At 72.1% G+C, this 57,147-nt stretch carries 49 protein-coding genes and 1 tRNA gene (2 of these 50 cut by a window edge); 30 read left to right on the plus strand and 20 right to left on the minus strand.

Annotated elements, in window-relative coordinates; translation table 11 throughout:
- From BJY14_RS31155 to BJY14_RS31165, 3 genes are all read right to left on the minus strand, one after another.
- On the minus strand, positions 1 to 3,508 hold the 5' portion of the coding sequence (locus BJY14_RS31155) for an ATP-binding protein (RefSeq protein WP_179846880.1). The gene continues 140 nt to the left of window position 1, outside the view; 3,508 of the gene's 3,648 nt are visible here — the first part of the coding sequence; its start codon is at positions 3,506 to 3,508; the stop codon falls past the left edge of the window.
- Complete coding sequence (locus BJY14_RS31160) at positions 3,505 to 4,401, minus strand: S-4TM family putative pore-forming effector (protein WP_179846881.1); 897 nt, start codon at positions 4,399 to 4,401, stop codon at positions 3,505 to 3,507. Before BJY14_RS31160 ends, BJY14_RS31155 begins: the two co-directional genes overlap by 4 nt.
- Positions 4,402 to 5,594: 1,193 nt before the next feature.
- A complete protein-coding gene (locus BJY14_RS31165; RefSeq protein ID WP_179846882.1) occupies positions 5,595 to 6,365 on the minus strand; it encodes a transposase family protein in 771 nt (256 codons plus the stop codon).
- Between the two features lie 610 nt (positions 6,366 to 6,975).
- On the opposite strand from BJY14_RS31165, the gene BJY14_RS31170 reads away from it, so the two are divergent.
- The gene (locus BJY14_RS31170; RefSeq protein ID WP_179846883.1) at positions 6,976 to 7,680 is read left to right on the plus strand and encodes a hypothetical protein; all 705 of its coding nucleotides are present in this window, start codon (positions 6,976 to 6,978) and stop codon (positions 7,678 to 7,680) included.
- Positions 7,681 to 8,170: 490 nt separating this feature from the next.
- The gene (locus tag BJY14_RS46780) at positions 8,171 to 8,305 is read left to right on the plus strand and encodes a hypothetical protein (protein ID WP_281382147.1); all 135 of its coding nucleotides are present in this window, start codon (positions 8,171 to 8,173) and stop codon (positions 8,303 to 8,305) included.
- 353 nt (positions 8,306 to 8,658) lie between these two features.
- Here BJY14_RS46780 and BJY14_RS31175 read toward each other — a convergent pair.
- Positions 8,659 to 8,735: transfer RNA gene (locus BJY14_RS31175), tRNA-Arg, on the minus strand.
- Positions 8,736 to 8,840: 105 nt separating this feature from the next.
- Here BJY14_RS31175 and BJY14_RS31180 point away from each other — a divergent pair.
- The 5 genes from BJY14_RS31180 to BJY14_RS31200 all read left to right on the plus strand — a co-directional run bounded on the left by BJY14_RS31180 (position 8,841) and on the right by BJY14_RS31200 (position 13,404).
- Complete coding sequence (locus BJY14_RS31180) at positions 8,841 to 9,629, plus strand: phosphotransferase enzyme family protein (RefSeq protein WP_179846884.1); 789 nt, start codon at positions 8,841 to 8,843, stop codon at positions 9,627 to 9,629.
- The gene (locus BJY14_RS31185; protein ID WP_179849746.1) at positions 9,613 to 10,509 is read left to right on the plus strand and encodes a cobalamin biosynthesis protein; all 897 of its coding nucleotides are present in this window, start codon (positions 9,613 to 9,615) and stop codon (positions 10,507 to 10,509) included. Before BJY14_RS31180 ends, BJY14_RS31185 begins: the two co-directional genes overlap by 17 nt.
- Positions 10,506 to 12,017: a cobyric acid synthase gene (locus BJY14_RS31190; protein ID WP_179846885.1), complete on the plus strand. Its 1,512-nt coding sequence runs from the start codon at positions 10,506 to 10,508 to the stop codon at positions 12,015 to 12,017. Before BJY14_RS31185 ends, BJY14_RS31190 begins: the two co-directional genes overlap by 4 nt.
- Before the next feature lie 51 nt (positions 12,018 to 12,068).
- Positions 12,069 to 12,701, plus strand: a complete 633-nt coding sequence (locus tag BJY14_RS31195) for a DUF1444 domain-containing protein (RefSeq protein WP_258945541.1) — start codon at positions 12,069 to 12,071, stop codon at positions 12,699 to 12,701.
- A gap of 64 nt (positions 12,702 to 12,765) precedes the next feature.
- The gene (locus BJY14_RS31200) at positions 12,766 to 13,404 is read left to right on the plus strand and encodes a LysE family translocator (protein ID WP_179846886.1); all 639 of its coding nucleotides are present in this window, start codon (positions 12,766 to 12,768) and stop codon (positions 13,402 to 13,404) included.
- 33 nt (positions 13,405 to 13,437) lie between these two features.
- Here the strand turns inward: BJY14_RS31200 and BJY14_RS46785 are convergent, their stop codons facing one another.
- Positions 13,438 to 13,563 carry a hypothetical protein gene (locus BJY14_RS46785; protein WP_281382148.1) on the minus strand — a complete coding sequence of 42 codons (126 nt, stop codon included), beginning with the start codon at positions 13,561 to 13,563 and terminating at the stop codon, positions 13,438 to 13,440.
- 43 nt (positions 13,564 to 13,606) lie between these two features.
- Positions 13,607 to 15,262, minus strand: coding sequence for a serine/threonine-protein kinase (locus BJY14_RS44600; RefSeq protein ID WP_218905670.1), 1,656 nt, complete (start codon positions 15,260 to 15,262; stop codon positions 13,607 to 13,609).
- Positions 15,263 to 15,370: 108 nt separating this feature from the next.
- Here BJY14_RS44600 and BJY14_RS31210 point away from each other — a divergent pair, with 108 nt between their 5' ends.
- On the plus strand, positions 15,371 to 16,348 hold the full coding sequence (locus tag BJY14_RS31210; RefSeq protein ID WP_312879483.1) for an alpha/beta hydrolase: 978 nt from the start codon (positions 15,371 to 15,373) through the stop codon (positions 16,346 to 16,348).
- Here BJY14_RS31210 and BJY14_RS31215 read toward each other — a convergent pair.
- From BJY14_RS31215 to BJY14_RS31230, 4 genes are all read right to left on the minus strand, one after another.
- Positions 16,341 to 18,044 carry a serine/threonine-protein kinase gene (locus tag BJY14_RS31215; protein ID WP_218905671.1) on the minus strand — a complete coding sequence of 568 codons (1,704 nt, stop codon included), beginning with the start codon at positions 18,042 to 18,044 and terminating at the stop codon, positions 16,341 to 16,343. The two genes, BJY14_RS31210 and BJY14_RS31215, sit on opposite strands and share 8 nt — an antisense overlap.
- A gap of 72 nt (positions 18,045 to 18,116) precedes the next feature.
- The gene (locus BJY14_RS31220; RefSeq protein WP_179846888.1) at positions 18,117 to 19,427 is read right to left on the minus strand and encodes a DUF4389 domain-containing protein; all 1,311 of its coding nucleotides are present in this window, start codon (positions 19,425 to 19,427) and stop codon (positions 18,117 to 18,119) included.
- Between the two features lie 75 nt (positions 19,428 to 19,502).
- Positions 19,503 to 20,465 carry a quinone oxidoreductase family protein gene (locus tag BJY14_RS31225; RefSeq protein WP_179846889.1) on the minus strand — a complete coding sequence of 321 codons (963 nt, stop codon included), beginning with the start codon at positions 20,463 to 20,465 and terminating at the stop codon, positions 19,503 to 19,505.
- A gap of 80 nt (positions 20,466 to 20,545) precedes the next feature.
- A complete protein-coding gene (locus BJY14_RS31230) occupies positions 20,546 to 21,238 on the minus strand; it encodes a TetR family transcriptional regulator (protein WP_179846890.1) in 693 nt (230 codons plus the stop codon).
- 315 nt (positions 21,239 to 21,553) lie between these two features.
- Here BJY14_RS31230 and BJY14_RS31235 point away from each other — a divergent pair, with 315 nt between their 5' ends.
- The 3 genes from BJY14_RS31235 (at position 21,554) to BJY14_RS31245 (ending at position 25,577) form a co-directional block, all read left to right on the plus strand.
- Positions 21,554 to 21,826, plus strand: coding sequence for a hypothetical protein (locus BJY14_RS31235; RefSeq protein ID WP_258945532.1), 273 nt, complete (start codon positions 21,554 to 21,556; stop codon positions 21,824 to 21,826).
- 111 nt (positions 21,827 to 21,937) lie between these two features.
- Positions 21,938 to 22,213, plus strand: a complete 276-nt coding sequence (locus tag BJY14_RS31240; RefSeq protein WP_179846891.1) for a DUF6504 family protein — start codon at positions 21,938 to 21,940, stop codon at positions 22,211 to 22,213.
- Positions 22,167 to 25,577: a DNA polymerase III subunit alpha gene (locus tag BJY14_RS31245; protein WP_179846892.1), complete on the plus strand. Its 3,411-nt coding sequence runs from the start codon at positions 22,167 to 22,169 to the stop codon at positions 25,575 to 25,577. The genes BJY14_RS31240 and BJY14_RS31245 overlap by 47 nt, the downstream gene beginning before the upstream one ends.
- A gap of 15 nt (positions 25,578 to 25,592) precedes the next feature.
- Here the strand turns inward: BJY14_RS31245 and BJY14_RS31250 are convergent, their stop codons facing one another.
- The 4 genes from BJY14_RS31250 to BJY14_RS31265 all read right to left on the minus strand — a co-directional run bounded on the left by BJY14_RS31250 (position 25,593) and on the right by BJY14_RS31265 (position 28,650).
- Positions 25,593 to 26,267 (minus strand): DUF4328 domain-containing protein, encoded by a 675-nt coding sequence (locus tag BJY14_RS31250; RefSeq protein WP_179846893.1) that lies wholly within the window; start codon positions 26,265 to 26,267, stop codon positions 25,593 to 25,595.
- 96 nt (positions 26,268 to 26,363) lie between these two features.
- Positions 26,364 to 26,711, minus strand: a complete 348-nt coding sequence (locus tag BJY14_RS31255; RefSeq protein ID WP_246396180.1) for a hypothetical protein — start codon at positions 26,709 to 26,711, stop codon at positions 26,364 to 26,366.
- Between the two features lie 72 nt (positions 26,712 to 26,783).
- On the minus strand, positions 26,784 to 27,431 hold the full coding sequence (locus BJY14_RS31260) for a response regulator (protein ID WP_179846894.1): 648 nt from the start codon (positions 27,429 to 27,431) through the stop codon (positions 26,784 to 26,786).
- A gap of 25 nt (positions 27,432 to 27,456) precedes the next feature.
- The gene (locus tag BJY14_RS31265; RefSeq protein ID WP_312879484.1) at positions 27,457 to 28,650 is read right to left on the minus strand and encodes a sensor histidine kinase; all 1,194 of its coding nucleotides are present in this window, start codon (positions 28,648 to 28,650) and stop codon (positions 27,457 to 27,459) included.
- Positions 28,651 to 28,979: 329 nt separating this feature from the next.
- Between BJY14_RS31265 and BJY14_RS31270 the strand changes: the two genes are divergently transcribed.
- Positions 28,980 to 29,186, plus strand: a complete 207-nt coding sequence (locus BJY14_RS31270) for a hypothetical protein (protein ID WP_179846895.1) — start codon at positions 28,980 to 28,982, stop codon at positions 29,184 to 29,186.
- A 140-nt stretch (positions 29,187 to 29,326) separates the two neighbouring features.
- Positions 29,327 to 30,127: a methyltransferase domain-containing protein gene (locus BJY14_RS31275; protein ID WP_179846896.1), complete on the plus strand. Its 801-nt coding sequence runs from the start codon at positions 29,327 to 29,329 to the stop codon at positions 30,125 to 30,127.
- A gap of 13 nt (positions 30,128 to 30,140) precedes the next feature.
- Here the strand turns inward: BJY14_RS31275 and BJY14_RS45800 are convergent, their stop codons facing one another.
- The 4 genes from BJY14_RS45800 to BJY14_RS31300 all read right to left on the minus strand — a co-directional run bounded on the left by BJY14_RS45800 (position 30,141) and on the right by BJY14_RS31300 (position 34,250).
- Positions 30,141 to 31,943 (minus strand): acetolactate synthase large subunit, encoded by a 1,803-nt coding sequence (locus tag BJY14_RS45800; protein WP_246396182.1) that lies wholly within the window; start codon positions 31,941 to 31,943, stop codon positions 30,141 to 30,143.
- Between the two features lie 97 nt (positions 31,944 to 32,040).
- Complete coding sequence (locus BJY14_RS31290; protein WP_179846897.1) at positions 32,041 to 33,060, minus strand: LLM class F420-dependent oxidoreductase; 1,020 nt, start codon at positions 33,058 to 33,060, stop codon at positions 32,041 to 32,043.
- Positions 33,061 to 33,207: 147 nt separating this feature from the next.
- The gene (locus tag BJY14_RS31295; RefSeq protein ID WP_179846898.1) at positions 33,208 to 33,408 is read right to left on the minus strand and encodes a DUF397 domain-containing protein; all 201 of its coding nucleotides are present in this window, start codon (positions 33,406 to 33,408) and stop codon (positions 33,208 to 33,210) included.
- Complete coding sequence (locus tag BJY14_RS31300; RefSeq protein WP_179846899.1) at positions 33,405 to 34,250, minus strand: helix-turn-helix domain-containing protein; 846 nt, start codon at positions 34,248 to 34,250, stop codon at positions 33,405 to 33,407. The genes BJY14_RS31295 and BJY14_RS31300 overlap by 4 nt, the downstream gene beginning before the upstream one ends.
- A gap of 203 nt (positions 34,251 to 34,453) precedes the next feature.
- On the opposite strand from BJY14_RS31300, the gene BJY14_RS31305 reads away from it, so the two are divergent.
- Complete coding sequence (locus BJY14_RS31305) at positions 34,454 to 34,966, plus strand: ATP-binding protein (RefSeq protein WP_179846900.1); 513 nt, start codon at positions 34,454 to 34,456, stop codon at positions 34,964 to 34,966.
- Positions 34,967 to 35,102: 136 nt separating this feature from the next.
- Here the strand turns inward: BJY14_RS31305 and BJY14_RS31310 are convergent, their stop codons facing one another.
- Positions 35,103 to 35,702 (minus strand): TetR/AcrR family transcriptional regulator, encoded by a 600-nt coding sequence (locus BJY14_RS31310; protein ID WP_179846901.1) that lies wholly within the window; start codon positions 35,700 to 35,702, stop codon positions 35,103 to 35,105.
- Between the two features lie 132 nt (positions 35,703 to 35,834).
- On the opposite strand from BJY14_RS31310, the gene BJY14_RS31315 reads away from it, so the two are divergent.
- From BJY14_RS31315 to BJY14_RS31390, 16 genes are all read left to right on the plus strand, one after another.
- Positions 35,835 to 36,314, plus strand: coding sequence for a hypothetical protein (locus BJY14_RS31315; protein WP_179846902.1), 480 nt, complete (start codon positions 35,835 to 35,837; stop codon positions 36,312 to 36,314).
- A gap of 2 nt (positions 36,315 to 36,316) precedes the next feature.
- On the plus strand, positions 36,317 to 37,561 hold the full coding sequence (gene cbiE / locus BJY14_RS31320) for a precorrin-6y C5,15-methyltransferase (decarboxylating) subunit CbiE (RefSeq protein WP_179846903.1): 1,245 nt from the start codon (positions 36,317 to 36,319) through the stop codon (positions 37,559 to 37,561).
- Entirely contained in the window at positions 37,558 to 38,154 is a 597-nt protein-coding gene (locus BJY14_RS31325) for a precorrin-8X methylmutase (RefSeq protein ID WP_179846904.1), read from the plus strand. Before cbiE ends, BJY14_RS31325 begins: the two co-directional genes overlap by 4 nt.
- On the plus strand, positions 38,151 to 39,176 hold the full coding sequence (cobC, locus tag BJY14_RS31330) for an Rv2231c family histidinol phosphate aminotransferase CobC (protein ID WP_179846905.1): 1,026 nt from the start codon (positions 38,151 to 38,153) through the stop codon (positions 39,174 to 39,176). The genes BJY14_RS31325 and cobC overlap by 4 nt, the downstream gene beginning before the upstream one ends.
- 17 nt (positions 39,177 to 39,193) lie before the next feature.
- Positions 39,194 to 40,318 (plus strand): nicotinate-nucleotide--dimethylbenzimidazole phosphoribosyltransferase, encoded by a 1,125-nt coding sequence (cobT, locus tag BJY14_RS31335; RefSeq protein WP_179846906.1) that lies wholly within the window; start codon positions 39,194 to 39,196, stop codon positions 40,316 to 40,318.
- A 127-nt stretch (positions 40,319 to 40,445) separates the two neighbouring features.
- The gene (gene cobA / locus BJY14_RS31340; protein WP_179846907.1) at positions 40,446 to 41,684 is read left to right on the plus strand and encodes a uroporphyrinogen-III C-methyltransferase; all 1,239 of its coding nucleotides are present in this window, start codon (positions 40,446 to 40,448) and stop codon (positions 41,682 to 41,684) included.
- Positions 41,681 to 43,666, plus strand: coding sequence for a GTPase family protein (locus BJY14_RS31345; protein ID WP_312879485.1), 1,986 nt, complete (start codon positions 41,681 to 41,683; stop codon positions 43,664 to 43,666). Before cobA ends, BJY14_RS31345 begins: the two co-directional genes overlap by 4 nt.
- Positions 43,663 to 45,378: a GTPase family protein gene (locus tag BJY14_RS31350; RefSeq protein WP_246396183.1), complete on the plus strand. Its 1,716-nt coding sequence runs from the start codon at positions 43,663 to 43,665 to the stop codon at positions 45,376 to 45,378. Before BJY14_RS31345 ends, BJY14_RS31350 begins: the two co-directional genes overlap by 4 nt.
- An 84-nt stretch (positions 45,379 to 45,462) precedes the next feature.
- Entirely contained in the window at positions 45,463 to 45,927 is a 465-nt protein-coding gene (locus tag BJY14_RS31355) for a single-stranded DNA-binding protein (RefSeq protein WP_179846908.1), read from the plus strand.
- A 652-nt stretch (positions 45,928 to 46,579) separates the two neighbouring features.
- A complete protein-coding gene (locus BJY14_RS31360; RefSeq protein ID WP_179846909.1) occupies positions 46,580 to 47,869 on the plus strand; it encodes a GGDEF domain-containing protein in 1,290 nt (429 codons plus the stop codon).
- Positions 47,870 to 47,916: 47 nt separating this feature from the next.
- Positions 47,917 to 49,581, plus strand: coding sequence for an energy-dependent translational throttle protein EttA (gene ettA / locus BJY14_RS31365; RefSeq protein WP_179846910.1), 1,665 nt, complete (start codon positions 47,917 to 47,919; stop codon positions 49,579 to 49,581).
- A gap of 256 nt (positions 49,582 to 49,837) precedes the next feature.
- Positions 49,838 to 51,373: an aldehyde dehydrogenase (NADP(+)) gene (locus tag BJY14_RS31370; protein ID WP_218905672.1), complete on the plus strand. Its 1,536-nt coding sequence runs from the start codon at positions 49,838 to 49,840 to the stop codon at positions 51,371 to 51,373.
- On the plus strand, positions 51,370 to 52,713 hold the full coding sequence (locus BJY14_RS31375) for an enolase C-terminal domain-like protein (protein WP_312879486.1): 1,344 nt from the start codon (positions 51,370 to 51,372) through the stop codon (positions 52,711 to 52,713). Before BJY14_RS31370 ends, BJY14_RS31375 begins: the two co-directional genes overlap by 4 nt.
- A 41-nt stretch (positions 52,714 to 52,754) precedes the next feature.
- Positions 52,755 to 53,186, plus strand: coding sequence for an acyl-CoA thioesterase (locus BJY14_RS31380; protein ID WP_179846911.1), 432 nt, complete (start codon positions 52,755 to 52,757; stop codon positions 53,184 to 53,186).
- The gene (locus BJY14_RS31385; RefSeq protein ID WP_179846912.1) at positions 53,183 to 53,776 is read left to right on the plus strand and encodes a GNAT family N-acetyltransferase; all 594 of its coding nucleotides are present in this window, start codon (positions 53,183 to 53,185) and stop codon (positions 53,774 to 53,776) included. Before BJY14_RS31380 ends, BJY14_RS31385 begins: the two co-directional genes overlap by 4 nt.
- A 305-nt stretch (positions 53,777 to 54,081) precedes the next feature.
- Entirely contained in the window at positions 54,082 to 55,494 is a 1,413-nt protein-coding gene (locus BJY14_RS31390) for a S28 family serine protease (RefSeq protein ID WP_179846913.1), read from the plus strand.
- An 84-nt stretch (positions 55,495 to 55,578) separates the two neighbouring features.
- Here the strand turns inward: BJY14_RS31390 and BJY14_RS31395 are convergent, their stop codons facing one another.
- Positions 55,579 to 57,147, minus strand: partial view of a glycoside hydrolase family 13 protein gene (locus BJY14_RS31395; protein ID WP_179846914.1) — the 3' portion only. It continues 3 nt past the right edge of the window; the window shows 1,569 of its 1,572 coding nt (coding positions 4-1,572); its start codon lies off the right edge, out of view; it ends in the stop codon at positions 55,579 to 55,581.

Below are 57,147 nucleotides of genomic sequence, written 5' to 3' on the forward strand. Positions count from 1 at the left end.
CCGGTTCGGCGGTCTGCGCGCTTGTCGGCTCGGCCGGTTTCGGCCGTGCGCGGCTGAACGCCTCCACTGCCGTCGCCGGTTCCGCGTCGCTGAGAAGGACGGAGTAGCACCGGGCGATGCCGGTGAAGTCCCAGGCGGCGAGATCGTTCTCGTCCGCCCCGGTACGTCTGCTCGTCTCGGCGCGGAGCTGCTGGAAAAGGTCCCTCGCGGTGGCCGGGAAGTTAAGGCGGTGCGCGATGATGCCGCGCAGCGCCAGCTCGACGGTGTCCCGTCCGGCCACCCGGTACCGGGCCGACTCCTCGATCGCCGTGCGGGCCGCCAGAAAGTCGTCCAGGTGCACGTGGGTCAAGGCCAGCGTGGTGAGCGCCCGCCGCAGGTTGATCGGATCCCGGTACTCGCGCGCGACGTTGACGGCTCCTTGCGCCGCCGTCTGTGCATCGCCGTACAGGTCGCGGTAGAGGTGGAGGTTGGCGGTCGAGTCGAGCAAGTCAGCCCGGGCCGAGGGATCGGGTCGCTCTTGGACGAGTTCCTTGCAGTCGGCCAGCATCCTCAGTGCGTCCGGGATCTGGTCCAGCTCGGCGTACCACCGCACGAGGCGCAGCGCGGCGCCCGACGCGAGCGCGGAGTCGGTTCCGCGCGCGGCGCCGAAGGCGGCGAGAGCGTCCTCGGCGGCAAGCTGATACTCGCCGTGCCGCTGCCGGCAGTCGGCCAGCCCGAGCAGCGCGGCGGCGCGGTCGCCGTCGTCGCCGTCCTCGCCGGACAACCCCAGCGCCCACCTGTAGCGCTCCTCGGCATTCACAAGGTTGTCGTGTTCCCAGTACATGGAGCCCATGCCTATGTGGACGCGGCGAATCGCCTCGCGGTCCTGGTGCCGTTGGGCGATGGCGAGCGCGGCATCGTAGGCGTCCTCCGCCGAGGAGAGCTCGCCGCTGAATGAGTAGATATCCCCGAGAGCCGCAAGGTTGATCATCTCGCCCGCCCAGTCGTCCTCAAGCCGACCGCGCACGGCCTCCCGTTGGGTGCGCAGCTCGGCGCCGCTGCCCCAGACCTGCACCAGCTTGTCCATCGAATCGATGAGGCCGTGCGCCACCCCGTACATTCTGGCCCGAAGCCAGAGGTCGACGCGTGCGAAGTGCATATCCAGGTCGGCGATGCTCCGCACGTCTTCGACGTCCTTCTGCATGGCCGCCAACGCCTTGGCCGCTCGGATCCCCAGCTCGGCCAGGGCCGACAGCTCGCCGGCGCCCTGACCGTCCTGCGCCAGGCGCCCGAGGACGGCCTCGATCTCGTTCTTCCGCAGATACACGCGGCGGTCCCCGCGCTTCAGGACGAGGCGGGCCGCAACGAGCGCGCGCAGAGCTGGCCCTATCCGCGCGCCGGACATGTCCGGCTCCAGGACGCTGATGACGGTGTCGGTGTCGACCGGGACGCCGAGCGCCGCGACGGCCTCCGCGACCCGTTGCTGGTCGTCGGGCAGGCAGTCGACGAACATGCGCGCCAGGCGCTGGTGCATCTCGCCCAGCTCAACGGTGGACAGCCACGATGCGACCTCGTGAGCCGGTAGCGCGGGCGGCTCGCTGCTGAGGCACGCGTGCAGGAGTTCGGCGAGCCGGGGGTTCCCCTCCAGGCGGCCATGAACGCTCCGTAGCACGTCCTCTTCCAGACCTGTAAGGCCGTACCTTCCGTCGGGATCGAGCTTGGCGAAGTATTCGGCCAGGGACGGCGGCTCCAGCCCTTCGAGACTGATCCGGCACGCTGAATCCGTCCATGTCACACCCGTCGTCGCCACGGGCGGGTGCTGCGTCACGAAAACGACCTTGGCGAGCGACGGTCGTCGGCCCTGCACGGCGTCCAACGCCAGATCGAGCTGCGGGTCGCGCAGATGCCCCTCTTTGAGGAGGTTCTCGGCTGCGTCCAGCACGATCACCGGTCGGACGCCGCCGTCTCGCTTCAAACTATCCAGAGCCATCACCAGGCGTGCCGACGCGGACGGGCCAGCCACCTGGCTCGAACCGCGCGGCTCGATGTCCTTGAGCAGGGTCGGCACACCGATCTCCCCGTAGTGTGCGGCGTCGTGCCAGTGCACCGCCGAGGACTCGTCGTCCGGATCGCCCCGGCCCAGGTCGGCGAGGACCTTGCGGACCAACGCGGTCTTACCGATCCCGGGCGGGCCGCTGACCACGATCACGGATGTGACTTGGTCCTCCAGCGCCACGCGAAGACGACTGCTCAAATCGATCCGGTCGACGAAGTCCGACCCGCTCCTCGCCTGCTGGGCGGCCATGCGGCCGCTCTCAACGACGCCCCCGGCGTCGAAGAGCATGACCTCGCCCGCCTCCGAATCGATCGGGCCGAGCAGCAATCGGGTGAGTCGGCCTGCCAGCCGCGAGCACCATCGGCGGGCGTCCTTGGTGCCGGACGTGTAGGCACTGTGCAGCATCGCCTGCGCGAGGAGGGACACCTTCAGTTGCAAGTGCCAGTCCGACTCCCAGTTCTCCCGGACGACAAACCGCAGCGCCGGCTCGCGGAGCGCGTCTATGATCCTTCGCACCTCGCCAAGCATGCGGTCGTCGAGGCCGCCGTCGCGGCGGTTGCGCTCCAGATAGGTGAGATACGCCTCCTGGCTGCGGTCAGACGACGCCCCGATGCCGGGGGAGCAGAGTGAGAGCAACAGGGTGGCGAGATCCCGGCTTAGCGGTCCCCGCGGATCGTAGGCCTCCAGGTCGATCAGCCGGAAACCGTCCGGATGGACGTTCTTGTCGTACTCCGGCACGAGGATGTTGTCCCCGTGCAGATCACCATGCGTTCTTCCCACCAGATAGTGGATCTCCGCCTGGGCTCTGGGCAGGTCTTCGTCGAAGAGCCTCCATGGGTTCGGCAGCGGCGCGTCTTCGCCCCGCAGTTGCAGGAAGGCGGGCGCGAGCAGGCGGTGCCTTTCTGCCCACTCGCGTAGCCAGCCGCCCGGTCTGAAGCTCTCGCCGAGTTCGCAGCGCAGCAGCTCCGCTACCGTGGACTGCTCGGTGTCGTATTCCTCAGCGGCCCATTTCTCAAGAATCTCCGTCCACACCGTTTCGCAGGCTTGGGCGACCTGATCGGGTTTCACCTTCCCCAACGGGATTCCGTCGACCATCGACTGGCCGACCACGACGTCGTTTCCATCACATTTAACGGTCGGAAAGGCGATCTGGGCGAGGTGACGCTCGCCGAACTCCAGAGGCGATTCGTCCAGCGCCTGCTGGTGCAGCTGGCTTTGGCGTTTCTGGCCTGCCGACTTTCCCGGGCAGAATTTGATCACGCACCGGCGAGGTCGAGGCCTCGGACCGAGACTGGCGAGTATCGCCTTGGCCAGCCGGGCGCCGGAGTGGCCGCGCTCGATGGCCCTGACACTGCCGGCACGGATCCCGACATTCCCGTGCTGCAACCCCTCGATGATCGCCGTCGCGATCGCCGAGTCGTCGAACACCCGGGTCAGCTCCTGGTGGGCGGTGAGCTCCTGATCGGCGGTCATGACCGGGGAAACCGTCCTTCGACCAGCTGCATCCTGACCTGGAAATCGGCCTTGTCCCGGTCGTGGTGACGCTGGAAGAACCACGTCGGCAGGCGCGGCTGGAGCCGTCGCATATGAAAGAGCGTGTCCTGCACCTGCCGGGTGAAAAGCGCCAGCGTCGCGGGCGTGGCGAGCACCGGTGACGACGGGTCTTCAACGGCCGCACGCACCAACCCCAGCACGCGTAGCCGCTCCCGGGTGCTCGCCATCTGCGCCCGGTACATTTCCAGGCACAGGACCAGCAGGCCGAGCGAGGGCACGAACCATCCGGCGACCAATCTACTCACCGTTGCGCCAATGGCGAGCGTGAACAGCACGCCCGCGACGGACCACAGAACCAGAATTCCGAGCATCATTTGGGAGAAGCGGAGCCGGATGCGCGAGCCCCAGGCCAGGTTCTGCTCCAGGCAGAAGAGCACATCGTAGGGTGGCGCCGCGTTTGCCACGAGGTAATAGCCTCGCAGCCGGTTCTCGTCGCCGCGGAAACGCCGGCTGAGTTGGCTGACTTCGTCCTCGCCAACGCGATCCCCGACCGCGATGCGATTCCACGGCAGCCCGAGCAGGTCGGCGTCGAACATCTCCTGGAGCGTCGCGGCGGTCCGCAGATATCGCTCGGCCCAGGGCGCCATCACTCCTTTGTAAAGCGCCACCCAGAACGCGCCGATGAGGACGACCGCCGGGCCGTACTGTGAACCCGGCCCGATCAACAGGCCTGCGAGGGCCAAAACGATCGAGACGGTGAAACTCAAGGCCTGCGCGCGCTGGTTGTAAAGGTGAGTCACGGCGACGGCCTTGAGCAGGCGGATAGCCTCGACGCTGTCCTGCCGGTCGATGATGGGGTGGATACTCGTCACTGCCCCTCCCACGCATACCGGTCGACGCAGTGAGTGTCACACGGCCGATGGCCCCGCGGAACCACTGTGGCGCTACGTGGCCGCGCGGAATCCAAGCCTGGCCGGTTGGTGGGCCAGGGGCGGGCACCTAGGGCGTCCAAGGGCTTCATCGAGCATGTGTTCACCGGTGAGCAATACGCCCTGCGTTATCCCGGACAAAACGAAAGGATGGTGCTGGATTCCGTAGTGCCGCATGACGGCGCCGATGTTGTGCCTGTCGAAAACTATATGGCGGCGGCCTACTCGCGGTGGCCGCAGCGCTCAGTAGCGCGGCGCCGAGGCCACAACCGGACGACCGGGATCCGAGCGCCGACCTGGATGAGCTTGACGACGAACCTCAGTAGGTCCGCGCGTTGAAGGGCGGGAGCCGTTTGGCTTTCAGGATCGTGACAGCCTGTTTGGGAGTGCTTGGAGGGCTTGCGCGCCTCTGGTACGTGACCTCCAGCCGATTCACCTGTGCCGTGCGCCGCGGAGCTCGGCGTTGAGCCGCTCGACGGGGGCGGGTGGCGTCACGGTCGTCGGCCAGGCGACGCAAAGCTGGTCGGGGGCCGGCAGGGGCGGTCAGCCGGTCACGCGGCCGCACCGGCAGCCAGAACCTGCTCGCGAGCGGTGGCGGGATACAGCGCCAACGGGACGTCGCCAACCAGCGCATCGAGGACGCGTTGGCGTGATCGGCAACCACGGTGGAGAGGCTCCGGAGCGTTCCGGGGCCTCTCTTTGCGTATGGGCTGACCTGGGGAAACGCTACCCAAGGCGATCCGCGTATGTTCCGGGAACACTGCCGCGCGGCTGCGTTCGGTGGCATCTGGCTGCATCCGGCGCGACGACAGCAAGAGACGTTCTCGCAGGTCAGCGCATAGATGACCTGGTTGGGGTGGTGCGCCCGGCAGGATTTGAACCCGCGACCGTCGGATTAGGAGTCCGGAGCAAGGGCTGTCATCCGGTTGCCATGGGAGTTGGCGGCTGTTGCTCCATCCGCTTGTGCGCGGATACTGGCAGCTTTGAGAGGCGCTTCATGCCGCCTGCTGCTGATGCGTTTCGTGGCATACGAGCAAACAACGAGTGGACATGCGGTCCGTGCTGCTGCGGGCGTGCTCCGCTCCGAGCCGTGCAGCCGGCCTTGAGGTTGTCTCTCATCATTCATTGAGCTCTTTTCAACGTGATGCGGTCTCGCGGAGTTGAAGGGTGTGGATGGCTTTGGCGAGGCGGCCGGCGCGGTGGGGGCAGCAGCGCAGCTTGCGCAGGATGCGCCATGACTTGAGCTGGGCATTCGCGCGTTCGCCGGGTCCGCGGAGCCTGGCGTGTGCACGGTTGGCGTCCTTTTGCGGTTCGGGCTTGTCGCGTCCCTTGTAGGGCGTGAGGATGTGCGGGCCGGCGCCCTGGTAGGCCTTATCGGCCAGCACCGGCAGGCCGGTGGCGGCCAGTGCCCGGACGACGCCCCAGATCCTGGCCGCGGCCAGGTCGTGAACTGACCCGCGCAACGGTCCCGACACCCACAGCAGGCTCCCGTCCGGTGCGGCGATGACCTGGAGGTTCATGCCGTGGCGGCGGTGTTTCCCCGAGTAGTAGGGCCGGTCGGCGGCGACCCGGTCGATCGAGACCAAGGTGCCGTCCAGCAACAGGTACGGCAGGCCGTCCTTGACCGCTTTGGCCAGCGCCGCGCCGAGTTTGGGCGCGTGGGCGGCCAGTACGTCGACGGTCTCGTTGATGTAGCGCCATGCGGTGGTGGTGGAGACGGCGAATCCGGCGCCCAGTTCGGCGTAGGTCTCGCCCTTACGCAGGTAGACCAGGGTCATCAGTGCTTGCATGCCCGGGGGTAGGCGCCGGCCCTTGCTGCCGATGGCCCTTCGGTGGCGGCGGACCACACCGGTGGCGTAGGTCAGGGTCTGACGCGACAAAGGCAGCGAAGCACGGTACAAAAGCATGCGAGGCCTCTGGTGGGGACGGGGGTTGTGAGAGATCAACCGTCCTACCAGGGGCTTCTTGACGTCCGGCATCGTCCACGCCGTCCGCGATCATGCTGTGACCAGCGCCTCCGAAGCTGCCGCTGAAAAAGGCTCATTGACTCGTTCGATGAGCGCGCCCCTGAGTGGCTGCGGACCACTGCCGTCTGCGCTGGGAGAACGGCCCCACGGTGCTGTCCGAGCCGGTGGTGCCCGAACTGCCCCCGCCTGCGGGTGCAGATAAGAACGCCAGGATGTTGCGCTCCTGAATAGCCGGACTCCCCCCGCGTCCGCACCGGCACTGTACCCCGAGTGATGGCCAGCCTCCGCAACCTGGTCATCGCCCTCCAGCAAGCCATGGGGTGGACCAACCACGCAGCCGCCTGCGCCCACTACCGCGACCACCCTGACCACCCACTGCAGCTACTCGGTCTCGCGATATGAGACCGCATCGGCCCTGGTTTCCTTGGGGCCCCGGACACGGCGAGTCGGGGCCCTAAGGCCCTATTGAGCACTTCTCCAGCATTATAGATTTCCTTTCGCGGCGGGCGATCCGCCGGATCGGATTTCCGTGAGCGAGGAGCTCTGACACATGAAGAATGTGAAGATCACGGCCGTGGCCGGCGCTATGGGCGCGGTGGTCGTGACCGGCGGCTTTTGGGCGCTGAACAGCGGCGATGGGACAACGGAGGCGAAAAACGTCGCGAACGGCAACAGAATCGTCGGCGCCACGACCGATGGACTGGAGAATGGCACCACCGGAGCCGAGGGAACCGGCTCGAACAACACCGGCTCGAACAACACCGGCTCGAACAGCGCCGCCGCGCCCGACCGGCCCAGCGCCACGACCCAATTCGCCCGCGGCAAGGGCCCCTTCACCCATCAGAGCGATGAGGTCTATACCACCTACGAAGGGCAGGTGAGCTGCCTCCCAGGGAAGGCGTGGTCGATGGTCGCTGTCTTCCACGTCAGGGACGTGACCGCCGCCCGCGCCTACGTCAGCAAGATCGTGGCGACCTATCGGGCGCCGGTGACGTCGAAGCGCGTGACCCTGGGAGGCCAGCAGTTCTACCAGGCCGACGGAAAGCAGCTGCTGCGGAACGACGTCGCCAACATTGGCCTCATTCCGGCCGGCGGCAAGTGGACCCAGACGCACGTCGTCAACAGCTGGGTGAGTTTCGCTAAGGGGCCAGCCACCTTCCTGCGCAAGGCGCAGACCGGCCAGGCGCCGGGCACCAAGGAGGCCGTCTGGTGCGGCGGAACCGGCGGCCTGCAGATCAAGGTCCGGCCCCATTAGGCGAACCCCCGATGGGATGTCGTGCCCAGCCCAGGGCTGATGCGCTCTCATATTGCGAGAGCCCAGTAGTTGCAGTGCGTGGTCGGGGTGGGCGCGGTAGTGGTCGCAGGCGGCTGCGTGGTTGATCCAGCCCATGGTCTGTTGGAAGGCGATCGCCAGGTTGCGGAGGCGGCCATTACGCGTGGTGCTTGGTCTGCGCGGAGGCGGGAGGCGTCTTCGGCGAAGGTGACGTCGCGGATGTGGTGCAGAACCTCCAGCCGCCAGTGACCGCGGATGTGGCGGGCCGGTTCGGCCGGGCCGGCGCGTTCGGCGTTCAGGCCGGTGATGGCGTACAAGGTGGTGATGGTGGCCTTACCGGTCACGGTGTTTGAGGGCAACGCGTTTTCCGGACAGCTTCTTGATCGGTGATCTGCGGGCGAGGATCTACGCTGCACGACCTGCGGCATGGCGCGGCCACCATCCTGCTGCGCGCCGGACACGACCTGAGGTCGTGCAGGAGACGCTGGGGCTGTCGTCGATCACCATCGCCTCAGACACCTACACCAGCGTCCTGCCCGACCTGGCCCGCCAATCTGCCGAGGACGCCGCCGCCGTCATCCTCAACGCCCGCACCCAACCCGAGTGAACGGCAGCAACCGGCCGTGTCGTCCACTTGCCGGAGGCGTCACGCCGGTGACCGGCATGTGTTGACCATCGGACTCTTGACGTTGGTGTCCGCCCCCGAGCCGTTTCTGGGGGCGGACACCGACGCTCGTGCTGCGGGAGTAGTCGGCGGGTGGAGGCCGGCAACCGCCTGAGCCGGGGGCGTTCCAGCGGCCACAGGGGCTGCGGCCAGAGCGACGGTGGATGGGCGATTGCGGTGGAGCACGCTGGATGCGGCGACAGGTTCGCGACATCCGAGCGAACATCGAGCGAACACGGGGACGAAGCGGGACATAATTTGGGATCTTGGCAGTGGTAAGACTGCAGGTCAGGATGTGGCGCGCCCGGCAGGATTCGAACCCGCGACCGTCGGATTAGAAGTCCGATGCTCTGTCCAGCTGAGCTACGGGCGCTCGGCGCCCGGCGGGACGCCGGGACACAGTGTAAGGGTGCGCGTCGTCCGGCTCCACATCCATAACGGCGTTACCGCTGGGGCGGGGGTTCTATCTTGGGGTGCTGTGGCGGTGAACATTGAGGTGCCGCTCTCCGGCGGGGACGTTTCGGAGGGTGTGGTGCGGGTCGGGGAGACGGTGCGGCGGCCGCTGCGGGCGCACAGTCCGGCGGTTCACGGGCTGCTGCGGCACCTGGAGGACGTGGGGTTCGAGGCGCCGCGGGTGCTGGGGGTCGATGAGCTGGGGCGGGAGGTGCTCAGCTGGGTGCCGGGGGAGGTGCCGCACCGGCCGCTGGCGGCGGGTGTCGTCTCGGAGGACGTGTTGCGGGACGTGGGGCGGCTCCTGAGGCGGTACCACGACGCGGTCGCGTCGTACGAGGCGCCGGTGGGGGCGCCGTGGGACGCGGAGACGTCCAATGTGGACGGGGAGCCCGAGGTCATCGGGCATTGCGACGTGACGCCGGAGAACGTGGTCTTCCGGGGCGGGAGGCCCGTCGCTCTGATCGACTTCGACCTCGCGCGGCCCACGACGCGGGTGTTCGACGTGGTCACGGCGCTGCGGCACTGGGGGCCCATCGAGGATCCGGCCGATCGGGACGCCGTGCTCTACGGGGCGGACGTGGGCCGTAGGCTGCGGGTCTTCTGTGACGCGTACGGGCTTGACCGGGAGCGGCGGCGGGAGGTGCTGCCGGCGGCGCGGGTGAGGTTCGAGCGGTCCTATCGGGCCATGCGGGAAAGGGCTGAGCGTGGCGGGGGATGGGCGCGGATCTGGCAGGGGGGCGCCGGTCCCCGGATACGGCGGGCCCAGGACTGGCTGGAGCGGCACTGGGATGAGCTCGATGCGCGTCTCTGGTGAGGGGCTGGTTCTCGGGGTCGCGCTGGACGCCGTTCTCGGGGACCCGAAACGGTGGCATCCCGTGGCCGGGTTCGGCCGGGTGGCGTCGGCGGCGGAACGCCGGGTGTATGGGGATTCGCGCTGGCGGGGTGTTGTGTATGTCGGGGCTCTGGTGGGGGCCGCCGGGGTCGCAGGGGTCGTCCTTGAGCGGGTGAGCCGGCGGCCTGTGGTGCATTGTGTCGTTACCGCGGGCGTCACCTGGGCCGTGCTAGGCGGGACGTCCTTGGGACGTGAGGGGCTCTACATGGCGCGGGTGCTGGAGCGGGGGGACGTGGGGGCGGCCAGGGAGCGGCTTTCGCATCTGTGCGCGCGGGACCCGCGGGGGCTGGACGCGCGCGATCTGAGCCGTGCGGTGGTGGAGTCGGTGGCCGAGAACACGTCGGACGCGTCGATCGCGCCTCTGGTGTGGGGGGCGGTGGCGGGCATTCCGGGGCTGCTGATGTACCGGGCCGTCAACACGCTTGACGCGATGGTCGGGTATCGGAGTCCGAGGTACGAGCGGTTCGGGTGGGCGGCGGCGAAGCTCGATGATGTCGCGAACTGGGTTCCGGCCAGGGTGACGGGGGGATTGGTCGCTCTTTGCTCGGGGCGGGAGGCCTGGCGTGTTCTGCGGAGGGACGGGGGGAAGCATCCGAGTCCCAATGCCGGGCGCTGCGAGGCCGCTTTCGCTGGGGCGCTCGGGGTGAGGTTGGGCGGTGCCAACGCCTACGGCGGACGGGTCGAGCGGCGTCCCGAGATGGGGGACGGCCGGGCGCCCGAGGTCAGGGACATCCGGAGGGCCGTCAAGCTTTCGGCGGCGGTGACGTTCGCGGCGGCGGCCGTGGTCTGGAGCGTGCGGTGAGCGGGCTTCTGGTAGCGGGGACCACGTCAGACGCGGGCAAGAGCGTCGTCACGGCGGGGCTGTGCAGGTGGCTGGCACGGCAGGGCGTGAAGGTCGCGCCGTTCAAGGCCCAGAACATGTCGCTGAACTCGATGGTGACGAGCGATGGGGCGGAGATCGGGCGGGCGCAGTACATGCAGGCGCAGGCCGCGGGTGTGGAGCCGGTCGCGCAGATGAATCCGGTGCTGCTCAAGCCCGGAAGCGACCGCAGAAGCCAGGTCGTGGTGCTGGGGCAGCCCGTCGCGGAGGTCGACGCTCTCCAGTACGGGGCGCACAAGGAATGGCTCAAGGGCGTCGTGCTGGAGAGTCTCGAGGAGCTGCGGGCCAAGTACGACGTTGTCGTGTGCGAGGGGGCCGGGAGTCCCGCCGAGATCAATCTGCGGGGCGGCGACATCGTGAACATGGGGCTGGCGCGGGCCGCGAACCTGCCGGTTGTGGTGGTCGGTGACATCGACCGGGGCGGTGTCTTCGCGTCGCTCTACGGCACGGTCGCCTTGCTGGAGCCCGCGGACCAGGCGCTGATCGCCGGGTTCGTCATCAACAAGTTCCGGGGGGCGGAGGAACTTCTCGCGCCGGGGCTGGAGCAGCTCGCGATGCTCACCGGGCGGCCGACGCTGGGAGTGCTGCCCTGGAAACTCGGCCTGTATCTCGATTCCGAGGACACCCTGGCCCTGGACGCGCCGAGACCCGATGCGAAAGGGCCTTACGGGAAAGAGACCCTGCGCGTCGCCGTCGTCCGGTTCCCGCGCATCTCCAATTTCACGGACATGGACGCTCTGGCCTGCGAGCCAGGCGTCGTCGTCCGGTACGCGGCGAGTGCCGGCGATCTGGCCGAGGCCGATCTGGTGGTGCTCCCGGGGACCCGGGCGACGGTCGCCGATCTGGCGTGGCTTCGCGACCGGGGAATGGCCGGGGAGATCAGGAGAAGGGCCGAGGAGGGACGGCCGGTCCTCGGCATCTGCGGCGGCTACCAGATGCTCGCCGAGGAGATCGTGGACGGTGTCGAGTCCAAGGAGGAGAGAGCAGAGGGGCTCGGCCTCCTTCCCGCGAGAGTCGAATTCAAGAAGGAGAAGACTCTCGGGCGGCCTACGGGAAGCGCCTATGGCGAGACCGTGCACGCCTACGAAATCCACCACGGCATCGTGACCGCGGAAGGGGAGCCTTTCCTCGACGGATGCCGGAAGGGCGCCGTGTGGGGGACGACCTGGCACGGCGCGATGGAGAACGACGGCTTCCGGAGGGCGTTCCTCGCGGACGTCGCCCGGACGGCGGAACGGGAGTTCGTCCCGGCCCCGGACGTGTCGTTCGAGGCGCTGAGGGAGGCGACGCTGGACGCGCTCGGCGACCTCGTCGAGGAGCACATGGACACCGACGCCGTGTGGCGGATCATCGAGGGCGGCGCGCCGGGGGGCCTGCCCGTCGTCCCGCCCGGCGGAGCCCCGGAACCGCCCTCCGCGGCGGTAGGGTGATCCACTCGTGAACACAGGCGCACGCAGGCAGAGCACCAGGAGGAACGCCCCGTGACCGACCCGCGGTCCAAGCTGATCGTCCCGCTGATGAAGGCGCGGGTGCCGGCCGAGGTCCAGCTGGAGTTCCCGCTCCCGGCGGACGAGGAGCCGATCCGCGACCCGTTCGCCGCCGACCTGTACGTCACCTACGCGGTGGAGATCGCCGACGAGGGCGCCCCCGGCGGCCGCCGCTACGAGCACGTGGCGCGCCGGCACTGCGCCGACCTCGGGGTGGCGCAGGGCGAGCTGCGCCGCCACGCCGTGATCAACCTGCGCGACCTGCGTCCCGAGCTGAGCCTCAGCTGGTACCCGGACGTGCGCGCCGTGACGGTCTCGCTGGGCGCGTCCGCGCGCGGCGGGGGCCTGGAGTCGGGCCTGCTGCTGGACGAGGGGTTCCTGGAGAAGCTGGCGCAGGACGTGGAGGGCGACCTCGTCGTCGCGGCGCCCGCGCGGGACGTGTTCGTCGCGTCCGGCACCGGGCACCCGGACGGCGTCGACAAGCTCCGCTGGGCGGTCGCGCAGGTCTGGGCCGAGGACCGCGGGGACGACGGCGCCGACCCGGAGTGGGACGTCCCCGCCGGGAGCCTCCTCACGCACAACCTCCTGGTCCGCCGCGGCGGCACCTGGGACGTCCTCACGGACTGAGCCCGTCCCGGCCCCCGGAAAAACCGGGTGAGACGCCATGACCGGGATGCGTAATCTGCGGGTCATGGTGTCGACTCATCAGCTTCTTGCGTTCTCCGCGATGGCGCTGGCGATCATCCTGATCCCCGGGCCGTCCGTCCTGTTCGTCGTCGGCCGCGCGCTGGCGCACGGCCGGCGCACCGCGCTCGCGGGGGTGGTCGGCGGGGTGCTCGCCGCCCTGGTGCTGACCTCGGCGGTCGCGGTGGGCATCGGATCGGTCGTGGAACGCTCCGTCGTCGTGTTCACCGCGCTGAAGATCGTGGGGGCGGTCTACATCGTCTACCTCGGCGTGCAGGCCATCCGGCACCGGCGCTCACTCCAGGAGGCGATCGCCGGGAGCGAGGCGGACCGCGGGGGCGGCAGGGCCCTGCTCCAGGGCTTCTTCGTGGGCATCACCAACCCGAAGACGACCGTGTTCTTCGCGGCCGTCCTCCCGCAGTTCGTGGTGCGTGAGAACGGCCACGTCGAACTCCAGATGATGGTGTTCGGCGCGATCTTCGCGGTGATCGCGCTGTGCTGCGACAGCGTGTGGGGGATCGCGGCGGGGACGGCCCGCGACTGGTTCGCCCGCTCGCCGCGCTGCCTCGCGGCGATCGGCGGCACCGGCGGGCTGATGATGATCGGCCTCGGCGTCACCGTCGCGGCGACGGGCCGCAAGGACTGAGGCCCGGCTGGACCCGCGTCCCGCGCGGCGCGGTCAGGGCCCGGCGGTGCTGATCACGGCGCCGCTGCCGACGAACAGCCCGGCGCCGATCGCGCCCCCGATCGCGAGCATCGTCATGTGGCGGCGGCGCAGTCCGGCGCGGTCACCGCTCTCGGACATCACGGCAACGGTAGGTGACCTGCGCGGATGCGTCCGACGGGGGTCAGACCCCGCAGAGCGCGAAGTCGTCGAAGACCGCCTGCGGCCATCCGGTGGCGCCCGCGTTGCGGACGACGAGCAGGCCGCTGTTACCGGGAACGCTGCTCGGCGGGGTGGCGGCGGACGAGGCGACGGGCTTCCCGTTCACCCACATGGCGAGGTCGATGTTGCCGTCCTCGCGCTTGACGCAGGCGACCTGGAGGCGGTCGGTGCCGCGCGGCTTGGGGACGGTGCCGGTCGTCACCGTCTGCGCCTGCCAGGTGGACAGCTTGGCGATGCGCGCGCGCCCGTCCGAGCTGAGGAGGAACGCGTAGCCGAAGCCTCCGTGGCAGTACACGCCCGCCTCGCCGAAGGCGTCCTTCGGTGTCACCTCGGCCTCGATGAGCTGGGAGTCGGGGATCCTGCCCGCCGGAGCGTCGACGGTCGTGCGCGCGGCCTTCGGCAGGACGTGGATCTCGTACTTCCGGTCGCGGTAGGCCGCGTCGAACACGGGGGTGGCGGCCGTCTTCCAGCCGGAGTCCACGTCGTTGAACCGGTCGTCGAAGATCTTGTCCTTGACCTCCGGCGGTTCGTCGCCGAGGACGGAGGCCGAGCCGGGGCCCGAGGCGTCCGGGGCGTCCTCGCCGCCCGGGATGTTGAGGGCTCCGATCACGGCGGAGACGGCGAGGACCGCGCCGGTCGCGACGATGAGCAGGCCCCGGTTGCGGTGCGGCGACGGCCTCCTCGCAGCGGCCGCCGGGACCTCCGCGCCGACCGGACGCGTCGGCGGCACGGAGTCGACGCTCGTCAGAAGCGCGGGCGCAGGCGCGGGCGCGGGCTCCGGCTCCGAAGCGGGCGGAGTCGCGGGCGGCTCGTCCCGGCCGGTCAGCGCCTGGAGCAGCTGGTTCACCGTCGGACGGTCGGCGGGGTCCTTGGCCAGCGACCGGGCCACCAGGTCGCGGACGGCCGGGTCGAGGCCGTCCAGGTCGGGGTCGCCGGACGTCACCCGGCTGATGACCTCCGGGAGCGTCCCGCCGCCGAACGGGGCGCGCCCGGTGCCCGCGTAGGCGACGACGCAGCCCCAGGAGAACACGTCGGCGGCGGGCGTGATCTTCCGCTCGTGCATCAGTTCGGGCGCGATGTAGGCGGGCGTGCCGACGAACTGGCCGGTCCTGGTCGGGCCCTCGGTGGCGTCCAGGGCCCGGGCGATGCCGAAGTCGATCACGCGCGGCCCGGTCGGGGACAGCAGCACGTTGGACGGCTTGAGGTCGCGGTGCACGATCCCGGCGCCGTGGATCGCGCCCAGCGCCGTCGCGATGTTGACCGCGAGGGCCTCCAGGTCGCCGCCGCGCAGCGGGCCGCCGGTCTTGACGGCCTCCTCGACGGACGGCCCGTTGACGTACTCGGTCACCACGTACAGCGGGTCGCCGTCGAGGCGCGCGTCCAGGACGGCGGCCGTGCAGAACCGGCTGACCTGCCGCGCCGCCGTCACCTCGCTGCGAAACCGGTCGTGGAACGCCTCGTCGTCGGCCAGCTCCGCGTTGATGACCTTGACCGCGACCCGCCGTCCCGACTCGTCCTCGCCGAGGTAGACGGTGCCCATGCCGCCCCGGCCGAGGCGGGCGGTGAGCACGTACGGGCCGAGCAGCCGCGGGTCTCGGTCGCGGAGGGGCGCCTGCATGGCTCGACTCCCGGGGGGTGGAGAGGGGCTGTGATTCAGTCTGTCGTACGGTCAGTCTCTTTGACGCCCGATCATGGGGCATCAGTTCACCGGACAGCGGGAGGAAATGTGGACGTGACGGCGGACGTGCTCGGCCCCGGGTACGAGGCGATCGAACTGCCGATGGGCCGCGACGCGGAGGGCGAGGTCGTGGCGACGCTCGTGCGGCGCCGGGGCGGCGGCGACCCGTCCCGGCGGGCGGTGCTCTACCTGCACGGCTTCGTCGACTACTTCTTCCAGCGGCACCTCGCGGACTTCTACGTCGAGCTCGGCTTCGACTTCTACGCGCTCGACCTGCGCAAGTACGGGCGCTCGCTGCGCCCGCACCAGACCCCGAACTACGTCGAGAGCCTGTCGGACTACTTCCCGGAGATCGACGAGGCGGTGCGGATCGTCCGGGACGTGGACGGGCACGACACGCTGCTGCTGAACGGCCACTCGACCGGAGGCCTGGTCGCCGCGCTGTGGGCCGACAGGGCCAGGGGCAAGGGCCTGGTCGACGGAGTGTTCCTCAACAGCCCGTTCCTGGACCTCGCCGAGCCGCTGGTGATGCGCAAGGTCGGCGCGGGCCTGGCGCGGGCGCTGCGTCCCCGGTTCCCGAAGGCGAAGCTGCCCGCGGGCGTGTCCGACCGGTACCCGCGCAGCATCCACCGCGAGCACGAGGGCGAGTGGGAGTTCGACCTCGCCTGGAAGCCGCTCGCCGGGTTCCCGGTGCGGGCCGCGTGGCTGGCGGCCGTCCGCCGGGGGCAGCTGCGCCTGCACCGCGGCCTGGACGTCGACGTCCCGGTGCTGGTCATGGCGTCGACGCGCAGCGTCCGCCCGACCCGCAGGGTGCTGGACGTGACGGGCGCCGACGCCGTCCTGGACGTCGAGCACATGGCGAGGTGGGCGCCGCGGATCGGGCGGCACGTCACGCTCGTGCGGATCGAGGGCGGCCTGCACGACCTGGTGCTGTCCGCGGAACCGGCCCGCTCGCAGGTCTTCGTGGAGCTGGCCCGCTGGACGAACGGCTACCTGCCGGACCGGCCGGCCCCCCGGCCTAGCTGAGGATCTTCGACAGGTCGAAGTCGTCGAAGTCGACGATGATCTGCTGCGCGGCGTTGCCGCCCCGGATGACCTCCAGACCGGCCTTGCCGTTGCCGAGCGGCTGGTCGGTGTCGGTCTTGTCGATGGCCAGATGGCCGTTCACCCAGAGCCGCAGCCGGACCTGCTTGCCGTCGTCGCCGCTCTCGCACGCGATCTGGAGCTTGTTGGACTCGCCCTCGGAGTAGCCGGGGACCGAGTCGGGGTTGTCGAGCTCCTTGGTGCCGCGGTCCTTGGTGGCCTTGCGGAGCACCGCGCCCTTGCCGTCGTTGCGGACCAGGAACATGTAGTAGTTGTCGTCGGCCGAGCGGCAGTAGAGCCCGTACATGCCGTCGGGGGACCCCTCGGCCACCTTGGCGCTGACCGTGGCCAGCATCGGGTCGGGGGCGAAGTCGTCCTTGGGCACGTCGCGCCCCATCGTGCCCAAGGTGCCGTAGGTCTGGATCCGGTAGGCGCCGTTGGTGTAGCTGTACTGCTCGCTGAAGCTGCCCCAGCCGGAACTGTCGCTGGAGAACTCGTCGCTGAACGTCGTGGCCAGGTCGTCGGGCGGGCCGTCCGGGCGCAGGGCGAGGAACCCGACGACGGCGAGCAGGACGACGGCGGCCGCGACGGCGCCCCCGATGACCAGAGGGCGCCGGGAACGCCCGCCGCCCGGGCGGGGGGCGGGATGCGCGTCCTGGCGGGTGGCGCCGGTCCCCGGCGGCGCCGCGACCGGCGGGGTCGGCTGCTGGAAGGTGGCCTGGGCCGTCCGCGCCTGGACGGTCGGCTCGCTCGCGGGTCCGTGCCAGCTCGCCTGGACGGTCTCGGCGAGCCTCGCCGGGTCGGCCTGGCCGTTGCCGACGAGCCGTCCGAGCAGGTCCTGGACGGTCGGCCGCCGGCGCGGGTCCTTGTCGAGCGCGGCGGCGACGACGTCGCGCAGTGCGGGGTCGAGCCCGTCGAGCTTCGGCTCCTCGTGGACGACGCGGTAGAAGATCTCCGGGACCGTGGTGCCCGCGAACGGGGGGTGCCCCGTCCCGGCGTAGGCGACGACGCAGCCCCACGAGAACACGTCGGAGGCTGAGGAGACCGGCTCGCCGCGCAGCAGCTCGGGCGGCAGGTAGTTCGGGGTGCCGACGAACTGGCCGGTGCGGGTGGGGCCGTCGGCGGCGTCGAGGGCGCGGGCGATGCCGAAGTCGATGACGCGGGGGCCGGTGGAGGACAGCAGGACGTTGGCGGGTTTGAGGTCGCGGTGCACGATCCCGGCGCCGTGGATGGCGGCGAGCGCGGTGGCGACGCCGACCGCGAGGCCCTCCAGGTCGGAGCCGGGCAGCGGACCGCGCTCGGAGACGGCCTTCTCCAGGCTCGGCCCGTCGATGTACTCGGTGACGACGTACAGGGGGTCGGTGTCCAGCTCGGCGTCCATCACGGGCGCGGTGCAGAACCGGCGGACCTGCCGCGCGGCGGTCACCTCGCGCCGGAACCGCTCCCGGAACGTGCCCTCGCCCGCGAGCTCCCGGTTGATCATCTTTACGGCGACGCGGCGCCCGGCGCTGTCCTCGCCGAGGTAGACCGTCCCCATGCCGCCCCGGCCGAGCCGCCCGACCAGCCGGTAGGGGCCGAGCTCTCCGGGGTCGCCGGGGCGCAGGGTCTCGCCGTTCTCTCCTGCGTGCGTGGTCATCATGATCCTGAGGGGCGTCGGGAGTCTTTGTGGTTGAACCCTAGCGGTCCACGATAATTCGGACGCGCCAAGCCGTCAGTGCGTTCGGCGTGCGCGCGGAAGAGTGCGGAAGGGCGGCAGCTTCTCGCCGGTGAGCCCGAACGCGTACGCCACGACCCGGCTGGACCAGCGCTGGCAGCCGACGACCAGCGCGTACAGGGCGCGCGGGTAGCGGCCGGTGAACGGGATGACCAGCCAGCTGAGCAGCATGACGACCACCAGGGCCGCGTACATGAGCAGCATCACGACCAGGTGCGGGACCACCAGCAGGCCCCTGAGCAGGGTGAGCCAGCGCCGCGGGCCGCGCCACGCGGCCGGGAACGGCAGGTCGACGAGGACCGTCTCCTCGCCCGGACCGGGTTCGCGCACCGCGGGCGCCGGCGCCGGGGCCTCCGGCGCGGGCCTGGGCGCCGGGACCTCGACGGCCGCCGGCCGGCCCGCGTCCGGGGCGGGGGCCGGCTCCGCGGCCGGATCCGGCCCCCGCCACGACGCCGAGATCGTCTCCACGGCCTGGGTGAGGTCGGCCTTCTCCTGCCCGACGAGCAGGGTGAGCAGCCGCCGCGCCGTCGGCCGGTCGCGCGGGTCCTTGCCGAGCGCGGCGGCGACGATGTCGCGCAGCCGCGGGTCCAGGCCGGTGAGGTCGGGCTCGTCGTGCTCGATGCGGCGGAACGTCTCGGCGACGGAGCCGCCCTGGAACGGGGGGCGCCCCGTCCCGGCGTAGGCGACCACGCAGCCCCACGAGAACACGTCCGACGCCTGCTCGACCGGCTCGCCCCGCAGAACCTCGGGCGCGATGTAAGACGGGGTGCCGACGAACTGGCCGGTGCGGGTGGGGCCGTCGGCGGCGTCGAGGGCGCGGGCGATGCCGAAGTCGATGACGCGGGGGCCGGTGGAGGACAGCAGGACGTTGGCGGGTTTGAGGTCGCGGTGCACGATCCCGGCGCCGTGGATGGCGGCGAGCGCGGTGGCGACGCCGACCGCGAGGCCCTCCAGGTCGGAGCCGGGCAGCGGACCGCGCTCGGAGACGGCCTTCTCCAGGCTCGGCCCGTCGATGTACTCGGTGACGATGTACGGCGGGTCCTGGTCGAGCTCGGCGTCGATCACGGGCGCGGTGCAGAACCGGTGGACGCGCCGCGCGGCGGTCACCTCGCGGCGGAACCGGGCGAGGAACGCCGGCTCCCCGGCCAGCTCGCGGTTGACGACCTTCACCGCGACCCGCCGGCCGTCGGGCTCGGCGGCCAGGTAGACCGTCCCCATGCCGCCGCGGCCGAGCCGCCCGAGCAGGCGGTACGGGCCGAGAACGCGGGGTTCGTCGTGCTCCAGCGGTCCGGCGGCGTACGTCGTCATGGGGGGGCGGCGCTCCTTGTAAGATCGTCTGTCGGGGGCCAGCCTAGGGGAGGCGGCGGGAACCCGGCGGGACGGTCAGGGGATCAGCAGGAGCTTGCCGGTGCTGCGCCTGGCCTCCAGATCGGCGTGCGCGGCGGCGGCCTCGGCGAGGTCGTAGCGGCGGCCGACGTGGACCTTCACGGCCCCCGACTCCACCCACGCGTAGACGTCGGCGGCGCGCTCCAGCAACTCCTCGCGCTTCTCGACGTAGTGGGCGAGGGACGGCCGGGTCAGGAACACCGACCCGGCCCGGTTGAGGCGCTGCGGGTCGAACGGCGGGACCGGGCCGCCCGCCGCCCCGTACAGGGCCAGGGTGCCGCGCCGCCGGAGGCTCTCCAGGCTCCCGTCGAACGTGGGAGCGCCGACGCCGTCGTACACCACGGCGACGCCCTCGCCGCCGGTGAGCTCCCGCACGCGCTCGGGGAACCCGTCATAGCCCATCGTGGCGTCCGCGCCCGCGTCCTTCGCCAGCTTCTCCTTCTCCGGGGTGGACGCCGTCGCGATCACCCGGGCGCCGAGGGAGACGGCCGCCTGCGTGAGCAGCAGCCCCATCCCGCCCGCCGCCGCGTGCACGAGGACGGTGTCGCCCTCCCGGACCGGATACGTCGACCTGGTCAGGTAGTGCGCGGTCATGCCCTGCAGCAGCGACGCCGCCGCGTCCTCCAGGCTCACCCCGCCGGGCACGGGGACGACCTTGTCCGCCGGGACGACGGCCTTCTCCGCGTAGCCGCCCTGCACGTTCGCCCACGCGACGCGGTCGCCCGCCGAGAACTCCCGGACGCCCTCGCCGACCGCCGCGACCGTCCCGGCCGCCTCGACGCCCGGCGTGTAGGGGGTCTCCTGCGGGTAGGCGCCGGTCCGGTAGTACACGTCGATGAAGTTGATCCCGGCCGCCGCGACGTCGATCAGCACCTCGCCGGGCCCGGGCTCCGGGGCGGGGCGCTCGGACGCCTCCAGGACCTCCGGGCCGCCGGGGCGGGTGATGACGATCGCGCGCATGTCGTTCTCCTGACGGTCGGTTCGCGGTGACGTTCCGGGAGAACCCGGGGTCCTCGGAAGCTATTCCACGGGAGGGGCGCTCACACCCAGTCGCGCATGGTCCGGCTGACGAGCGTCACGGCCTCCTCCACGCGGGCGGCGACCGTCCCGGGGTCCCAGATGTCGTGGCGGGCGCAGTCCTCGAACGCGACCTTGGTCGCGGCCAGGTAGAACGACACGACGATCCGCGGCCGCAGGTCCTGCTCCATGTCGACGCCCTCGCGGCGCGCGATCTCGGTGGCGAGCGCCTCCGCCGACGCCGAGTACCGCGCCATCTGCGCCGCCATCAGCGACGGCGTCGCCTCGATCACCTGCCGGACGCGGCGGAACCGGGCGCTGTCGGCGGGGTCGCTCTCGGCGATCGTGCGCAGCACGACGCGCAGCGACTCGAACAGCGCGGTGAACGGCCGCTCCTCGGGGGGACGGGCCGCGAGGGCCTCCTCCAGCACCTGGTCGTGCTCGGTGAGGAAGCTCGTGACCACGTCCTCCTTGGTGCCGAAGTAGCGGAAGAAGGTGCGCTGCGACACCTCGACCGCCGCCACGATCTCGTCGATCGTCGTCGCCTCGTACCCCTGGGCGAGGAACAGGTCCAGGGCCGCGTCGATGAGCGCGAGGCGGGTCCGCTGCTTCTTGCGCTCGCGGAGCCCGGCCAGGGCGCGGTCCTGCTCGGCACCGTGCCCGTGGACGCGGTGGTGTGTGTGGCCTGACGGGTCGCCGGCGGGGACGGCGCTCATCGGCTCGCTCCTTCTTTTTTGGCTGACGCGGGCGATGCCCGCCTCACAGAGGCTTTTATCACGGACGGCCCCTCCGCATGCGGGCCAGGTTCCGAGGACCGGAAACCATCCGCGCGGTGATTGGCCCGTATCCGGACGGCGCGTTACACCGCTTCTGCGGACCATCCCCTGGCGGGCGGGGTACACCCGTCCCCACTCTTGGGATTCTCCCCGCACGGCCGCCGGATCGGAGTCATGCTGAGGACCGGTCACCAACCGTCGCCGGAGGATCGCTCAAGGTCATGACGGCGGCTCGGATCGGCTGAGGCGGCTGATGTGTCTGTAGTCGGTGGGCGGGAGATCGCCGAGATGCGCCGGCGTCACCTCGCGGCGCTCGCGCGCGAGGTCGAGGCCCGGGGCCTGGCCTGGCGGTTCGCCGGGCCCGGGGAGTCCCTGCTGGCCGTCTACGTGCCGGGCACGGGACGCCACGTGATCGTTCTCGCCACCCCGTGCGGCGACGGCTGGTACTACCTGTGGCCGGCGGGGGGCATGGCCGACGCCGACCGCCCCGCCGAGGTGGCCGACCGCGTCCGCGCGCTTCTCGGCTGACCCCGCCTTGCTCCCCGGGCCCGGGGTTCCCTAGACTCATGCTCCGAACGTTTGTTCGAGAACGAGGTCCGCATGCTCTTCCCCCGTGCGGCGAGCGCGAGGGGGAGGCTGATGACGCGCGTGTTCGGCGATCCGGTGGACGTCTGGGTGAGCGACGGCCGTCCGGTCCGGTTCGTCTGGCGTGGCCGGCTCTACACCGTCCGGCGGGTGCTGGAGCACTGGGTCACGACCCGCGACTGGTGGCGGGAGCGGCAGCCCGACGGCGAGGCCACCGGCGAGCGGGAGTTCTGGCGGATCGAGGCGACCCCGGACCGGGAGATCGGCGTCTACGAGCTGCGTTATGACGTGGCCGCCGACAGCTGGCTGCTATCCCGGGTATGGGACTGACGTGCATATTCATGTCGCTTCGTCCTATTCGCTCCGGTTCGGTGTGGCGCCGCCCGCGGCGCTGGCGGAGCGCGCGGCGGTCCTCGGCATGGAGACGCTGGCGCTGACCGACCGCGACGGCCTGTACGGCGCCGTCCGGCACGTCCGGGCGTGCGCGGACGCGGGGATCGGCGCCGTCGTCGGAGCCGACCTCAGGGTCGCCTCCACCGGGGAGGAACGCGTCGTGGTCCTCGCCGAGGGCCGCGCCGGATGGCGGTCGCTGTGCCGGCTGGTGACCGCGGCGCACGCGGCGGGCGAGCGCGGCCGCCCGCTGGTGACCAGGGAGATGGTCGGCGCCCACGCCGAGGGACTCATCGTCCTGCTCGGCCCGGCGTCGGACGTCGGGCGGGCCCTCACCGGGCGGCGCCCGGACGTGGCGGCGGCCCGGCTGGCGGCCTGGCGCGCCACCGCCGAGACCGTGATCGAGATCGTCGATCACCGCGACAGGGGCGACGGCCCGCGGGCGGCGCGGATGCTCGCGCTCGCCCGCGAGGCCGGCGTGCCCGCCGTGCTCGGCAACGCCGTCCGCTACCTGGACCCGTCGGACCACCCGGTCGCGCAGGTCCTGGACGTGACGCGCCGCCTCGTCCCGCTCGACCGGCGGCACCTGGACGACCGCACCGGCCAGGCGTACCTGAAGTCGGTCCCCGAGATGCGCCGGGTCGCGGAGGGGATCTGCGGCCCGGACGGGGCGGAGGCGCTGCTCGCGGCCACCCGGCGGCTGTCGGAGCGCTGCGTCCTCGATCCCGGCCGCGACCTCGGCATGGACGAGGTCCACCTGCCGGCCGTCGACGGCGACCCGCACGCGCGGCTCGCCGCCCGGTGCGCCGACGGGATGGCGCGGCGCGGGCTCGACGGGTCGCGTGAGGCCGCGGCCCGGCTCGACCAGGAGCTCGGCGTGATCGGGCGCAAGGGCCTGGCGCCGTACTTCCTCACGGTCGCCGACGCCGCCGCGCTGATCAGGGCGCGCGGCATCCGCTGCGCGATCCGCGGCTCGGGCGCGGGCAGCCTGGTCAACTACCTGATCGGCATCGGCGACCTGGACCCGCTGCGGCACGACCTGGTGATGGAGAGGTTCCTCGCCGACAGCCGCGAGGGGCTGCCCGACATCGACCTGGACGTGGAGTCGGCCCGCCGGCTGGAGGCCTACCAGGCGCTGTTCGACCGGTTCGGCGCGGACGCCACGGCGTGCGTGTCGATGATGGAGACCTACCGGGCGCGCAGCGCGCTGCGCGACGTCGGCAACGCCGTCGGGCTCCCGCCGCACGAGATCGACGCCATCGCCAAGGCGTTCCCGCGGATCCGGGCGAACCAGATCCGCGCGGCGCTGGACGACCTGCCCGAGCTGCGGCAGAGCAACCTGGCGGCGGGGCGCCTGGAGGTGCTGTTCCGGATCGCCGAGCGCCTGGACGGGCTGCCCCGCCACATCGCCATGCACCCGTGCGGCGTCCTGCTGTCGAACCCGGGCCTGCGGGACCGGACGCCGGTCGAGCGCGCCGCCGTGGGGTTCCCGATGAGCCAGTTCGACAAGGACGACGTCGAGGCGATGGGGCTGCTCAAACTCGACGTGCTCGGCGTCCGGATGCAGTCGGCGATGGCGCACGCGGTGGCGGAGGCCGCCCGGGTCACGGGGGAGACGATCGCGCTGGAGGACATCCCGCGCGACGACCCCGCGACGTACGCGCTGGTGCGCACGTCCCGGACGCTCGGCTGCTTCCAGATCGAGTCGCCCGGCCAGCGGGAGCTGATCGGCCGGCTCCAGCCCCGCGACCTGGACGACCTGGTCATCGACATCTCGCTGTTCCGCCCCGGCCCCGTCAACTCCGACATGGTGACGCCGTTCCTGGAGGCCCGCGCCGGGACCCGGGAGCCCGCCTACCCGCATCCCGACCTCGAACCGGCGCTGCGGGAGAGCCTCGGCGTGATCGTCTTCCACGAGCAGGTGCTGCGCGTCATCGACGTGATGACCGGATGCGGCCTGTCCAAGGCGGAGGCGGCGCGCCGGAGCCTGAACCACGAGCGGGGCCAGGCCGTGGTCGGCGCCTGGTTCCGGGAGCGGGCGCTGGCGCGCGGCTATGACGGGGCGACGGTCGAGCGCGTGTGGCGGATGCTGACCGCGTTCGGCGCGTTCGGCTTCTGCAAGGCCCACGCCGCGTCGTTCGCGCTGCCCACCTACCAGTCGGCCTGGCTGAAGCGGCACCACACGGCCGCCTTCTACGCCGGCGTCCTCACCCACGACCCCGGCATGTACCCCAAGCGGGTCATCCTCGACGACGCCCGGCACTTCGGCGTCCCGATCCTGCCGCTGGACGTCAACCGCTCGGACGCGGACTGGCGCGCCGAGCCCGTCCCGGCGGGCGGCCCGGCCGGGATCCGGGTCGCGCTGAGCGAGGTCAGGGGCATCTCCGACGCCGAGATCGGCAGGATCGCCGGGGCCCGGCCGTACCGGTCGCTGCCCGACTTCTGGCGCCGCGCCCGGGTCTCGCGGCCGATCGCCGAGCGGCTGGTCCTGGCGGGCGCGTTCGACGCCCTCCACGAGGGCGTCCCGCGCCGCGACCTGCTGTGCCGCGTCGGCGCCCTCGACCGGGTCACCGCCCGTCCCGCGCACGTCCCGGAGGGCCAGCTCCCCCTCGGCCGGGAGGACGGCGACGGGGACCTGACCGGCGTGGAGGCCGGCCTGGCGGAGGAGATCCCGGCGGGCGGGCTGCCGCCGATGACGCCCGCCGAGGTGGTCGAGGCGGAGCTGGACATCCTGGGCATGGACGTGAGCCGGCACGTCATGACCTTCTACGCCGGGCTGCTCGCCGGGCTCGGCGCCGTCCGCGCCGCCGACCTGCCGGGACGTCCGGACAAGAGCGAGGTCCTGGTCGCCGGGGTCAAGGTGGCGACGCAGACCCCGGCGGTCAGGTCGGGGCAGCGCGTCATCTTCGCCACTTTGGACGACGCGACCGGCCCGGTCGACCTCACGTTCTTCGAGTCGGTGCAGGACCGCTGCGCCGCCACCGTGTTCGGCTCCTGGCTGCTCGTCGCCCGGGGCCGGCTCCGCCGCGCCGGCGACCGCGCCGTCTCGATCACCGCGAACGCCTGCTGGGATCTGAACGCCCTGCACGAGGAGTGGCGCCGCGGCGGCCCGGACGCCGTCCGGGCGGCCATGGCGGGCCCGCCCGGCCGGGGGCGTCCGGTGGGCCGCCGCATCGTCCAGCCCACGGGCTTCGCGATGTCGCCGTACTCCGACATCGGCCACGCAGGCCCGGCCGTCAGGCGCCCGCCGCGCACCGCCCTCTGGCACACCAGCCAGGGAAGCTCCGGCCCCACCCCTACCTGATCCGGTCCGAACCGGTCACCGGGTGATCTGGATCCGGGTGATCTGGAAGACGGTGGCCATGCACAGGGCGGCGGCCAGAGCCTGGAAGGCGGCCGCGGCCACGCCGACGTGCACGTCGAGGCGGGCGTCGGCGAGGGTCTCGACGCTGCCGTGCGCGAACACGCGGCCGAGGACGAGGCCGAGCAGGGCGCACGCCCACCAGCCCACGACGACGAGCCCGGCCGCCTGGCGCTCGGCCGTCCGGTACCGGCCGCTGTTCACCCACACCTCGTAGACCATCCGGGGCGGCAGCCACAGGTTGACGACCGGGAGGAACCAGCCGAGCAGCACCCAGGCGCGGTGGTGGCGGTGCGGGCCGGGGGACTGGTGGAACGCCCGCCACAGCCAGGTCAGGTACAGCAGGCCGGTGACCGCCGCCATGATCGTGCCGATCGTGAACACGTCCGCGTAGGGCGCGAGGGCCTTGCCGGTGGCGGCGGCGTCGTAGCTGTCGTGCGTCGCGCCGTGCAGCGGGCGCGCCAGCCTGAGCAGGCTGATCCCCGAGCCGAGGGCCACGAACGCGTTGAAGCCGAGCAGCATGAACACGGCCACGCCGACGGCGCGGAAGTCGCGGCGCCGCGCCCACGCGCCGCAGGCCGGGCACCGGTCGACCTCGGTCGGGATGATGTCGCCGCACAACGCACACGGCATGATCCACCTCCCCAGGGCCTTTGCTGTTGGCTGTTTTGGATACTACGTACGTTTGACTGGCACGGCCCAACGGGAGTTCAGGCCCTTACAGGATCGTCACATGTGAAATACGAGCCATGTCGCCGCGCCCGTCGCGGCCGAGACCGCGGCGGCCCAGGCGGCGAGGCGCCCGAGGCCGCCTGTGGACAGCAGCCGCTCGGGACGGAACCCGGTCACCACCAGCAGCGCCCACCATTCGGCGGTCAGCGCGATCGTCGCGTACAGCGACCCGAGGCCGATCAGGGCGAAGAACAGGACGGTGCCCGCCGGGGTCGCGACGTGCGCGAACAGGGCGGGGCCCCGTGCCGGTCCGTGCAGGCCCCGCCGCAGGGCCAGCAGGACGGCGCCCCAGCCCACGGCGAACAGCACCCACACGACCAGCACGGTCACGGGCAGTCCGTTCAACGACTCCGGTGCCAGTGCCGAGCCTCCCCCGTCTTCCGTCCCTTCCCCGTCCGCGTTCCCTCGCCGAGGCCGTCAGGTCATGAGGCCCGACTCCCAGGCCCATGCGGCCGTCGCGACCCGGTTCCGCGTGTCCAGCTTGCGGTTGACGCTGCCGAGGTGCGTCTTGACCGTGGAGAGCGACACGTACAGCTCCGCGGCGATCTCCTCGTTCGTCCGGCCGCGCGCGACGAGCCTGACCACGTCCAGCTCCCGTTCGGTGAGCGGCTCGCGCGGCCGGACGGGTCGCGCGGGCGGCCTGGCCAGGTGCTCCAGCAGCCGGACGGTGACGGACGGCGACACCAGCGACCCGCCGTTCGCCGCCGCGCGGACGGCCTCCACCAGCAGCGCGGGCCCGCTGTCCTTCAGCAGGAACCCGACCGCGCCGCCGCGCAGCGCGCCGTAGACGTACTCGTCCATGTCGAACGTCGTGACGATCACGACGCGGGGCGGGTCGGGGACGCCCGGCCCGGCGAGGGCGCGGGTCGCCTCCAGCCCGTCCATCCGCGGCATCCGGATGTCGAACAGGCACACCTCGGGACGCAGGCGGCGGGCCAGCGCGACGGCCTCGGCGCCGTCGGCGGCCTCCCCGACCACCTCCATGTCGGGCTGCGAGTCGACGATCATCCGGAACCCGGTCCGGACCATCTGCTGGTCGTCGGCGATCAGTACGCGGATGGTCACCCTGCCGATTGTGTCGCATCACCGGTTATCCGTCCGAAACGGGGAGCCGTGCGACGACCTCCCACCCGCCCTCGGGGCGCGGGCCCGCGTGCAGCCGCCCGCCGAGAGCGCCGACCCGCTCACCCAGCCCGGTGAGCCCGAACCCGCCGGACGGCAGCCGCCGGCCGCCGCGCCCACGCCCGTCGTCCCGCACGGCGACCTCGACGTCGCCTCCGACCCGCGCGAGCGTGACCCGCACGGACGCGGCGTCGGCGGCATGCTTGCGGACGTTGGTCAGCGCCTCCTGCACGACGCGGTGCGCGGACGCCGCGACCTCCGGCGGAAGCGTCCCGAGGCCGGGCTCCAGCGTGAGCGCGGCCGGCGGGTGGGTGAACCCCTCGACGAGGTCCCTGAGCCGCGCGATGTCACCGAGCGGACGGGTACTGGAGCCGCCGTCCGGGACGGCCTCCCCGTCCGCGGCGTCGACGTTCTGGGCGTCGCGCAGCAGCCCGACCATGCGCCGCATCGACGTGAGCGCCTCGGTGCCGGCCTTCTCGATCTCGCCGAGCATCCGGTCGAGCTGCTCCTGCGTCTGCGCGGCGCCGGACCCGGCCGTGAACCTCGCCGCCTGCGCCTGGACGACGATGCCGGTCACATGGTGGGCGACGAAGTCGTGCAGGTCGCGGGCCAGTTCCAGCCGCTCGTCGCGCCGCGCCGACGCCAGCGACCTGGCCCGCCGCGCGTCCAGCGCCCGCAGGTAGAGGCCGACGCCGAGCGCGATCGCCACGGTGATGCCGAGCGGCGCGGTGAACAGCGCCGCCGCGATCGGCGACCAGCGCAGCGGGGTCGCCAGGATCGCCGCGCCGAGCAGGACCGCGATGGGGACGAGCCGGTCGCGACGGGCCTTCCACACCACCCGCGCGATGACGATCAGCAGGCCGCCGATCTCCGCGAACAGGCTCGGGGCGCCGGCCTCGGGCCGGACCACCGTGCCGAGGCACAGGGTGCTGAGCGCCGACAGCGCCCCCGCCCCGGCCGCCCACACCAGGAAGCCGCGCCCGGAGACCGCAGCGAAGTTGGCCACCGCCGCGACGAACACCATCCACAGGGCGGAGGGGTCCCCGATCCCGGCGGCCGTGCACGCCAGCAGGTACAGGCACGCGAACCCGGCGTACGCCGCGCGCACCACGCAGCCGCCCACCGAATGGATGCGATCCAGCCGTGCCCCAACGTCACTCACGCTCAGGCAGCGTACGACCCGACGCGCACCACGGAATCGACCATTCGGCCGATCCCACCACCGGAGACGCCTCCACGCCCGATGCGGGCGCCCGCCGCGCCGGTCCACTGTTGCGCTCTGTGATCGCTGAGCCTGCTCCGGAGTCCCGGTCTGCTCGAATAAAGGTTCGAGAATGTCAGACCCTCCGCGTAGCGTTGACCTTGTGATTCGGGAGACATCGGGAACAGATGTCGAACCGGATCGCTTTCAACGACGTACCTAGGGGTATGTGACAGACGGTGGCGCTCGCACAGGCGCGGCCCCACCGGGCGAAGGAAGGGGCGTTGGCAGTGAGCGCAGCGACCGGCACGTTCCATCTCACCCACCCGCGGCTGTACGGGCCCGCCGAGCGGACCGTCGTGGAGCCGTGGCTCACCGAGCTCTCCCATGCGACGCTGAACGCCTACGCCGAGACCGCGCCCCCGCTTGCGGCGGTCGAGGCCCTGCCGGTGCGTGTGCAGCCCCTGCCCGCCCGCCGCATCGCCGTGGCGGCCTGACACGAACCACCGGAAAGGGATCGAGGCCGGTGCCTCGATCCCTTTTCTCATGCCTCTATGTCTCACATATTGATACACACTTCTCAAAATCTGAGAAGCCGTCGTACGGTGAGGGCACCGGACACAGAGAGGTGATCCCCATGACCGCGAAGGCGACCTACACCCACGGCCACCACGAGAGCGTCCTCAGCTCGCACCAGTGGCGCACGGTCGAGAACTCCGCCGCCCACCTGGTCGGGCACCTGCGGCCCGGCCTGTCGGTGCTGGACGTCGGCTGCGGGCCGGGGACCATCACCGCCGGGATCGCCGAACGCGTCGCGCCGGGCCGCGTCGTCGCCGCCGACTCCGCCGAGGCCGTCCTGGACGAGGCCCGCCGGAACACCGCCTCGCTGGACAACGTCGAGTTCGCGGTCGCCGACGTCCACGCCCTCGACCATCCCGACGGCACGTTCGACGTCGTCCACGCCCACCAGGTCCTGCAGCACGTCGGCGACCCCGTCCAGGCGCTGCGGGAGATGCGCCGCGTGGCCCGGCCCGGAGGGATCGTCGCCGTGCGCGAGGCCGACTTCGGCACGATGGCCTGGTACCCGGACCCGCCCGGCATGGACGCCTGGCTGCCGATCTACTACAAGGTCGCGCGCGGCAACGGCGGCGAGCCCGACGCCGGCCGCCGCCTGGTCTCCTGGGCGCGCGCCGCCGGGTTCACCGACGTCACCGCGTCCGCCTCCGCCTGGTGCTACGCCACCCCGCAGGAGCGCGAGTGGTGGAGCGAGTCGTGGGGCGGCCGCCTGATCAGGTCGTCGGTCGCCGACCACGCCGTCGCCGGCGGCCACGCCACCCGCGCCGAACTCCAGCGCGTCTACGAGGGCTGGAAGGCGTGGGCCGCCGCCGAGGACGGCTGGTACTCCGTCACCCACGGCGAGATCATCTGCCGCGCCTGACCGCCCGGGGCCGTCAGAAGGGGCCGGTGAGGTCGCCGAGCTTGTCGGTCAGCTGCAGGTTGTGGGAGTAGTCGACCGGGACGGTGATGACGGAGACCGCGTCCTCGGCGAGGGCCTTGCGGAGGGTGGGCAGCAGCTCGGCGGCCGACTCGACGCGGTAGCCGCGGGCGCCGAAGCTCTCGGCGTACCGGACGAAGTCGGGGTTGCCGAACCTGATGTTGGAGCTGCGCCCGAGGTCGAGGTCCATCTTCCACTCGATCAGCCCATACGCGGAGTCGTCCCAGATCAGCACGGTGATGGGGATGTTCTCGCGGACGGCCGTCTCCAGCTCCTGGCTGTTCATCAGGAACGCGCCGTCCCCGGTCGCGGCCAGCACCCTGCGGTCCGGGTGCGCGAGCTTGGCGGCGATCGCGCCGGGAACGGAGAAGCCCATCGACGACAGGCCGTTGGAGACGAGCAGCGTGTTCGGCTCGTAGGTCGGGTACATGCGCGCCATCCACATCTTCACCGCGCCGGTGTCGGCCAGGACGATGTCGCTGCGGCCCATGGCGGCGCGGACGTCGGCGACGATGCGGCGGGGGGAGAGCGGGTGGCCGTCCTCGGTCGCGCCCTCGGCCAGCTCCTCCTGGAGCATCCGCCGGATCCTCTGACCCGTCGAGCGGAGCTCGTCCGTTGGATGGTGGTGGGCGGGGGCTGGAGGACGGTCTGTCGAGCGGAGCTCGTCCGTTGGATGGTGGTGGGCGGGGGCTGGAGGACGGTCTGTCGAGCGGAGCTCGTCCGTTGGTTGGTGGTGGGCGGGGGCTGGAGGGTTCACGTCGAAGCGGCGGTGGACGGAGTCGGCGAGGGCACGCAGCGAGCGCGAGACGTCGCCCTGGATGCCGACCTCGACCGGGTAGTGGTCGTCGACCTCGGCGGGCGACTGGTGGATGTGGATGATCTTCTTGTCCGCGTTCGGGTTGATCTTGACGGGGTCGAACTCCTGGAGCTCGTAGCCGACGGCGATCAGCACGTCCGCCTCGTCGAAGCCGAAGTTGACGTAGTCGTGGCGCATGAAGCCGACCGCGCCGAGGGCGTTGCGGTGGTCGTCGGGGAAGACGCCCTTGCCGTTGAAGGTGGTGGCGACCGGCAGGCCGAGGCGCTCGGAGAAGTACACCAGGGCGTCGCTCGCGCGGGCCCGGGTGGCGCCGTGGCCGGCCAGGACGACCGGCCGCCGCGCGAGGGCGATCACGTCGGCGGCGCGGGCGATCTGGGCCGCGGAGGGCTCCTGCGCGCGCACGACGTTCACCGGCAGCGGCCCGAGGGAGGCGGGGACCTCGGCCGACTCGACGTCCTCCGGGATCGCCAGGTAGACGGCGCCGGGGCGTTCGGTCTGCGCCGTCTTGAACGCCTTGCGGACCATCTCGGGCAGCGCCTCCGCGCGCGGCGCCAGCTCCGACCACTTGGTGATCGGGCGGAACAGGGACACCAGGTCGACGATCTGGTGCGACTCCTTGTAGATCCGGTCCAGGCCGACCTGGGCGGAGATCGCGACGACGGGCGTGCTGTTGGTGGTGGCGTCCGCGACACCGAGCTGGAGGTTGATCGCGCCGGGGCCGAGCGTGGCGGAGGCCACGCCCGCCTTCCCGGTGAGCCGGCCGTAGATCTCCGCCATGAACGCGGCGCCCTGCTCGTGCCGGACGAGGATGTAGCGGATCGGCGAGTCGTTCAGCGCGTCGACGAAATGGATGTTCTCCTCGCCCGGGATGCCGAAGACGTACTCGACGCCTTCCGCCTCAAGGGTCCTGACGAGAAGCCGGGCGGCGTCCTGCGTGGACATCGTGTGTCCCATCTCCAGTCTGCGTCTGTCCTGGGTGCTTCCGGTGCAGCACCCGGGTCCCTACCTCCATTCCGCGCGATGATGTGTTCTCGATCTCTCAGGAGTCGGCCATCTCCTTGATGGCGCGCAGCGTCGGCTCGTCCTTCACCCCGGCGATGAGCAGGGTGGTCACCGGGCTGTCCCGCCACAGCGCCAGCCTTTCCCTGATCCGCCCGAGCGGGCCCAGGAGGGAGATCGCGTCGGCCAGCCCGTCCGGCACGGCCTTGATCGCCTCGTCCCGGCGGCCGTCGAGGAACAGCTCCTGGACGCGTCCCGCCTCCTCCGCGTAGCCGAGCCGGCCGATCAGGTCGAGGTGGAAGTTGCGGTCCTTGGCGCCCATCCCGCCGATGTAGAAGGCCAGCGGGATCTTGGCGAACTCCAGCGCGGCGGCCAGGTCGTCGGTGACGATCGTGGTGACGGTCGCGGCGATCTCGAAGCCCTCGGGGCGTCCGGCCAGCGAGCCGCCGAAGACGGGCTCGATCTGCTCGGGGTCGACGAACAGCGGCAGCCAGCCCTGCGCGACCTCGGCGGACAGCGCGACGTTCTTCGGCCCCTCCGCGCCCAGGTAGACCGGGATCCGCGGGCGCAGGGGGTGGGCGATCGACTTCAGCGGCTTGCCGAGGCCCGACCCGCCCGGGTAGGGCAGCGGGTAGTGCGGGCCCTCGCTGGTGACGGGGGCGTCGCGGCGCCACACCTGCCGGACGATGTCGAGGTACTCGCGGGTGCGGGCGAGCGGCTTCGGGAACGGCTGCCCGTACCAGCCCTCCACGACCTGCGGGCCGGACGCGCCGAGCCCGAGGATCACGCGCCCGCCCGACAGGGCGTCCAGGGTGAGCGCGTGCATGGCGGTGGCCGCCGGGGTCCGCGCCGACATCTGGACGACGGCCGTGCCCAGCTTGATCCGGGACGTGCGGGCGCCGTACCAGGCCAGCGTGGTGAACGCGTCCGAGCCGTACGCCTCGGCGGTGAACACCGAGTCGTAGCCGCAGCGCTCGGCGGCCAGGACCGTCTCGGTCTGGTCCTCGGGGTCGCGCTGCCAGTAGCCGACGTTGATGCCGAGCTTGAGTTCCGCGGTCACGTTGCACCCTCCGGTAGTCGACGCACCGGCGATACTAGAACACGTTCTATTTTCGCGGAAGGGGACTCGCTCCGAGGGTGGGGCGCGGTCGCGCCCGGGCACGGCGCGGGGCCGCGGCGAACCTCGCCGCGGCCCCGCCACCGGTCGCTAGCTCTCCTTGATCCCGCCCAGCAGATCCCGCCAGGCGGCCGGCGTCAGCACCAGGGCCGGCCCGGACGGGTCCTTGGAATCGCGCACCGCGCGCAGGTCACTGGACAGGGCGGCCATCTCGACGCACTGGTCTCCGCTTCCGCTGCGGGACGACTTGCGCCAGACGGCCAGGGTGAGTTCGCGCTGGAGGTGGGTCACAGGCTGCTCCTTGCTGCCTTGGCTATGAGGTGCGCGGACTCCTCGGGGGACAAGGCCCGCTTCACGATCCGTTCGAAGCGGTCCCTATGTTTTGCTATTTCCTCGGCGCTCTCAAGGTAAACGTCGCCCATAGTGCCCTCGACGTAGGCGATATCGGGGTCTGCGGGGTCTGGATACGACAATATGGTGAAACGTCCATCCAAGCCCGCATGCGCCGCTGCTGTGTAGGGGAGTACCTGGATCGTCACGGATGGGCGGGTCTCTCCGGCGGTGACGAGGGCGTCCAGCTGGGCCCGCATCACCTCCTCGCCGCCGATCGGCCGGTGCAGCACCGCCTCGTCGAAGATCACCTGGAGGCGCGGCGCGTCGGCGCGGTCCAGCAGCGCCTGCCGGATCTTGCGGGCGGAGATGCGGCGCTCGATCTCCTCGTCCGAGGGCAGCAGCCGGCCCGCCGTGATCACCGCGCGGGAGTAGTCCTCGGTCTGCAGCAGTCCGTGCACGAGCTGCGGGTCCCAGGTGCGGATGTGCGAGGCCTCGTCCTCCAGTGCGACGTAGCTGCCCGCGAAGACGTCCTGGTAGGCGGTCCACCAGCCGCGCTGACCGGCCTGCCGGGCCAGGGTGATGAGCGCGTCGCGGTCCGGGCTCGGCACGCCGTACAGGTCGAGGATGTCGGCGATGTCGCCGGGCTTGGGGCGGGTCTGGCTGGTTTCCAGGCGGGAGACGGTGGCTCTCGACCAGTCGAGCCGGTCCGCCACCTCCTGCAGCGTCAGGCCCTGCTCATCGCGCAGCTTGCGGAGCTCCCTGGCGAGGCGGCGGCCACGGACGGTGGGGCGGTAGGTCATGGGAGTGGAGTCTTTATCACTCCCGCCGCCCGTCACAACGCGATTGACGAACCCGGCAGGAAGGTCAGAGCAATTCCATGAAGGGTGTTGCGATTGTGAGAATCTCACGAGACTCTTGGATCCGTGATCGGTCGTAAACCGACAGTGACGATCGATCGCGCCCGCCCGCCCTTCGCACTCGCACCAGTCACGCGGGAGGAACCGTGAAGACCACGCCAGCTGATCTGACGGCGGAGACCATGGCCGACGCCCTGGCGGGCGGTGATCCAGCCCGGGGCGACGGCGTGCCCGGCTGGGTGTGGGCCCTGCCGGGCGGCCCCGGAGGCGCCGGGTACGCCCGCCGCGTCCTCTGCGGCGCCCTCGCCTCCCTCGGGGTGCCGCCGGACGGGGCGGCCGACGCCCGTCTCATGGTGAGCGAACTGGCCACCAACGCCCACCAGCACGCCGGAGAGCACGGCCCCCACGAACTGTGGCTCTACATGGGAGACGGGACGGCGGGCGAAGTACGGTGCGCCGTCTTCGACACCTACGCGGGAGCCGGACTGCCCGTGTACTCCTGGACGTCCGGCGACTGCGGGCGAGGGCTCAGCATCGTCCACGAACTGTCCCACGGACGCTGGGGCCTGCGGCGGACCCTCTCCCGCCTCGGGCCGCCCGTCCGGGGCAAGGCCGTCTGGTTCGCCGTACCCGGAACCATCGAGACGCCTTCCGACTAGCGAACGCGGCATCGCTTCGCGGTCTGCCCGGTGTCGCTCCCCCTCGGATTTGCGGCACCGGGCAGGTCACGCCTTCGCGCGCGTGGCCGAGGCCACTTCGAGATGGGTCCTGACCCGCGCCTGCCCGTGGCCGGGTCTACCGGGGCTTCTCCAGGGCGGGGCCGATGTCGCTGACCAGCGCGAGCAGCGACCGGGTGAGCAGCGTGCGCACCTGGTCGCGGTCGAGGGTCTTCTCCTGGAGCCACTGGCGCGTCGCAGCGTCCGCGAGCCCGGAGTAGGCGCGCAGCACGGCCCGCAGCGTCTCGGTGGGCTCGGCCACGCCCAGCACGGCCAGCATGTGCTCGACCGTCTCGTCCCGGAACCGGTTGACGATGCGCAGGAGTTCGGGGTCCTGCCCGAACCCCTCGGCGTCGAGCGCGGCGAACCACGTGGTCGCGTTGCGCTCGGCGGTGTCGAGGAACAGGTTGACGAGCAGCTCGACCGCCTCGGGCAGCGCCAGCCCCTCGTCCGGTGGCGGGGCCTGCATCGCGGCCGTGGCGGTCAGCCCCTGGACGACCTTGAGGAACAGCTCCCGCTTCGTCCCGAAGTAGTAGTGGATCAGGCCGCGCTGCACGCCGGTCTCCCGCGCGATCGCGGCCGTGGACACCTCGGCGTACGGCAGCTCGGTGAACATCCGCCGCGCGACGTCCAGGATCTGGGCGCGCCGCTCGTCCGGGGACAGGCGCTGGTAGCTCACCGCGACAGCCTATTCTGTGGGCGGCCGGCGCCGTACGGCCGCGACCGATCCGCCGCTCGTCGGCGTGCCATGGCGCCGCGCCGACGGCGCCTCCGGGAGGCTCGTCGCCGACGACCAGGAGGGACGGCACAGGTGACCGCTGCGGAGAAGACGCTCGTGATGTACGGAGACGGCGCGCGGGACGCCGCGCGCCGGATGCTGCCGAAGCTGCCGGACGCGTGCTTCGTCCCGATCGCGGCGGAGCGGGTGCGGGAGGCGGTCGAGGCCGGGCTCGCCCAGGTCGTCATGGTCGCCCGCCTGGACGAGCAGGCCGCCTTCCTCGGCGGCGCCGCCGGCCTGCTGGAGTCGATCACGCTGGACATGGACTGCGGGCCCGCCCTGGCCGGACGGGTGGCCGAGGCCACGTCCGGCCAGGACGTCTACGAGCTGTGGGACGCCGCGGGCAGGCTCGGCCCGTGCGGCCGGGAGCTGTGCCGCAGGACGGCCGGGGGCCTCGAACGCCTCGCCGCCGAGGCGGAGGGGTCGGCGGCCAGCCCGGTCGCCGCCCAGGTGGTGCTCCTGGACGCGACGGGAGAGCGCATGGTCGGCATGTACGGGCGGATGGCCCGATAGCGATGCTGACGGTAGTCGGCCGCGACGGGGCGCCCCTTTCGGAGGGGGCCGAGGCGGCTCTGCAGAGTGCCACGCTGGTCATAGGCGCCCCGGGCCATCTGGACGGGCTGTCCCTGGCATCGGGCGCCCGCACGGTCGCCACCACGGAATTCGTCGAGGCGCTGGAAGGCGTCGACGTCACCAAAGAGGACGTCGTACTCGTCGTGGACGGCGACCCCGGTTACTTCGGCGTCGTCCGCGAACTGCTCGAAAAAGGCCACGCGCCAGAGACGTTTCCCGCGACGCCCCTGGTGGCGCGTGCTTTCTCCCAGGCAGGCCTGCCCTGGGACGACGCTCTCGTCGTCTCCGCCAAGGGCGGGCACCTGAGGCAGGCCGTCAACGCGTGCCGCGCCCACCCGAAGGTGGCCGTCCTGACCGAGCCGGGCGCGGGACCGTCCGAGCTGGCGCGCGCGCTGTTCCCCGTGACGCCGCGCTCCTTCGTGGTCTGCGAAGACCTGGGCGGCCCCAGAGAGCGGATCGTCTACGTCCGCCCGGCGGAGGCGACCACGCGCCCCTGGAACGACCCCGAAGTCGTTCTCGTCCTTGACAACCGCCACGCGCTGGGAGAAGCGAGCTGGGTCTCCGGGCCCGTGCCCGGCCCCGCGGGATGGGCGCTCCCGGCGGAGGCCTTCGGCGACGGACCCGGCCCGCGCCCTGAGGTGCGCGCCTTCGTCCTGGCCAAGCTCGGCCCCAGGGTCGGCGACATGGTGTGGGACGTGGAGTCCGGCGACGGCTCGATCGGCATCGAGTGCGCCCGCTTCGGCGCGGCCGTCGTGGCCGTCGACCGCGACCATTCCGCCTGCGCGCGGGTCCGGGAGAACGTCCGCCTGCACGGCGTCAAGGTCGCGATGGCGTCCGGCGACGTCCGGTCCAGCGCCGAGCACCTCCCCGAGCCCGACGCCGTCTTCCTCGGCCGCGGCGGGCCGGAGGCCGTCCAGGTCTGCGCGGCGCTCCGGCCGTCCCGGATCGTCGTCCTCGCCACGGCCGCCGAGGCACAGGCCATACTGGACGAACTGGACGGGCACGGCTTCGCCGCCGACGCCGTCCGGCTCCAGGCCGCCCCGCTGACCCCGCGGGACGAGGTCGCCGAGCCCGTGATCGTCGTCTGGGGCGAACGCGGCGCCCGCACCCCGGGGCGGCCGCCCCGGACGAGCCGCCCCGTCGAGACCATCCCCGCGTTGCCCGGAGTTGTGGAGGAGCGCAGTTGACCGTCCGCCGGCCCCACCCGATCGAGGTGCGCTCGTATGAGGTCCTCCGGTCCCGCGTGGACCTGTCCCCGATGCCGCCGCTGTGGCGGGCGGTGGCCGAGCGGGTGATCCACGCCACCGCCGACCTGGAGTACGCGGTGGACCTGGTGACCACCGAGGAGTCGCTCGCCCAGGGCTGGGCCGCGCTGCGCGCCGGTGCGCCGATCGTCACCGACGAGGGCATGGCCGCCGCCGGGATCAGCGCCCGCGAGGCGGTCTGCCACGCCGCCGACCCGGCCGCCGCCCGGATGGCGCGCGCCGCGGGCATCACCCGGTCGGCCGCGGCCGTCCGGCTGTCGTACTCGGAGGTGGGGCCGGGCGCGGTCTGGGTGGTCGGCTCCGCACCCGAGGCGATCTTCGAGATCGTCGCCCGGCGGGTCAGCCCCGCCCTGGTGATCGGGATGCCGGTGGGCTTCGTCGGCGCCTGCGAGGCCAAGGAGGCCCTGCGCGCCAGCGGGCTGCCGCAGCTCAGCAACGTCTCGGAGAAGGGCGGGTCGGCGGTCGCCGCCGCGGCCGCCAACGCGCTGCTCTACTACGAGGCGGAACGGCCGTGACCGGGCCCGCCGAGGTCGACCTGCGCCACCACGGCGACACCGAGGTCGGCGACGGCCTCGCCGACTTCGCCGTCAACGTCCGCACCGGCACGCCCCCCGCGTGGCTGGCCGACCGGATCCGCGCGTCCGTCGACGGCCTCGCCGCCTACCCCGACCCCCGCCCCGCCCGCAGGGCGGTCGCCGCGCGGCACGGCAGGACCGCCGGGGAGGTGCTCCTCACCGCCGGGGCGGCGGAGGCGTTCGTGCTGCTCGCGCGCGTGCTCACCCCGCGCCGGGCCGTGGTGGTGCACCCCCAGTTCACCGAGCCGGAGGCGGCGCTGCGTGCCGCCGGGCACGAGGTGGAGCGGCTGATCCTCGACAAGGACTTCACCCTCGACCCCGGCGCCGTCCCGGACGGCGCCGACCTCGTCGTGATCGGCAATCCGACCAACCCGACCTCGGTCCTGCACCCGGCCGAGGCGATCGCCGCGCTCGCCGCGCCCGGGCGGACGGTCGTGGTCGACGAGGCGTTCATGGACTGCGTCCCGGGCGAGCCGGAGAGCCTCGCCGCCCGGCTGCCCCCGGGAGTGGTCGTCATCCGCTCCCTGACCAAGACGTGGGGGCTCGCGGGGCTGCGCGCCGGATACGTCCTGGCCGACCCGCAGCTGATCGGGCGCCTGGCGGAGGCGCAGCCGCTGTGGGCGGTGTCCACGCCCGCGCTCGCCGCGGTCGAGGCCTGCTCCACCCCCGAGGCCGTCGCCGAAGGCGAAGCGTGGGCCGTCGAGCTCGCCGCCGAACGCGATCGGCTGGCCGCGGAGCTGTCGGCCAGGGGCCTGTACGTCGTGCCCGGGGCGCGCGCGTCGTTCCTGTGCCTGTCCGTGCCGGACGCCCTGGGTATCAGGGCCCTGCTGAGGCAGCGCGGCTACGCCGTCAGGCGCGGAGACACCTTCCCAGGGCTCGGCCCCGACTGGCTGCGGATCGCCGTGCGCGACCGTCCGTCCAACGACCGCCTGCTGGACGTGCTCGGCGAGCTGGGCATCTGACCCCCCGAAAGGACACCATGAACCTCATCGAGGAGACCGTCGCCTCCATCGCCCCCCTGGACGAGACGGCCATGCGGGACGCCCGCGACCTCCAGGCCCGGCTCACCAAGCCGCCCGGGTCCCTCGGGGTCCTGGAAGAGGTGTCGGTCCGGCTCGCCGGGCTCGCCGGGCAGTGCCCGCCGCCGCTACCGGAACCCGCCGCCGTCGCCGTGTTCGCCGCCGACCACGGCGTCCACGCCCAGGGCGTCACCCCGTGGCCGCAGGAGGTCACGGCCCAGATGGTGGCCAACTTCCTGGCCGGCGGCGCCGTCATCAACGCGTTCGCCGCCCAGGTCGGCGCGGACGTCACGGTCGTCGACATCGGCGTCGCCGCCGAGCTGGAGGAGGCCCCCGGCCTGCTCCGCCGCAAGGTCGCGCCGGGCACCGCCGACATGACGGCCGGGCCCGCGATGACCGCCGAGCAGGTCCGGCGCGCCGTCGAGACGGGCATCGAGGTCGCCCGCGACCTCCACGGGCAGGGCGCTCCGGGGGGCGTGGGGGGCCGTCCCCCCTCGAACGGGCAGGGCGCCCGGTGCCTGCTCACCGGGGACATGGGGATCGCCAACACCACCGCGTCCGCCGCGCTGATCGCCGCCTTCACCGGCCTGCCGCCCGAGCGGGTCACCGGCCGGGGGACCGGCATCGACGACGCCACCCACGCCCGCAAGGTCGAGGTGGTGCGCGCCGCCCTCGACCGGCACGGGCTCCTCGAAGGGCACGACAGGGCGCCGATGGAGGTCCTCGCGGCGGTCGGCGGGCTGGAGCACGCCGCGATCGCCGGGTTCGTCCTCGGCGCGGCCGCCCTGCGCGTCCCCGTCGTCCTGGACGGCGTGATCGCCGGCGCCGCCGCCCTCGCGGCCGCCGCGCTGTGCCCGGACGCCCTCGGCGCGTGCGTCGCGGGGCACCGCTCGGCCGAGCCCGGCCACGGCGCCGCCGTCGAGTCCCTGCGCCTGCGGCCCCTGGTCGACCTCGAACTGCGGCTCGGCGAGGGGACCGGTGCCCTGCTGGCGTTGCCGCTGGTCCAGAGCGCGGCCCGGGTCCTGCACGAGGTCGCCACCTTCGACTCCGCCGGAGTGAGCGAGAAGGACGCCGGGCGGCCGTAACAACGCGATCACGGAATGAGTCACGCTCGGCTATCGAACGGGCGAGGCCCCTCTCCACGGACTCCCCGAGCCGAGTACCTTTGTTCCACAAATAAACTGTCCGCCACCCGCGTCCGAGAGATCCACCGTGCCCCCGTACCTGCTAGGCCTGCGACTCGGCGGGCGACGCGTCCTCGTCGTCGGCGGGGGGCGGGTCGCCCAGCGCCGCGTGCCCGCCCTGCTGGACGCGGGCGCCGAGGTGGTCCTCGTGTCCCCCTCGGTCACCGCCACCCTGGAGGGGCTCGCCGAGCGCGGCCGGATCACCTGGCACCGGCGGGGCTACCGGCGCGGCGACTGCGCGGGCGCCTGGCTGGTGCAGGCCGTCACCGACGACGCCAAGGTCAACGGCGACGTGGTGGCGGAGGCCGACGCCGCGCGGATCTGGTCCGTCCGGGCCGACGACGCCGAGTCGTCCCCGGCCTGGACGCCCGCCAGCGGGCACGCGGGCGACGCGACCGTCGGGGTGCTGCTCGGCGGCGACCCGCGCCGCGCCGCCGGCATCCGCGACGCGGTGGTGGAGGGCCTGCGCGACGGTGCCCTGGAGTCCCGGCACTCCCGCACCAAGCCCGCGGGCGTCGCGCTCGTCGGCGGCGGGCCGGGCGACCCCGGCCTGATCACCGTGCGCGGCCGCCAGCTGCTCGCCATGGCCGACGTCGTCGTCACCGACCGGCTCGCCCCCGGCGGGCTGCTGGACGAGCTGGCCGCCGACGTCGAGGTCGTCGACGCCGCCAAGATCCCCTACGGCCGGACTGTCACCCAGGACCGCATCAACGAGTACCTGGTCGAGCACGCGCGGCAGGGCCGCTTCGTCGTCCGGCTCAAGGGCGGCGACCCGTTCGTGTTCGGGCGCGGCGGCGAGGAGGCCCTGTACTGCGCCCGCCACGGCGTCCCCGTCACGGTCGTCCCCGGCATCACCAGCGCGGTCGCCGTGCCGTCGGCCGCGGGCATCCCGGTCACCCACCGGGGCGTCGCGCAGGAGTTCCACGTCGTCTCCGCGCACGTCCCTCCCGGGCACCCCGACTCGACCGTCGACTGGGAGGCGCTGGCCCGCGCGAACGGCACGATCGTCCTGCTCATGGCGGTGGAGCGGATGGGGCTCATCGCGGCGGCCCTCATGCGCTATGGTCGGTCGTCCGGAACGCCGGTGGCCGTGGTGCAGGACGGCACCCTCCCCGGCCAGCGGGCGCTGACGGCGACGCTGGGCACGGTGGCCGACGAGATGGCCGCCGCAGATGTCCGGCCCCCGGCGATCGTGGTCGTGGGCGACGTGGTCAACGTGGCACGAGAGATCGACATGATTCGAGCGGACTTGGGACGGGATCCGTGACACCCCCCGCAGAGCAGAGCACGGTCCACGACGAGGAGGCCGGCGCCGGCTCGGGCCGGGCCGGCGAGCCCGCCCCCGACGAGGCCGCGGCGTCCGGCGAGACCACGGGCGGCGAGGACGCGTCCGAGAAGGACACGGGAGGCCGCGACACGGCACGCGAGAAGCAGACCTCGAAGGAGGGCGCGGGCGAGGACGACGCCGCCGCACCCGAGGGCGAGGCGACGGACGCCGAGAAGGCCGAGGCCAAGCCCAGGCGCGGGCGGCGGCGCGCCCCCAGGGCCGGCGCGACGGTCAACCGGGGCGAGCTGGTCCGCACCCTGACCGCGCTGCGCGAACAGCTCGGCGCGTTCGACCTCCTGCTGGACGTCCCCGGCGTCGAGCAGGCCCGCGAAGCCCGCGACGAACTGCGCGCCCAGCTCGTCGACTACGTCCTGCCGCGCGTCCAGGCCTCCGGCGCCCCCATGCTCGTGGTGCTCGGCGGCTCCACCGGCGCGGGCAAGTCCACCCTGGTCAACACGCTCGTCGGCGCCCGCGTCAGCGCGACCGGCGTGCTGCGCCCCACCACCAGCAGCCCGATCCTCGTCTGCCACCCCGACCACGTGCGGTGGTTCATGGAGGGGCCGATGCTGCCCGGCATGGGACGGGTCCGCGGCCCCGCGCCCGACGCCATCGCGGGCGACCAGCTGGTCGTCATCGCCAGCGACGTCCTGCCGCCCGGCCTCGCCCTGCTCGACAGCCCCGACTTCGACTCGGTCTTCGAGGACCACTACGAGTTCGCGACCAAGCTGATGGCCGCCGCCGACCTGTGGCTGTGCGTCACCACCGCCGCCCGGTACGCCGACGCCCAGGTCTGGCAGATGCTCCAGCGCGCCAAGGAGAACGGCGCCACGATCGGCGTCGTGCTGTCGCGCGTCCCGCAGGGCGCGGGCGCCGGCGGCGGCGAGATCGTCGAGCACTTCGCCGAGATGCTCGACGAGCACGAGGTCGGCGACGCGCGCCGCTTCACCATCCCCGAGACCCGGATCGAGGAGAGCCGCCTCCCCGAGGAGACCGTCGAGGACATCCGCGACTGGCTGACCGGCGTCGCCGAGGACGCCGAGGACCGCGAGATCGTCGTCAGCGACACCCTCGCCGCCGTCCTGGACAGCTTCCGCACCCGCGTCCCCGAGCTCGCCCGCCAGGTCGAGGCGCAGGTCGAGCGGCGCACCGAGCTCGCCAGGGAGGTCGAGGCCGGATACGGCACCGCCCTCGCCGAACTGGACGAGGCGACCCGCAACGGCTCGCTGCTGCGCGGCGAGGTGCTCGCCCGCTGGCAGGACTTCGCCGGCACCGGCGACCTGCTGCGCGCCCTGCACGTCCAGCGGTCCCGGCGCGGCCGCGCCGCGAACCGCCGGCACCGCAGCCCGGCCCGGGTGCGCGCCCTCAAGGCGGCGCTGCGCAGCGGGCTGGAATCGCTGATCATGGCGTCCGCCGAGCACGGCGCCGAGCAGGCCATGGCCCGCTGGCGCGAGCACCCGGCGGGCGAGCAGGTCCTCGCCGGCGCCGACGCCGGCCTCGGGCACGTCTCCCCGGAGCTGTCGCGCCGCGTCACCCGGGCCGTCAGCGCCTGGCAGGACCACGTCCAGGAGCTGATCCGCACCCACGGCGTCACCAAGCGCTCGGTCGCGAAGCTGGTCTCGTTCGACACCGAGGCGGTCTCGCTCGTCCTGATGATCGGCCTGCTCGGGTACGGGACGTCCGACGTGGCCGTGGAGGGCGGCAACAGCGCCGTGCCGCAGCGGCTGCTGAAGGCCCTGTTCGGCGCCGAGTCCCTGCGCGGCATGGGCGCCAAGGCCCGCGCCGACCTGCGCAGCCGCATCGGGATGCTGTTCGACGAGGAGGCCATCCGCTTCGGCCAGGTGCTCGACTCCGCCGGCATCCCCGACGAGACCGTTCCCGTCCAGCTGTACCAGGCCACCTACAACCTCGAGGTTGCCCGATGACCACCTCGGCCATCCCCGCGAACTCCCCCGCGGGAACCGGCGAGACCCCGCTCCCCGCCGCGCCCGTACCGGGCGCCCCCGCCGAGCCCGCCGGCCCGCCCGGGCTGGTCGAGCGGCTCGACGGGCTCGACCGGCTCGTCCAGGCGGGCCTCGGACGGCTCGACAAGCCCGTCCTCGACGACGCCGACGCGCTGCTGCGGCGCGCCGGGCAGCGGCTGCGGCTGTCGGGCGACCACACCGTGGTCACCCTGGCCGGAGGCACGGGCAGCGGCAAGTCCTCGCTGTTCAACGCGATCTGCGGGCTCGAACTGTCGCCGACCGGGATGCGCCGCCCGATGACGTCGCAGGCCCACGCCTGCGTCTGGGGGCTGGACGGCGCCGGCCCCCTCCTGGACTGGCTCGACGTCGACAAGCGCCACCGCTACGCCCGCGCCAGCGCCCTCGACCTGGAGCGCGCCGACGCCACCCTCCAGGGCCTCGTCCTGATCGATCTGCCCGACCACGACTCCATCCAGGCGATGCACCGCGCCGAGGTCGACCGGTTCGTCACCATCGCCGACCTGCTGGTCTGGGTCGTCGACCCGCAGAAGTACGCCGACGCGGCCCTGCACCGCAACTACATCGTCCCGTTCGCCCGGCACGCCGGCGTCACCCTGATAGTCCTCAACCAGGTCGACCGGCTCGCCCCGCACGAGATCGACGACTGCGTCGCCGACCTGCGCCGCCTGCTGGAGGCCGAGGGGCTCGCCGACCCGCGGATCGTCACCACCTCCGCGGTCGCCGAGGACGGCGTGCACGGCTTCCGCGACACCCTCGTCGACACCGTCGCCGCCCGCCGCGCCCGCACCGAGCGGCTGTCGGCCGACGTCGACCGCGCCGCCGAGCGGTTCACCGGCTACCGCCTCGACGCCGAGCCTCCCGTCACCGTCGACGACGGCCGCAAGGCCGAGCTCCTGCAGGCCCTCACCGACGCCGCGGGCGCGCCCGCCGTCGCCGAGGCCATGGAGAGCGCCTACGAGCTGCGCGCCGCCGACTTCATCGGCTGGCCCGTCACCGCCATGGTCACCCGGCTGCGGTCCGACCCGCTGCGCCGGATGCGCCTCACCGAGCTGCGCGAGGAGCTGCGCAACGCCTTCACCGGCCCGATCGGCGCCCAGCAGGGCGACGTCGACAACGCGCTCCAGAGTGTCGCCGAGGGCGTCACCGCCGAGCTCCCGCCGCACTGGGGCCGCTCCGTCCGCACCGCGGCCCGCTCCCACGCCGCCGAGATCCCGGAGGCCCTAGGCGAGTCCCTCAAGGACGCCCTGCCCACGTTCAACGTGGTGCCGCGCTGGTGGTGGCTCGTCAAGACCTGGCAGTACTTCCTGGTCCTGGTCGCGGCCCTCAGCGTCGTGTGGATCGGCTTCCTCGTCGCCTACGGCCTGCTCGACCTCGGCGGCGACGACCCGGACGGACTCATCGGCCAGGCGGGCCTGATCCCGTACGTCGCCGTCCTGGTCGTCTGCACGCTCGGAATGGGCTGGCTCACCGCGTCCGCGTGCCGCAACATGGTCGCGCTGTCGTCCGCCAAACACGGCGAGAAGATGGAGCACCACATGCGCCAGGGCATCGAGCGCGTCGCGCGCGAGAAGGTGATCGTCCCCATCGAGGAGGACCTGGAGGTCTACGCCCGGTTCCGCCGGGACGTCGACGTCGCCCTCGGCCGCGGCTGAGTTATCCACAGTTCCGCGACCTCCGGCCCCGCCCGCCGCCGCTGAGCCACCGTTGTCCTCGTACGCGAGACAACGGAGGACGCGATGAACGAGGCGCACGTCACCATCACCGGCTGGGTAGCGGCCGAGCCCCGCTACGCCGTGACGGCCAACGGCCACCCCTTCCTGTCGCTGCGGGTGGGCTGCACGCCCCGCCGCTTCGACCGGCAGACCGGCCAATGGCAGGACGACGACTCCCTGTACGTCACGGTGAACTGCTGGCGCGGCCTGGCCGACAACGTCAACGCGTCCGACCTCCAGCGCGGCACGCCGATCCTGGTCACCGGCCGCCTGCGCATCCGCCAGTACGAACGCGACGACCAGTGGCGCTTCTCGGCCGAGGTCGAGGCCACCACCCTGGGCCCCGACCTGACCCGCGGCACCGTCGACTACCGCCCCGCCCAGCGCAGCGGCCCCCTCACCGACGAAGACCGCCAACTCGCCCGCGACGCCGCCGACGAATGGGCCCTGACCACCCCCACAGAAGAAGAGGAGCCCAAAGCCGCCTGACAGAGCCCCCCGACGGGGTCTGCCCGAGCCCGGCCGGTCATGCCACGGCCACACGTAGACGGCAGTGCCCCGCCACATGCGCTCACCTGCTCCATGGCGTCGCCATGGGCTCACCCCGGTCACCCGGCTGCGGAGCCGCTCGATGAGATCTGTCTGAGGCTGGCCGCTTATGGCGCGGCCGCGCGTAGGCGGCAGGTCTCGCCGCATGGGCTCCACCACCTACCTATGGCGTCGCCGTGGGCTCACCCCGGTCACGCGGCCTGCGGCGTTTGCGGGCTGGGGCTGGGGTGGGTGCGTTGTGGAGGTGGGCGGCCAGGTGCGGCCATTGGTTGGTCGCGGGGGTGGGGTGGGCAGGGGTGGTTGGTGGGTGAGATCGGAGGTGGGGCGGAAAGTGTTGGTGGGGGGAGTGTGAGCCGTGGGAGCGGTGAGCGCGCGCCCCGGCGTCGTCGGTGGCTTTCAGCTGGTCAGATCCAGGAAACGCCGCGCATGATGGTCCCCCTCAGGATGGTCGGGCCTCACTGATCAGCGGGCCCGGATAACGGTGATCAGAACGGTCACCCGCATGTGCGTTCCCGAACGTACCTGTTTCACGCCCGTTCCGCACACGTTGCAACTATCGTGTTACACAACGTGATGTGCGTAAGGGGGAAGGATGACGGCAGTGCAGTCGTCCGCCGAGGAGCGTGGTGGGGAGCTGGTCCGCAGGCCGAGGCGCAGGGCGCGACTTGGGCGTCCGTCCCTGCTCGTGGTCTACGTGCCGGTGGTCGTCGCCGTCCATCTGTGCCTCATCGTCGCGGGGCTGGTGGAGACCCCGTTCCGCGCCGACGATCTGATGACCTTCGGGTCCCTGCTGGCGTGCGGGGCCGTGTGCATCGAGGCGACGCGCAGGCTGGGCATGCCGGCGGGGGTCGCGCGCGACCTGCTGTCGGCCTGGTGGCTTCCGGTCGCGCTGCTGCTTCCGCCGGTGTACGCGCTGCTGATCCCGGTGCCGATGCAGGCGCTGCTGCAGTTCCGCGTCCGCCGCACGCTGATCTACAGGCGGGCGGTCGTCGCGGCCGCGCTCGGGATCGCCGGGGCGTGCGCGTCGGTGGTGTTCCACCGGGTGGTGGCCGATCCGCTGCAGGGGGCGCCGCAGTGGGTCGTCGAGAGCTACCCGGGCATCCCGGCGGCCGTCGGCTGCGCGGCGCTGTTCACGGTGGTGAACGCGGCGATCGTAGCGGTCGCCGCGCACGCTGCCGATCCCGAGAGCCGGTGGCGGGACGTCCTGTGGACGCGCGAGAGCCTCCTGCTCGACACGGTGGAACTCTGCGTCGGCATCCTGGTGGCGATCACGAGCGCCCTGTCGCTGGGGCTGCTCCTGCTGGCGCTCCCGCCGGTGATGCTCCTGCAGCGCAGCCTGATGCACCAGCAGCTCCAGGCCGCCGCGCGCACCGACGCCAAGACGGGGCTGCTGAACGCCGCCGCGTGGCAGCGCGAGGCCGACACCGAGCTCTCCCGGGCCCAGCGCACCCACGACGCCGTCGCCCTCCTCCTGATCGACATCGACCACTTCAAGCGCGTCAACGACACCCACGGCCACCTGGTCGGCGACCAGGTGCTGGTGGGGGTGGCCAGCACCCTGTGCCACCAGCTGCGCGACTACGACGTGGTGGGCCGCTTCGGGGGAGAGGAGTTCGTCGTCCTGCTGCCGGGCGCCGACACCGTGGAGGCCTGCCGCGTCGCCGAACGCCTCCGCGGCCGGGTGCGCCGCCTCGCCGTCCCCGCGGAGGAGGGCACCGTCACGGTCACGGTCTCGGTGGGGGTCTCGCTGTTCCGCACGCACGGCCATGACCTCCTGGAACTCATGACGGCGGCCGACCTCGCGCTCTACCGGGCGAAGTCCTCGGGGCGCGACCGGGTGTGCCTCCCCGCGCTGGAGGGGCCCAAGCCGTCCGGCAACTGAGGCGGCGACGCGAAAAACAGGTTCCAGTACCCCCTAGTCTTGAGGATATGGCCGAGTACATCTACACGATGCAGCGTGTGCGCAAGGCACATGGCGACAAGGTCGTCCTCGACGACGTCACCCTGCATTTCCTTCCGGGCGCGAAGATCGGCGTCCTGGGGCCCAACGGCACCGGTAAGTCGACGCTGCTGCGCATGATGGCCGGTCTGGAACAGCCTTCGAACGGCGACGCGCGCCTCATGCCCGGGTTCAGCGTGGGCATGTTGCAGCAGGAGCCGCCGCTGAACGAGGAAAAGGACGTCCTCGGGAACGTCCAGGAGGGCGTCGCCGAGACCAAGGCGCTGCTCGACCGGTTCAACGAGATCGCCGAGCAGATGGCGACGGACTACTCCGACGCGCTGATGGAGGAGATGGGCAAGCTGCAGGGGGAGCTTGACCATCGCAACGCCTGGGACCTCGACAGTCAGCTCGACCAGGCGATGGACGCGCTGCGCTGCCCGCCCGGCGACGCCGAGGTGTCGAAGCTGTCGGGTGGTGAGCGCCGGCGCGTCGCGCTGTGCAAGCTGCTGCTGGAGGCGCCCGACCTGCTGCTCCTGGACGAGCCCACCAACCACCTCGACGCGGAGAGCGTCCAGTGGCTGGAGCAGTTCCTCGCCAAGTACGAGGGCACCGTCCTGGCCGTCACGCACGACCGGTACTTCCTCGACAACGTGGCCACCTGGATCCTGGAGCTCGACCGGGGCCGCTGCTACCCCTACGAGGGCAACTACTCCGTCTACCTGGAGAAGAAGGCCGAGCGGCTCAAGGTCGAGGGCAACAAGGACGCCAAGCGCAAGAAGCGCCTCCAGGACGAGCTGGAGTGGGTCCGGTCGAACCCGAAGGCGCGCCAGACCAAGAGCAAGGCCCGCCTTGAGCGGTACGAGGAGATGGCCGCCGAGGCCGACAAGTACCGCAAGCTCGACTTCGAGGAGATCCAGATCCCGCCGGGCCCGCGCCTGGGCAACACGGTGATCGTCGCTGACAAGCTGAACAAGGGGTTCGGCGACCGGCTCCTGATGGACGACCTGACGTTCAACCTTCCCCCGAACGGGATCGTCGGCGTCATCGGCCCGAACGGCGTCGGCAAGACCACGCTCTTCCGCATGATCATCGGGGATGAGCAGCCGGACGCGGGCGATCTGCGGGTCGGCGAGACCGTCAAGATCTCCTACGTCGACCAGGGCCGCGGCGGCATCGACCCGAAGAAGACGGTGTGGGAGGTCGTCTCGGACGGCCTGGACCACATCAACGTCGGCCAGGTCGAGATGCCGTCCCGCGCGTACGTCGCGGCGTTCGGGTTCAAGGGCCCCGACCAGCAGAAGCCCTCCGGCGTGCTGTCCGGCGGCGAGCGCAACCGGCTCAACCTGGCGCTGACGCTCAAGCAGGGCGGCAACGTCCTGCTGCTGGACGAGCCGACCAACGACCTGGACACCGAGACCCTGTCCAGCCTGGAGAACGCCCTCCTGGAGTTCCCCGGGTGCGCCGTGATCACCTCGCACGACCGGTGGTTCCTGGACCGCATCGCCACGCACATCCTCGCGTGGGAGGAAGGCTCGAACTGGTTCTGGTTCGAGGGCAACTTCGCCGACTACGAGAAGAACAAGATCGAGCGGCTGGGCGCCGACGCCGCCCGCCCGCACCGGGTCACCCACCGCAAGCTCAAGCGAGACTGACCCAAACCTTTCCGAACGGCCGCGCGACCCCCACCCGCGCGGCCGTTCGCATTCCCACCAGAGGCGATCCCACCGGCGTTTCCGGGCGGAGGGGGCCTGTTGTTGTGAGGTGGGGAGTGGGGGGCCGGGGGCTGGCGGGCTTCGGGGGTGATGCTTGGGGGGCATCGAACGATGCGTTTTTCGTGTTGGACAGGTATCGATCGTGTCTCCTATCGTCCGGGTCAGGTAGTCGGGCCAAGCTAGGAGGACGGGGACGTTGGCGCAGCTCACCGGGCAGATGCTGATCGGGTCCGAGCGCGTCAGCGGGACGGGGAAGGCGATCTGCGCCGTCGATCCCCGTACCGGGGAACGTCTCGGGCCTGAGTACCGCTACGGCGGCGACGCCGAGGTGGAACGGGCCTGTGCCCTAGCGGAGGAGGCGTTCGACGCCTACCGCGAGACGGGCCCTGAGGAGCGTGCCGCGTTCCTCGATGCGATCGCCGGGAGGCTCGACGACCAGGCCGGCGAGCTCGTCCGGCGCGCCGCGTCCGAGACCGGGCTTCCCGTCGCCCGGCTGACCGGGGAGGTCGCGCGGACGTCGGGGCAGTTGCGCCTGTTCGCCTCCGACCTGCGCGCGGCGACGGTGCCCGGCTCCACCGCCCGCTACGGCGCGAACCCGCCGGGCGGCGCCGGTGTCGCGGCCGGGCCGGCGACGAGCGTCGACCCCGCGGGCGAGGGCGGCCCCGAGATCCGGCAGGGGCGGGTGCCGCTCGGGCCCGTCGCGGTCTTCGGGGCGAGCAACTTCCCGCTGGCGTTCTCGGTGGCGGGCGGCGACACCGCAGCCGCGCTCGCGGCGGGCTGCCCGGTGATCGTCAAGGCGCACGACGCCCATCCCGGCACCTGCGAGCTGGCCGGACGTGCCGTCGCGGAGGCCGCCGAGGAGGCGGGACTGCCCGAGGGCGTGTTCTCGATGCTGTACGGGGACGGGCCCACGCTCGGCATCGCGCTCGTCACCGACCCGCGGGTGGCGGCGGTCGGGTTCACCGGGTCGCGGAAGGCGGGCCTGGCGATCGCGAGGGCGGCGGCGGCCCGGCCGCGGCCGATCCCTGTCTACGCGGAGATGAGCAGCGTCAACCCGGTGTTCCTGCTGCCGGACGCGCTGGCGGAGCGTGCCGCCGAGCTGGCGGGGGAGTATGCCGGGTCGGTGACGCTCGGGGCCGGACAGTTCTGCACGAACCCGGGCCTCGTCTTCGCGGTCGACGGACCCGGTCTGGACGCCTTCCTGGACGCGGCGGCGACGGCGTTCGAGGCCGACCCCGGGGCTCCCATGCTGACGCGCGACCTGGCCCGCGCCTACGCCGAAGGTGTCGAGAGGCTCGAACGGCGGCCCGGCGTGGAGATCCTCGCGCGCGGCCGGGAGCCGGACGCGGTGGCCGGCTGCCAGGCGGCCCTCGCGGCCGTGGACGCCGGGGACTTCGGGCCGGACCTCCAGGAGGAGATCTTCGGCGCCTGCTCGCTGGTCGTCCGCTGCGCCGACCTCGACGAGGTGATCGGGCTGGCCCGCGGGCTGGAGGGCCAGCTCACGGCGACGGTCCACGGCGGGGGCGAGGCGGCGGCGCGGCTGCTGCCCGTCCTGGAACGGCTCGCCGGACGGATCCTGTGGGGCGGTTGGCCCACCGGCGTCCGGGTCGGGCACGCCATGGTGCACGGCGGGCCGTATCCGGCGACGTCCGACGAGCGGACGACGTCCGTCGGGAGCCTCGCCGTCGAGCGGTTCCAGCGGCCTATCGCCTACCAGGGGGTGCCGCGGTGAGCACGCCCGTCGTCACCGGGATGCGGGTGGTGCCGGTCGCGGGACACGACAGCATGCTGCTCAACCTGGGCGGCGCCCACGGGCCGTTCTTCACGCGGAACCTGGTGCTGCTCACCGACTCGTCGGGCAGCACGGGCGTAGGGGAGGTTCCGGGCGGCGAGGGCATCCGGCGGACGCTGGAGGACGCCCGTGACCTGGTGGTCGGCAAGCCCATCGGACGCTCGGACGAGATCCTCAACACCGTCCGCGCGACGTTCGGCCACCTGGACGCGGGCGGGCGGGGCCCCCTCACGCACGACACCAGGATCACCGTGCACGCGCTGAGCGCGATCGAGGCGGCGCTGCTCGATCTGATGGGGCGGTTCCTCGGCGTGCCGGTGGCGGCGCTGCTCGGCGACGGCGTCCAGCGCCGCTCGGTCCCGGTGCTCGGCTACCTCTTCTACGTCGGCGACCGCAACAGGACGGACCTTCCGTACGAGGCGCCGCCGGACGGGGCGGACGGCTGGCTGCGGGTGCGGCGGGAGGAGGCGCTGACGCCCGAGGCGATCGTCCGGCAGGCGGAGGCCGCGCGGGAGCGCTACGGGTTCGCCGACTTCAAGCTCAAGGGCGGCGTCCTGCACGGCGAGGAGGAGGCGCGGGCCGTGCGGGCGCTCGCCGAGCGGTTCCCCGGCGCCCGCGTCAACCTGGACCCGAACGGGGCCTGGTCGCTGGAGGAGGCCGTCCGGCTCGGCACCGCGCTGCGGGACGTCCTCGCCTACGCCGAGGATCCGTGCGGCGCCGAGCGCGGCTACTCGGGCCGGGAGACGATGGCCGAGTTCCGCCGCGCCACGGGCCTGCGCACCGCCACCAACATGATCGCGGTCGACTGGCGGCAGCTCGGCCACGCGATCCGGCTGGACGCGGTGGACATCCCCCTCGCCGACCCGCATTTCTGGACGATGCGCGGTTCGGTCCGGGTCGCGCAGCTCTGCGAGGCGTGGGGGCTGACCTGGGGGTCGCACTCCAACAACCACTTCGACGTGTCCCTGGCGATGTTCACCCACGTCGCCGCGGCCGCGCCCGGCGAGATCACCGCGATCGACACGCACTGGATCTGGCAGGACGGCCAGCGCCTCACGACCGACCCGCCGCGGATCATCGGCGGCGCGGTCGCGCTGCCCGAGGGCCCGGGGCTCGGCGTCGAGGTCGACGAGGAGCGGCTGGAGGCGGCGCACGACCTCTACGTCCGGTACGGGCTGGGCGACCGCGACGACGCCGCCGCGATGGAGTACCTGGTCCCGGGCTGGCGGTTCGACCCGAAGCGCCCCTGCCTCGTCAGGGGCTCCGCCCGCTCCGGGTAGCATCGGGCCGACCCCCGGTTCCCCGTAACCCAGGCGAGGACATGCAGCAGTTGCCCGCGGCCGAGTACCGCCACGTCTACGAATTCAAGATCCGGTTCGGTGACATCGACTCCCAGGGACACGTGAACAACGTCAAGTTCCTCGGCTACCTGGAGGACGCCCGGCTGGAGATGTTCCACGGCGACCCGGTGCGCAAGGGGGAGGAGCCCGTGCGCGGCATGGTGATCTCCCGGCACGAGATCGACTACCGGTACCCGCTGCTGCCGACCGTCTACCCGATCCGGGTGGAGACGTGGGTGACCGAGGCCCGCGCGGCGTCGTTCAAGCTGGCCTACGAGGTGCGGGACGACGACCACGTGTACGCCGAGGCGACCTCGACCCTCGTCGCGTTCGACGTGGAGGCGAACCGCCTGCGCCGCTTCACCCCGGAGGAACGGGAGTTCATCGGGCGGTACGTGGTGCCCCGGCCATGACGGCCCTCGCCGGTTCTCCGCCCGCGCTCGACGGCCGCCGGGCGGGGGTGCGGCTGCGCGCCGTCCAGATGGCGGACGCGGAGGCGCTGGCGGCGCTGTACCGGGAGAACCGCGCCTACCTGCGTCCCTGGGAACCGGAGCGGGGCGAGGCGTACTTCACCGTCGACGGCCAGCGCGCCAACCTGCGCGAGCTGGTCGAGGCGTACGCGGTGGAGGAGATGTGGCCGGGCGTGATCCTCGTCGACGGCGAGATCGCCGGTCGCATCACGCTCAACAACATCCTGCGCGGTCCGCTCCAGAGCTGCTTCGTCGGCTACTGGGTGGCGCGCGCGCACGCCGGAAGGGGCGTCGCCACCGAGGCGGTCAGGCAGGCACTGGACGTGGCGTTCGGCGCGCTCCTCCTGCACCGCGTTGAGGCGTTCACTAGGGTCGACAACCTCGCGTCCCAGCGCGTGCTCGAACGCAACGGCTTCACGCCCGTGGGGACGGCCCGCCGCCACATCCACCTGGACGGACGCTGGCACGACGAACGGCTCTTCGAACGACTGGCTCCCTGGGACGACGGGTTCACCCTCGTCCCTCCCGCCTGATCCCCGCCTCCCGGCCTGAGCGCCGCTCCTGATCTCCGCTCGCGGCCGTTCGCCGTTCCGGACGTGATCGAGGCCCACCGCGCCGCCCCGCGTTCTTCCAGCGTGTACGCCATTGCCTACCTGATCACGGTTCCGTCCCTCCTGGGCCTGTTTTCCGGTCCGATCGGGTGACAACCGACCCGTCACGGATAGGTAACAAGCCCAACAGCAATCCGTTTTCGGTGGGCTTCTCCCTCTAGGGTCGCGACGCGAATGTGGAGAACCCACGTGAAAGGGGCACAATGCGGCGCGTCTCACGAGGAGCCATGGCACTGCTGCTCGCCGCGGGCATGACCGGGGCGGGCGCCACCGCGGCGCAGGCCGCGGCCTTGGCTCAGGCGGGCACGGCGAAGGCCGGCGCCGCCCAGGCGGGCGACATCCTCGCCCAGCTGAAGGCGATCCCCGGAATGCAGGTGACGGAGAAGCCGTCCACCCTGCCCGGCTACCGCTGGTTCTGGCTCGAGTACAGGCAGCCGGTCGACCACCGCAACCCGCGAGGGCAGTGGTTCGAGCAGCGCATCATGTTGCAGCACAAGTCGGCGGACCGTCCCATGGTGCTCTACACCAGCGGGTACAACACGCCGGAGACGATGTTCACCTCCGAGCCGACGGCCCTGGTCGACGGCAACCAGATCTCGGTCGAGTACCGGTACTTCACCCCGTCCCGTCCGGAGCCGACGGACTGGAAGAAGGACACGATCTGGCAGGCGGCCACCGACGAGCACCGGCTGATCGGCGCCCTGAAGACCATCTACCAGGGCAAGTGGATCTCGACGGGGGCCAGCAAGGGCGGCATGACGGCCGTCTACCACAAGCGGTTCTACCCGCGTGACGTCGACGGCAGCGTCGTGTACGTGGCGCCGAACGACGTCAGCAACAACGACGACCGCGCCTACGACAAGTTCTTCCAGACGGTCGGCTCCGACCCCGCGTGCCGGGCGAACGTCAAGGCCCTCGCGCACAGGTTCCTCGAACGCCGCACCGAGATGCTCAAGCGCTTCAAGGCCGCCGCCGACGAGAACGGCTGGACGTTCGACATCCTGCGCACCCAGGACCGCGCGTTCGAGAACTCGGTGATGGACTACGAGTGGGGCTTCTGGCAGTACAGCCTGCAGTCCGACTGCGCGTCGCTGCCCAAGGCGGGCGAGGCCTCGGACGACCAGCTCTACGAGACGCTCGACAACATCTCGGGCCTGTCGTTCTACAGCGACCAGGGCCTCTCCCCGTACATCCCGTACTACTACCAGGCGGGGACGCAGCTGGGCTGGCCGACGCCGAAGTTCAAGCACCTGCGGCCGCTGCTGCGGTACGAGGACAGCTACCAGCCGCGCACCTACGTTCCGCGTGACATCTCCATGCGGTTCGACAACGGCCGCGCCATGCGCGACATCGACCGCTGGGTGCGGGGCAACGCCGACCACATGCTGTTCCTGTACGGCGCCAACGACCCGTGGGGCTCCGAGCCGTTCCGCCTCGGGCGCGGCAGCCGCGACTCGGCCGTCTACGTCGCGCCGGGCATGAACCACAGCGGCCGGCTCATCGCCAAGCTGCCCGGTGACCAGCAGACCAAGGCGATCACCGACGTCAAGCGCTGGGCGGGCGTCGGGACCGGCATGCAGACCCTCAAGTCGGCTCCGATGGCCGACGACCCGCTCCAGCTCCAGCGCCCGCCGCTGTAGCCGGAGGCACTCATCGGCGAAGCGCCGCGGTGCGCCGGTCCGTGCGTCGACCCCTCGCACGGACCGGCGCGCCGCGTCGCGCATTCAGGGGGAGCTCAGCCAGGCGGCGGTGTTGCCGGGAAGCAACTCGCCGTACAGGGGCGTGCTGGTCAGCAGTGGGGTGCCCGCAGGGAGGCGCACAGGGTTGTCGCCGCAGTTGAGGGCGAACAGCAGTGAACCGCGCCTGAAGAAGAGGGCGGTCTGGGGGGAGTCGATCCACTCCAGGTCTTCCGGGAGGTCGCCGTGCAGGCGGCGGCGCAGGGCGAGCGCCTCGCGGTACCAGTTCAGCATGGAGGACGGGTCGGACGCCTGCGCCTCGGCGGTCATGGACGCCCACCGCTCCGGCATCGGCAGCCACGGCCGGACGCCGTCGGGCGAGAAACCGTAGGGTTCGGCGCGGCCCGACCACGGGAGCGGTACCCGGCAGCCGTCGCGTCCCGCCTTCTCCCCGTTCGTCCGCTTGAAGATGGGGTCCTGCCGGGCGTCATCCGGCAGATCGGTCACCTCGGGCAGCCCCAGTTCCTCGCCCTGGTAGAGGTAGGCGGACCCTGGAAGCGCCAAGAGGAGCAGTAACGCGGCCTTGGCCCTGGCGAGCCCGATCCCCTGGAAACCCTCCTGCCGCTCATAGCGGGTGACGTGGCGGACGGAGTCGTGGCTCGACAGCACCCACGTCGGTGCGGCGCCCGTGGGGGCGACGGCCTTCAGTGCGGCGTCGATCACTTCGCGGAACGCCATGGCCGACCACGGGGCGAGTTGCAGGTCGAACTGGAAGACCTGGTGCAGCTCGTCCGGGCGCAGGTACAGCGCGAGGTCTTCCGGGCCGTCCGTCCACACCTCGCCTATGGCCATGCGGTCGCCGTCGTACTCGTCGAGGATCTGCCGCCATCTCCGGTACACGTCATGGACTTCTGGACGGCTGTAGATGGGACCGTCCGGCATGCGCCGGTCCTGGCCGTGGAGGTCGCGGAACGACTCGTCCTTGAACAGGCCGGCGGCGACGTCGATGCGGAAGCCGTCCACGCCCCGGTCGAGCCAGAACCGCAAGATGTCCTCGAACTCGTGCCGCACGTCCGGGTTGCGCCAGTCGAAGTCGGGCTGCTCGGGCGCGTACAGGTGCAGGTACCACTCGCCGTCGTCCACCCGCGTCCAGGCGGGGCCGCCGAACGCCGACGGCCAGTCGTTCGGCGGGGCCTCCTCGCCGGGACGATCCCCCGGCTTGCCGGACCGGAAGATGTAGCGGGAACGCGCGGGCGATCCGGGCGGCGCCGCGAGCGCCTCCCGGAACCAGCGATGCCGGTCCGACGAGTGGTTCGGGACGATGTCGACGATCAGCCGCATCCCGTGGGCGTGCACGTCCGCCACGAGCGCGTCGAAGTCGTCCAGGGTGCCGAACCGGGGATCGACGTCGCGGTAGTCGGCCACGTCGTAGCCGCCGTCCGCCAGCGGGGAGGTGTAGAAGGGGGTCAGCCACAGCGCGTCCACACCGAGCTCGCGCAGGTGGCCGAGCCGGGACCGGATCCCCTGGAGGTCGCCTTCGCCGTTCCCGTCGGCGTCGGCGAAGCTGCGGACGTAGACCTCGTACACGACGGCGTTGCGCCACCAAGGGGTTCGCGT

This window comes from Actinomadura luteofluorescens (genome assembly GCF_013409365.1).
Taxonomy (GTDB): domain Bacteria; phylum Actinomycetota; class Actinomycetes; order Streptosporangiales; family Streptosporangiaceae; genus Spirillospora; species Spirillospora luteofluorescens.

What these genes read in the sequence shown, in the direction of transcription:
- BJY14_RS31165 (WP_179846882.1), bottom strand. Translation starts at nt 6,365, where the DNA reads ATGCTTTTGTACCGTGCTTCGCTGCCTTTGTCGCGTCAGACCCTGACC.
- BJY14_RS31170 (WP_179846883.1), top strand. Translation starts at nt 6,976, where the DNA reads ATGAAGAATGTGAAGATCACGGCCGTGGCCGGCGCTATGGGCGCGGTG.
- BJY14_RS31185 (WP_179849746.1), top strand. Translation starts at nt 9,613, where the DNA reads ATGCGCGTCTCTGGTGAGGGGCTGGTTCTCGGGGTCGCGCTGGACGCC.
- BJY14_RS31200 (WP_179846886.1), top strand. Translation starts at nt 12,766, where the DNA reads ATGGTGTCGACTCATCAGCTTCTTGCGTTCTCCGCGATGGCGCTGGCG.
- BJY14_RS46785 (WP_281382148.1), bottom strand. Translation starts at nt 13,563, where the DNA reads ATGTCCGAGAGCGGTGACCGCGCCGGACTGCGCCGCCGCCACATGACG.
- BJY14_RS44600 (WP_218905670.1), bottom strand. Translation starts at nt 15,262, where the DNA reads ATGCAGGCGCCCCTCCGCGACCGAGACCCGCGGCTGCTCGGCCCGTAC.
- BJY14_RS31215 (WP_218905671.1), bottom strand. Translation starts at nt 18,044, where the DNA reads ATGATGACCACGCACGCAGGAGAGAACGGCGAGACCCTGCGCCCCGGC.
- BJY14_RS31220 (WP_179846888.1), bottom strand. Translation starts at nt 19,427, where the DNA reads ATGACGACGTACGCCGCCGGACCGCTGGAGCACGACGAACCCCGCGTT.
- BJY14_RS31225 (WP_179846889.1), bottom strand. Translation starts at nt 20,465, where the DNA reads ATGCGCGCGATCGTCATCACCCGCCCCGGCGGCCCGGAGGTCCTGGAG.
- BJY14_RS31230 (WP_179846890.1), bottom strand. Translation starts at nt 21,238, where the DNA reads ATGAGCGCCGTCCCCGCCGGCGACCCGTCAGGCCACACACACCACCGC.
- BJY14_RS31240 (WP_179846891.1), top strand. Translation starts at nt 21,938, where the DNA reads ATGACGCGCGTGTTCGGCGATCCGGTGGACGTCTGGGTGAGCGACGGC.
- BJY14_RS31245 (WP_179846892.1), top strand. Translation starts at nt 22,167, where the DNA reads ATGACGTGGCCGCCGACAGCTGGCTGCTATCCCGGGTATGGGACTGAC.
- BJY14_RS31250 (WP_179846893.1), bottom strand. Translation starts at nt 26,267, where the DNA reads ATGCCGTGTGCGTTGTGCGGCGACATCATCCCGACCGAGGTCGACCGG.
- BJY14_RS31275 (WP_179846896.1), top strand. Translation starts at nt 29,327, where the DNA reads ATGACCGCGAAGGCGACCTACACCCACGGCCACCACGAGAGCGTCCTC.
- BJY14_RS45800 (WP_246396182.1), bottom strand. Translation starts at nt 31,943, where the DNA reads ATGTCCACGCAGGACGCCGCCCGGCTTCTCGTCAGGACCCTTGAGGCG.
- BJY14_RS31300 (WP_179846899.1), bottom strand. Translation starts at nt 34,250, where the DNA reads ATGACCTACCGCCCCACCGTCCGTGGCCGCCGCCTCGCCAGGGAGCTC.
- cbiE (WP_179846903.1), top strand. Translation starts at nt 36,317, where the DNA reads ATGCTGACGGTAGTCGGCCGCGACGGGGCGCCCCTTTCGGAGGGGGCC.
- cobT (WP_179846906.1), top strand. Translation starts at nt 39,194, where the DNA reads ATGAACCTCATCGAGGAGACCGTCGCCTCCATCGCCCCCCTGGACGAG.
- BJY14_RS31350 (WP_246396183.1), top strand. Translation starts at nt 43,663, where the DNA reads ATGACCACCTCGGCCATCCCCGCGAACTCCCCCGCGGGAACCGGCGAG.
- BJY14_RS31355 (WP_179846908.1), top strand. Translation starts at nt 45,463, where the DNA reads ATGAACGAGGCGCACGTCACCATCACCGGCTGGGTAGCGGCCGAGCCC.
- BJY14_RS31360 (WP_179846909.1), top strand. Translation starts at nt 46,580, where the DNA reads ATGACGGCAGTGCAGTCGTCCGCCGAGGAGCGTGGTGGGGAGCTGGTC.
- ettA (WP_179846910.1), top strand. Translation starts at nt 47,917, where the DNA reads ATGGCCGAGTACATCTACACGATGCAGCGTGTGCGCAAGGCACATGGC.
- BJY14_RS31380 (WP_179846911.1), top strand. Translation starts at nt 52,755, where the DNA reads ATGCAGCAGTTGCCCGCGGCCGAGTACCGCCACGTCTACGAATTCAAG.
- BJY14_RS31385 (WP_179846912.1), top strand. Translation starts at nt 53,183, where the DNA reads ATGACGGCCCTCGCCGGTTCTCCGCCCGCGCTCGACGGCCGCCGGGCG.
- BJY14_RS31390 (WP_179846913.1), top strand. Translation starts at nt 54,082, where the DNA reads ATGGCACTGCTGCTCGCCGCGGGCATGACCGGGGCGGGCGCCACCGCG.